The sequence below is a fragment of the Gardnerella sp. DNF01198P genome (assembly GCF_049244165.1).
GTDB classification, from domain to species: Bacteria; Actinomycetota; Actinomycetes; order Actinomycetales; family Bifidobacteriaceae; genus Bifidobacterium; species Bifidobacterium swidsinskii.
In genome coordinates, this window is the sequence record NZ_CP058382.1 from 1,384,112 (window position 1) to 1,441,782 (window position 57,671).

Consider the following 57,671-nt stretch of genomic DNA (forward strand, 5'->3'; position numbering starts at 1 on the left):
AGGGTACGAACCATTCCATGCATCAAATTGCTTATTATCCGCCGCACTCATAGGAGTTAGCGAAGGCTGCGGCTTACTTTCCTCTTGCGTATTTATGTTCGGCGTACCTTTTACAAGCTTTAGCACATCCTGAAGGTTTAACGCCTTACCATTGCCGCCCTTGCGGTATGAGTTTATGTTCCACTTGTACACAAAGTATTGCGTGCCAAACTTCTGATTTCCATGCAAGCCGTTTTGCGGCCCGTCAAATCCAGGATCGTTTCGCCCGTCAACACTTTTCTTGTTGTTGTCTACTAATCCCCACGTATAGTCCTTGCGCATATCAACGAAGCGCGTCACCTTATGCTCAATCGGGTTAAGCGTAGTCTCGTCATCAGCTTCCAACTTTTGGAAAGAAAGAGTCTTTATAGCGTACAGCATTTCGTTAAGTTTATGTTTCTCATCTAGCTCGCCAATACCAGTAACGCCATCTAAGCACAGCTTCCACTGCTGATCCTTCGCAGTATTGCATGAGTATTTAGGCTTATCTTCACCATAAGCATACTTTGCTTGAGTAGTTTTCGGCTTAAAGCCACTGTCGTACTGGTCGTAAGTATCGTACTTCTTTTGCCCTTTAACGCCAATTTCTTCCTTGCGGTAACCGAAAATTCGCTCGTTACGCTTATCGTGTCTCATCCAAGAAAGCATTGCCACGATTTCGTTATTATTAAGCTCAAACGGGTTCACTTGCACTAAGCCGTTTGGCCACGCAATATCGAGCGGAAGCGGGTCAGATTCTTCGTAATCCTGAAGATTGCCTGGCTCCATAAGCTTCCAAAGTTTATCTTGACGCCAATCTGGATTATTTTCCGGCACAGAGTAAGTGTCTACGTAAATTCTCGAACCAATTTCTGCAAAGTATTCCGGAATCGTAATATTTCCAGTTACAGGATCAAAAGTTATTTCGCACCTGTCGCCGCCGTTAGCAGTGCAACCCTTGATATGATCTCCAAGCTTTGCTGTAAGAATGCGCTTACTAAATTCTTTACGCCAATCATCGTTACTTTTCGCAGTTTTTTTAGCAGAACGATCTTCTCCTTCAGCATCTCGATCCTGACCCTTAGATTCTTCTGACTTAGCATCTTCAGAATCCTTGACGTTCTTAGAGTCCTTGCTATCGTTACTGACTTTATTATCTTTGCTTGCGCTACCGTTTTCTGCAGTATTAGCAGAATCACTCTGCTTGTTACCATCACTTACTTCAGGTTTTTGTACTTCAGATTTCTGAGTATTCGCATTCTTAGAAGAATCACCTTCGTTTAGCACAGCAAATCTTACTTTACTGCGCTTTCCAGGAGCATTGCGCTTTTTAGAATTCTTCTTAGAACTATTCTTAGCTGTCTTATTCTTAGAATTCTTCTTAGTATCCTTCTTGGTTGCTTTTGAAATCTTCAAGGAAGCAGGCTTGTTGCTAGTTTGAGGCTTATTAGCTTGCTCATCCTGCTGATTTTGGGTAGAGTTCTCCCTTGGTTTGGCATTATCAGTTTTTTCGCTATCAGCTTTAGCTTTATTGTCAACTTTCGCCTTACCGTCAGCCGACTTGCCGTCAGCCGACTTGCCGTCAGCCGACTTGCCGTCAGCTGCCTTGTCATCAACTGCATCTCTGTCCTCTAAAGCAGCTCTATCCTCAGCAGCTCTAGACCCATCCGGGCTTGCAGCATCATTATTGTGATTAAAAGTATTAACCTGATGCCAAAGATCAGTCTTCTTATTACCGTCTCGCTGAATAACAATGCCGTAGCAACTGCCATCATTTGGACACAGCTTATCGTAGTTATGATCCTTCCTAGGCTTTTCCTTACCGCGCGCCCAAATCCTAACCATAATCGAGCGCACGCGCTTATCTTCATCCCAAGGATTCACTCGCCCAACATAATGTCCATTCGGCTTCTTATCCCACCAAACGTTTGGCAAACCATAACCAGGAGATACAATAATCAGCTTAATTTTCTTTATTACGGAATTACCTGCAGCATCCCAACCATGGAATATCAAATCATGCACACCGTGATTTCTATTCTGATCGCCCACTAATACTGTAGGAGAACCATCATCTTTAGAATTTTTGCTGTTAGTAACCCAGCCAACTTGATCCGTCTTACTATCAAATTCACCATTTTTATGAATGAATTGATCGTAGCTTATTGTAGTAAAATCGCCGCAACCGCGAGTATCGCAATCATTCTTTTTGTCACGCGGAGTGGTAATCATATCGAAATCATTGCGCACAACAACTTTTTTACTATCAAAGAATCTCTTATTTTTATCGTTAGTAAAGTAGTCGGTAGCTTCCTGCGGCTTTACGCCAAGCAAAATCCTCTTATCGTCATGACCTTTAACCCAGAACTTAATTTTGCTATTAACAGGAATCTTCAAACCATCAGCTGGAGCATCAACAGGATTTCCATTATTCACGCTCACTTTTACATCCAACGTTGGCTTCTCGTAATCAACATACGGGAATACAACAGGTATAACAGTAGTCGAGTTATCCCAGAACGTAATCTTTACGTACTTTACAAACACGTAATTTGGCAAAACTTTAGGATTCTTGCCATCTTGCAGCTGAGCACTATACTTGTTGCGCATCCAAGTTCTGTAAATACGCTTGATTTTAGCCAAGACTTTGTCTTGCAAGTCTTTCTTTACAGGATCTCCAGGCTTCAACTCCTTACCGTCATCGCCCGTCTTAGGAGCATCTTTTACAAACCAAACATTACGCTTAGTAGCATTTTGCGCTTTAGGCCAGCATTCAGGCATGCTGTCTTCACGATCCTCACCCATAGCTGCACGATCGTTGTTTGCAGCGGAATTATCGTCACTATCTATGGATCTAAATGAAATAGAAGACCTAGACTGACCGTTAATTTTATCCTTGTATTCGTCAAGAATCTTAGAATGACCGCAAGGATTTACAACGCTAACAATAGGCACTTTAGCAGCAACGCTTAAATCAGCATCCTGAAGAGTGTTCGAGCGAGGCTCATCACCCCACTTATTCGTCCACTCAGCTTTATAAACAGCAAGATTCTTAAGCGGAGTATTAGAATCTCCATCCGGATTATTAGTCAAATAGTTAGCATCAAGCGGATAATCGTTTGTCTTAGAGCCCTTCTTCTGCTTTATGGAACCATACCTATGCCTTGAACCATACTCATCTTTATTAACAGGCGGGAACAAGTTAGGATCGAAAGCCATTACCTGCCTATACAAATCAGAACGCTTGCCAACAAAATTCACAAACCCAGCATTATTATCACGATTATCAATAATAAGAGGATTAGGAAGCGGCTGATCGTAAGAATAATACTTAGGAGTCTTGTTATTTTCGTCATATTCCTCAGTTTGCAAAGGCTTAAACACGTCTGCTTGCGTAATAACCCTATACCACAAATCCTGAGTTTCACTCATATGATACGTTCTATCGTTATATCTAAGCTCAAGCTTATGCCTACCAGGCTCTGAATCCTTCGTATTATGGTCGTTCATACCTGGATTACGGAACCACTGATTGCCTCGAGCATAGCCGTTATTCGGGGAATAATAATCAGGCAATAAGCGTATATCTTGGTTCTCGTTCATAAGATATGAAGTTCCCAAAGGCTGATTTACTATTCCAAGCAACACACTAGAGAATGAAATATGCCTGTGCTCAAGATAATTACCACTGTCACTGTTGTACGGACCCAAACCAGTACCCTTAAGGAAGTGGTATCTAGGAGCCTGAATATCCATAATTCGCGGCGCACCATACCACTGCTGATGCATTACAGTGTACATGTAGAAGTTAGCGTCACGACCAAAATTAGTCATGGAATATTTACTGGCTTTAGTAACACCAAACGGGTCAGTAGCACCATAAAAACCTTGGCTCTTTCTCTTACCATAGTAAGATCCTGCAGCGTAGAAGAATGAAAAGTTTTCGCAACCCGTGCCATCACCCACGTTATTAGAAGAGCAATATGAGTTGTTTTTAGTCGTAGAAGTTGTAGTAGTGAAGTGAATCTTATACGTATAAGCAATCTCGCCAGACTTAATATTGTTCACAAAACTAAATACGCGCTGCGTGTCATCTTTTATAGATCTATAAAGATTTTGCACGAGAGCAACATAAGCAGGACTATAGCCTCTGTTATAGCTTCCTTCAACTTTAGGAACAACTTTAAGATCGCCTTCATCCAAAGCACCATAGCTACTGGATCTAATGCAGTCCAAACCTTGACCATCACGGCACCAACCAATAGCGTCAGAACTACCCAAATCCTCAGTTGTTACAGCATCCGGAAGGATCCTAGAATAATTGCCATTCTTACTGTCGTCAGTGCCGCGCATCTTATTCCAAGCTGCGACTAAGTCATCTCCAGAATCAAAATCGTTACCGTCAGTTTTAATGCTGCATAAACCGTTAGGATTATCCCACGAGAATGAGCAGGTTTCGCGAGGAGGATTATTATTGCCTTGATTCTTCTTATACAAAGCAGTAGCTTCCCTGCCACTGTAAAGAACACGCTGAATATACTGCCTTCCGCCTTCGCTACCCTTGTCTAGAATCTGACCTTTTGGAATCGTAAAGTAATCAAGAGCAGCACCAGCGCCTTGAGTACGGCCGCCAGCGTTAAAAATAATATCCCACACGAAGCCACCACCGGAAAGCTTAGGGGTGCGCTTTACAAACACGAAATCTGCAGTATCATCTATAGGCAAGTTAATTCTGTCGACGCCGGAACCCTTATGGTTAAAGGCCATGTTGCGTAAACGGCCCATAATAAAAGTGCCCTTAGGATACGGAGTAAAGTAAGTTGCGCCGTAATGATCCGTGCCAGAAGGATCTTCAGGTACAGAACCGTTTTCGTAGTGGCCGCGAGGTCTCGTTGCTGCACTAGCAAATTGGTCGCTAGATTCCAAGTTGTATCCAAGGCTATTAACATCCAAATCGTGACCGTTCGTAGCGCGCAAACCAGCACCATCGCCGTCAGTAGTAATGCATGCGCCTAAAGCGTAATCCTTGTTACATCCAGGGCGATACACTTCGTAAGATTCACGAGCTGAGTAATTCTTAGCGTCGCGGTTTTGCGCTTTTGCTCTTTCTTCTTCTGCAGCGCGCTCAAAAAGTGACTTTGGTTGAGATCCGAACGGAGAACCAAATGGAGAATCAAATTGAGAACCAAATGGAGAAGCAAACGGAGAAGCAAACGGCACGCCTGCGCCAGAGCCTGCAGAAGGATTAAAAGATTGAGAGAGTAGATTCCCTGAATCTACAGATCCTTGTGAATTGTCGAAACTCTGTAACGCAGAAGACTGAGATGATGCAGATAAGTCTGGATTAGAGTCTGGATTATTAGAATTAGAGTTAGAATCAGACTTTGGATCAGACTTTGTGGAATTATTTGCGGAATTATTAGCACTATCCAAAGCAACTGCGGTTTCAGCAGTAATGCAAATAGGTAGCAACATTGCTACCGAAAGAGAGCAAACAAGAACAGTTTTAAGAGCAGTGGCAAAAGAGCTACTGAACGCACGATATGCAAAAACAGACTCGCGTTTAGATGAGCGTTTATTCACGCAATTAGCTATACGATCATCCAAACGATTAGACACACGACTAGCTAAACGCTCAACCGCGCTCTTAGCCACACGGTACATATTCTGAGTCGTACGTTTAGCTACACGAGTTGCGCATTGAGTCAATTGACCTATACGAACAAGAACGTTTAGCATAATCGTCCAAATACTCTTCATTGTTTCCACCTGTTTTGCATTGTTTTAAACTGCTTTGCGTCGCCCCCACGGCACCACAAGTTTGTTATTAAGTTTTTCTATTAAGTTTTGTTATTGCCTATAAGCAATCGCTCATAAACCAAGGATGCTTATAAGCCAGTCGAAAGTCTTTTCGCCGTGACCACTCCGCTTGCGTTTCTTGCGCAAACTAGACTTTTTGACTTTCGGCCGTTTTTTCGGACGATTTTTAATCGCCTTAGCTTCCTCACGCGCAAGATCTTCTCTGCGTACAGCGCTATCTTTCGCGCTACTTAACTCTCTATCTTCTTCGCTACTTGCAGCACTACTTGCAGCACTACTTGACTCGCTATCTTTCGCACTATCTTTCGCACTATCTTTCGCACTATCTTTCGCACTATCTTCTTCGTCTTCCTTCTTTTTCTTCTTAACCGGCAGACCAGCCCACCAAACGTAGCCGCCCACAACGCACAAACTACCAAAGCAGCCCAAAACCCACCACGGGAATCGCGGAACATCCGGCTTCTTGCCACGAAGTGCCTTATCCGCCGCAGGCGTTGGCACAACTCGCTCACCAGTCACCAAAATGCGCTGCGTGTTAATGCCGAGCGGCGTGCAAGTAATAAGTGTCACCAAATCCTTGCCAGGAACAGCTGCAATCTTCTTCGTCTCATCAGGGTTCACAACGATTTTGTCAACTACCTTGTAGGTGAGAATCTCGTCGAAAACCTCAATTGTAAAAGTGTCACCTTTTCCAACTTCGTCCAGCCTTGTGAACATTTCCGCACTTGCCAAACCGCGATGCCCCGTAATCACAGAGCGCGTGCCCTTGCCGCCAACCGGAAGCGAAGTTCCACGCAAATGACCAAGACCTTTCAGAAGAGTGGCATCTTCTGTGCCGTGATACACAGGCAAATCAAGATCAATTTTTTTGATTCGCAAACGAGCCATCAACCCGTCGTCGTTCACTTTCAACTGATCCCAATAATCCTGACTCGCATCGGAAGTAACTCCGTGAGAAGTCGGTATGTTAGTATTTGCTTCGTAAATAGCACCCGACGAAAGCTGACTGTTATACTCACGAGCGCGGCGGAGCTGCTCATGCGGAGCAGGAACAGCATGAGTTATAAGCTTCGCGTACTCAGCAGCAACTTCCGACATGTGGTATTGGCTTAGCCACATGGCGGCGTGCGGATAAATAAGCGACGCAAACGACGCAAGCAACAGCAAAGCAGGGACTATGCAGGACTTAGAGAAGTGCCAGTTTTTGGCGTTGTTGCGCGAGTTTATTTTCGATATTCTTTGGTATCGTCTATGAGTTTTGGCTGATGTTCTTGTTCTTTGGGCTTGACGAGACTGGAAAATTTGTGTTTGCGCAAGCTCCCGTCCTTCGTCGCTTTGGCTGTTAAAGGCTTTACTGTCTGCTTTGTTCTTAAAAGAACGTAGCTTCCTCAGTCCTCTTTTATTGCTGAACACAATTTTTCCAGCCTCTCAACATACTAAACAACAACACAAAACTCATAGACTCGTGCAAAAGTTACGCAACTGCGTGGTTTACTAAGTGCAACTAGAGTCGCACAATTAAGCTGCGGATGGGTTGGTGGTGAGTGTGTTTGATGTGATGTGCGCAGTAGCAATGACGCTAGTGTTCTTTAAGCAATAAATACTCAACGTCCGCAGAGCATTAATGTTAAAGTTCGCTAATCGATAAATAATCGCCGTTAGCAAAGCATTGGCGCAAAGCTACAGAAGCAACTTCAGCAGAGCAAAACTACAAAGCTACAAAACCACTTTTCGCAGAAGCACTGGCGCAAAGCTTCAGAATCTTCGTTTGCAAAGCAATGATGCAAAGCTTCGGACGCAACGTTTGCAAAGCACTGATGCAAAGCTTCGGAAACATTTGCTGAGGAATTTCCGGCGTTTGTTATCGTTTTTGCGTTGTTTGGGAACATTTGCCGGAGAATTTCTTGCGTTTGCGCTCCGACCTGACTGCGCAACTAATCAGCTCAAACCGGTTGCACAGCTTGTTTCGAAACCAAACTGCGCAACCGGCAGAGCAAATCAGCTGGAACAACCGCCCAAGCAACTCAGCCAGCCGAGCGAGTTTTACTCCTGTTCTTGCTCCTTGCGACGCTTCATCACAACGTAGAAGAGCGTGCCAGCGATGCCAACAATGCCGCAAACTGTCAAAATCACCAAGCCGCGAGCACCGGTCATTGGCAAGTTGCTAAGGATTTTGTCGAGTTCGGTTGCCTGGGAGTTGACAATCTCGTGAGCGTTGTCATTATTAAGACCTGCTGCTGCCTGTTCTTTGGTTTCTACTTTAACCTCGTAGCAAGTTGGGGTTTCATTCAGTTTGAAGCCAGCAGGAGCCTTGGTCTCAACAACGCAGTAAATCTTGGAAGCAACATCATTAGTACCAATGAACAAGTTTGCAGTGGTTACACCATTATCATCAGTTGCTTTAAGCTTGATAGCGTTGGCATCGTTTGTACCTTTATCAAGCTTTCCATCAATAGTTTCCTTAGTTACATTTTCACCTGAAACATCGGTAAACTTTGTACCTTCTTTAACTGGGTAAACAGTGAACTCTGCACCCTTTAATGGCTTCTTGCCCTTAGCTTTATCAGCAGCATCATTAACCTTGGTGATCTTCAAGGTAGCAAAATGCGAAGTACCGTGAGGGTTCTTATCGCACTTCTTCGGATCTTCCTTAGTTGGAACACATGGATGCTCCGGATCACCGTTATCACCAATCTTGCTGTCATCAATCCAGCCGTTAATCGAGTTGGTAACGTTCTTGGTATCCTTAGCGACCTTCGTCTTTAAAGTAACTTTCAGAACATAAGTACTTCTACTGAAATCTTCAGAGAGCGTATTCAGCCTAGAGTCAGAAAGACTAAACGTTACTTTTTTCTTATCGGTACCAGTCTCAACCTTGTAGTCAGTATTTTCGGTAAGAGATACATCACTTGCTGTAGAACCAGTCGCTTTCCCTTTCTTAACAAGCTTAACTTCAGCTAAGCTATCATACGTCAAACCTTCAGGAAGAGAATCGACGAATCCAATCTTCTTATAAGCTTTATTGTCAGAAGGAGGAGTCAAAGGCATAGAAATATCCCATGGAATAATAGCGTCTCCATCATCAGTATAAAGCTTGGTTGGAGTCTTTGGCGTCTTACGAGCAACGTCGTCACTGGTGTCGTTCTTTGGATACACATTGACGTCGTACAACCATTCCCATGTATTTGCAGTCTTGTGAGGCAAAGGCGTTGTGATGAAGAATGGATCAACCTTACCGGTAACAGTTACAGGCTTCCACACTCCCTGAGCATCCTTAATTTGAGCACCCTTTGTGTCAGATTCTTCAACGTAGTAAAGCGATTCGGCAAGCTTATCAAACTTTGTGGAACCATCTTCACCAGTTGTTTGTTTTTTGCAATCAGTATCGACCGTTACGAATTTAGCATTATCACCTTTGAGGAATGAAGCTGCATTCTTCGTAGCAGAAGAAGGGTCAAGCTCCTGGATGTCTTTGATTTTCTTCCAGCCTTCAGCTGTAGACAAATCAATCTTCTTGGCATCAGCATCTTTGCCTTCCTTAAGAGTGACCTTGCAAACTTTGAACTCAACACCCTTAACTGGCTTCTTATCCTTAACAAGATTACTCTGATCAGATCCATCAGATCTAGTATCAGTTGCAGGACTTTGGTACTTGTGAATGGTTATAGAAGTACCATTGTCTTTTTTAGTATCATCGATGTTTCCAACATTTGCACCATCTTTACCCTGTTCACTATTCGCCCATGCGATGGATCCAGCGATGCAGCAGGTACCGAGCGTGCAGGAGGCAGCTACGAGTGCCACGGCGCGTTTTAACTTTGAAGTCTGTAGACGCATATTTCCTCTCTTCAATAAGTAAACTAATCGTCTTACATCTTTATTTAGGCTCAACAGCAGGTTACAAGCTAAACAAAAGGTTATGACATATTAACAATTGTGTCGTTATGACATACTGACAATTGCATTGACGACAGCATCAGTGCAAACACACAGATGCGAACGCAGAAATACAACTGCAAACTTTCATCATTTAGCTATTTTTCGCAAATTGCGCGATAACGCTCAACCGTGAGTACATATAATATTAATCGATATTTAAACGAAAAATGAGATGTAGTATAACACAGTCAAATGTTTATGTTTCTGAGCATCTACCCCCCCCCCCGGTACAAAAATCGTTGAAAAACAACGGGTTTGAGGGGTGTCAAATAACCAGCTCTTTTTGTTTTTTGCGTTTTTTATTTTTTCTCAAAACTCAAACCATCGGCGTGTCGCATTGCCCTTGCTTGAAGCTGCATTGCGCGCTTCAAGCAAGCTCAATGCGGTAGCGCTTGCATAATGCGGAAAGCCCACTGGGCTTTCCACGCGCGACGACCTGCTTGAGCGCAGCGATTTAGCGCGCGAAAGCAACTCGGAACGCCGAGCTTGCTCAGAGTTGAAAGCACAGTGTGCTTTCAACGCAAGCGAGGTCTGCCTTCGTCAACAAAGACGAAGGCAGGGCAGGCTAGTGTGGCTGTGCTTTAGAAATTATGCTGGGCTTTCCACGCAAGCGCGCACACGATTGTGCTTTCTTTATATTCCTAACGAAAAGTCAACCTGTCGGAATTTCCAACAAGTTCGTTTGGAAAGTACAAGGCAAGTTGAGCGCTAAATCGCAGCGCTAAAACACGTCAACGCGCATTCGGCACAAACTCAATCCTACAAGTCGCGTTCAAAGCATTTGCAATACGATTCAAAAGCGCAATAGTCGGATTCCTCGAACCATTTTCCAACCTGCTAATATCCGACTGACTTATACCCGTCTTCTCCGACAGCTCAGCCTGAGTCAAACCAGCCCTTTTTCTCGCCATCACAAGCGACATAGTCAAGTCTCTTTCCGGCTGAAGCGCATCATACTCTTTCTTGAACTCGGGATCCTTCATAAGCTCGTCCGTGAGTTCATGCAAATCATTCATTCGCGTTTCCTGCACTGCACGCGCTCCCTGCACTGCGCGCATTCGCCGCAACTCTTGCTTTTCCTACAACTCTTGCTTTTTCACTGTAAAAAATCACATCAAACAATTCCCCAACCCCCTGTTTATGTTATATATAGCATAATAGTATATGCGCGTCTTGTCAAAACAAGCAACCAGAGACCCGCGCGCAGAAACAGTACAGTCAAGTCCACAAACACGAGGAAGAATGCGCACAATTGTGGACTTACACACGCTCCAAGTCCACAAACACGGGATAAAGTGCGCGCTTTTGGGGACATACACCCCACCTAAGTCCACAAACTCGCGCAACTTCACACGCACCTAAACGCATCATGCTTCTTTATCAACAAGATATAATTTTGTCAAATCAAATAGAAAAATGTGCGTATAAAAAATAACTTTTATCCACATTTCTAAAGATATATTGCAACTTGAATCATATAAAAATAGCATCATCAGCATGAAAGATTGTAAAACGTTATCAGGCATTTTGGAATCAGAAAATCAAGGCTCATGCTTTATGGCATCGTGTACTCAATCGCGCAAAATTCTGCGCAAACAATTAAAATCCGGCTATCTCGTTGAACCGTACTACGGATTGTACGCAAGGCGCGCACATTGGGAAAACTTATGGTACATAGATAAAGTGCGACACATAGCTATTACTCTCGCTAAAAAAAATAAAAATAAAATCTTGGAAATATACCGGAGAATCTGGCGCAGCACTACTAGGACTAGACATAGTTGAAGAATACAAAAATCAATCAAAACAAATAAACATATACGTGTCATGTCCATATCCAAACAAAACTGCTGAATCAACAAATGAGAAAGCTGTAAGAAAGATAGAAAAACGGCAGCTTAAACGCGTCCACCTTCCAGACATTATTGAAGACGAGAATGGAATTAGGCTCGAAGAAAATCATAAGAAGCACGATGACACTCAATCGTCAGCTTCTAACGAAGCTAATAAAGATACGAATGACACTATAAAAATCCTAAAAACTTCAACATTCGGGCACATTAAAACGCCAGAAGAAAGCGCAATTGATCATGCCGCTAGTATCTACAACATTCTATTTGTTGAAGCATGGACCAAACCATTTAGAATTGCTCTGCCAACCTTTGACTCGGCATGCCGAAAAGGCTTTGATCTTGAGAAAATTCACAAAACTTGTTGCGAATTTTACGAATTTGCGCGCTATCAACAAGATGCTCAACCATTCTATAATCATCAGTATTTTGAAAAATCTCAAAACCCTTATTTTGCAAACATTGACGACACTGATATTTTTGCACGACTGCGGCTTCTTTGTAATTTTGCGTCACCAAAAAGCGAAAACGCTGGGGAATCTCTGGCAAGAGCCGCAATGCTTGAATTGGGCTTTATTAAACCTTATTTACAATATGAATTCCAAAATAACAATAATCCAGACTGGCCACTGCGCGCCGATTTTGCATGGAAGGTTAATGAGAGTCTTATAGTTGGAGAATTAGATGGAACAGATAAGTATTTAATTGGATGCGGAAAAAATTTAAATTGCGATATTAATCACAACTCTTCTGATAATTTTATTGATGGTGATTTTGGCAGCGCAAACAGAGCACTTAAATACGATCGTAATGCTGTGAAACGAGAACGCAACAGAGAACGAATTATTTACGAATGTGGAGCAAGTAAGATTGTGCGCTTCGATTTTGCAGATGTTGTAGATTCTAGAAAGCTTGAGAAAAAACTGTTATCTGCAGGTGTTCCAAAAGTGCATGTGTGAAAAAGGTGGACAATGCGAGCATTTGGGGACTTACACCCCACCCAAGTCCACAAACGCGAGGAAGTATGCTCGCTTTTGGGGACATACACCCCACCCAAGTCCACAAACCCGAGGAGGGATGCTCGCTTTTGGGGACTTACACCCCACCTAAGTCCACAAACCCGCGGAAAAACCGCCAACGCGCAACAAAAAAGGAGCTTCAAGCCCGAAAGCTTGAAGCCCCATTTTTATATCAGACTAGCGTCACTCAGCTTCGTCGCCGTAATCACCCTGACCACCCTGATCATCAAGGTAATCATCTGGATTAAAGTCGTCGCCGAGCTTCATGTCGCCAAAATCAATGTTGGAGAAGTCAACATCGCCCATATCGCTCTCACCGAAGTTCGAAGGCGTGCTATCTGCACCACCCAAACCAAAGTTCGGATAAATAGAGTCACGCACCTGAGGATCCGGCTCCACGTTAGCGTTGCGGTAACGCGCCAAACCGGTACCAGCTGGGATGAGCTTACCGATAATCACGTTCTCCTTCAAGCCCTTGAGGTCATCTTCCTTCTGGCTTAAGGCGGCCTCAGTAAGCACGCGCGTAGTCTCCTGGAACGATGCTGCAGAAAGCCAAGAATCCGTAGCCAAAGAAGCCTTGGTAATACCCATAAGCTCTGGTCGACCAGCAGCAGGCTTGCCACCGTTCTTAACGGCAGCCAAGTTTGCCTCACGGAACTTTGCCTGATCCACAAGCTCACCTGGAAGAAGATCCGTATCGCCAGAATCGATCACCGTAATACGGCGAAGCATCTGGTGCACAATAACTTCAATGTGCTTGTCGTGAATATCAACGCCCTGAGAACGGTAAACGTTGTGAACTTCTTCCACAATATTCACCTGAGCTGCGCGCGGACCAAGGATTCGCAAAATCTTCTTAGGATCCACAGAACCCTCAATCAGCTGCGTACCAACGTCAACATGCTCGCCATCCTTTACCAGCATTGGCGCACGACGCGTCACAGGGTAAACGATTGGCTCAACCGTAGTGTCGTCTGGAGTCAAAGTCACCTGACGACCATGGTCAGTATCCTCAACCTTCACAACGCCTGGGAACTCAGCGATTGGAGCCTCACCCTTAGGAGTACGAGCCTCGAAAAGCTCCGTAACACGAGGAAGACCCTGAGTAATATCAGAAGCCGAAGCGACGCCACCAGAGTGGAAGGAACGAAGCGTAAGCTGCGTACCAGGCTCACCAATGGACTGTGCTGCAACAATACCAACAGCCTCGCCAACATCCACGAGTCGGCTCGTAGCCAAGGACCATCCGTAGCACTTTGCGCAAACGCCGCGCTTAGATTCGCAAGTAAGCACAGAACGCGCCTTAACTTCCTCAACGCCGTGCGCAACCAAATCGCGCAAAACGTCCATAGAAAGCGCATCTCCGCACTTTGCCAAAACTGTAGTGCCGTCAGCAGGATCGAGCACGTCTGCAGCAAGCAAGCGCGAGTATGGACCGCCATCAGCAGCCTTAACAAGCGTCAAATTGCCGTTTTCGTCGCGATCAGCAATCTTCATCATAAGACCGCGCTTAGTGCCGCAATCTTCTTCGCGCACGATTACTTCCTGCGAAACGTCCACAAGACGACGAGTCAAGTAGCCAGATTCTGCCGTACGAAGTGCGGTATCTGCCAGGCCCTTACGAGCGCCGTGCTGGGAGATGAAGTACTCCAACACGGACAAGCCGTCGCGGTAGTTTGACTTAACAGGTCGAGGAATAATCTCGCCCTTAGGGTTTGCCACGAGACCTCGCATACCAGCAATCTGGCGAATCTGCATCCAGTTACCACGTGCACCTGACTGAACCATGATGTTCACGTTGTTGTCGTCGTGGAAGTTTTCGCGCATTGCGTCTGCAACCTTGTCGGTGCATTCAGTCCACAAGTTGATCAACTCTTGACGACGTTCTTCGTCGGTAAGAAGACCCATATCGTATTGAGAGTTGATTTTTGCAGCCTGATCCTCGTAATCTTGCGCGATTTGTTCGCGATTTGGAGGAAGCACAATGTCGGAGAATGCCATTGTTACGCCAGACCAAGGAGCACGAGTAAAGCCGAGATCCTTCAAAGCATCGAGTGTTGCTGCAACTTGAGCTGTAGAATAGCGGGTTGCGATTTCGTCGACGATCTTAGAAAGTACGCCCTTTGGCACCTGCTCGTTTACGAACGGATAGTCGACTGGCAAAGTTCCGTTGAACAAAATGCGTCCGCAAGAAGTTGCAAACAGTACAGTTCCGTCCTTAAAACGCTCTTCGCACACAACGTCCGGGCTGCCTGGCTCAGGGTCAACAACCTTAAGCTCAGCAGGCTCCCAATTCTTTGGCAATACGAAGTCTGCAGGAACTCGAATCAGCACCTTAGCTTGCATGTCAATCTCATGCTTGTCGAGAGCCATTTCAGCTTCAGCAAGCGAGGAGAAAATACGACCCTGACCCTTTGCTCCGTCAATTACGGTAGACAAGTAGTAAAGACCCAGAATCATATCCTGAGAAGGCATTGTAACGGTGTGACCGTCTGCTGGCTTCAAGATATTGTCGGAAGCCATCATCAAAGTGCGTGCTTCGGCTTGAGCTTCGGCAGAAAGCGGAAGATGCACTGCCATCTGGTCACCATCGAAGTCTGCGTTGAATGCTGCGCAGGCAAGTGGTGGCAGGTGGATTGCTTTACCTTCAACCAAAATTGGCTCAAATGCTTGAATACCCAAGCGGTGAAGTGTAGGTGCGCGGTTAAGAAGCACAGGATGCTCGGAAATAACTTCCTCCAAGACGCCCCAAACTTCGGAGTCGCCGCGATCTACCAAACGCTTTGCGCTCTTCATATTCTGAGCGAAGCCCTGATCTACCAAACGCTTAATAACGAACGGCTTGAAAAGCTCCAATGCCATTGGCTTTGGCAAACCGCACTGATGCATGCGAAGGCTTGGACCAACGACGATTACGGAACGGCCGGAGTAATCAACACGCTTACCGAGCAAGTTCTGTCGGAATCGACCTTGCTTACCCTTAAGCATGTCGGAAAGCGACTTTAATGGTCGGTTGGATGCGCCGGTTACTGGGCGTCCACGGCGACCGTTGTCGAAGAGCGAATCGACTGCTTCCTGAAGCATGCGCTTTTCGTTATTAAGCATAATCTCAGGAGCACCAAGCTCAATAAGTCGCTTCAAACGGTTGTTACGGTTGATTACGCGACGGTACAAATCGTTTAAATCGGAAGTTGCAAAACGACCACCATCGAGCTGAACCATTGGTCGCAAGTCTGGTGGGATTACTGGAATTACGTCCAAAACCATAGCTTCTGGCTTGTTTCCAGTAGTCAAGAACGCGTTTACAACCTTCAGTCGCTTCAAAGCGCGAGCCTTGCGCTGACCGGTTCCGTTGTCAATTTCTGCGCGAAGTTCTTCGGCAGCAGACTTCAAATCGAAATCTTGCAAACGCTTCTTAATAGCTTCAGCACCCATGCAGCCTTCGAAGTAATCGCCATAGCGATCTTCCATCTCGCGCCACAAGTCAACGTCGCCTTCCATATCGCCGGCACGCAAGCCCTTGAAACGATCGAATACGGCGTTCAAACGCTGAATTTGCTCGTCATAGCGAGTACGAATAGCAGACATTTCGCGTTCTGCACTAGCGCGCAACTTAGATCTTGCAGCACCTTTGCCTTCACCAGATTCTTCCAGCTCATGCAAGTCTTCTTCAACTTTCTTAGCGCGCGCTTCAATTTCGTTATCACGACGCTTGCGAAGGTTGCCGATTTCTGTATCGAATTCGTCTTGCAAATCTGGAAGATCTTGGTGACGCTGCTCTTCGTCGACTTTCGTAACCATGTAGGCTGCGAAGTAGATTACTTTTTCAAGATCCTTAGGTGCAATGTCGAGCAAGTAGCCCAAACGGCTTGGCACACCCTTGAAGAACCAAATGTGCGTTACCGGAGCTGCAAGCTCAATATGACCCATGCGTTCGCGGCGAACGCGACTGCGGGTAACTTCTACGCCGCATCGTTCGCACACGATTCCCTTAAAGCGCACGCGCTTATACTTGCCGCATGCGCACTCCCAATCGCGAGTTGGACCGAAGATCTGCTCACCGAACAGACCGTCCTTCTCTGGCTTTAGGGTACGGTAATTAATGGTTTCTGGCTTCTTTACTTCGCCGTGGCTCCAGCTACGGATATCTTCGGCGGTTGCCAGTCCAATCCTCAGTTTGTCAAATGCGTTGACGTCCAGCACTCTTATCGTCCTGTCTCATGAAATTGTTTTTAACGTTTCTTAATTTCTTAAAGTGTGTTCGTTACCGAATCACTGGTATTCAGGTTCAACAGCAATCTGATCTTCCTTGGCGGACGAATCTGGTCGAGCGCCAATATTGAAGCCAAGATCGTCGGAAGATGAAACTGGGTCGTCCTCTTCATCCTTCATGTCGATTGCGACGCCTTCAGCGTTCAACACCTCAACATTAAGCGAAAGCGACTGCATTTCCTTAAGCAACACCTTGAATGATTCAGGAATGCCAGCTGGTGGCAGGTTATCGCCCTTGACGATAGCACCGTACACGCGCACACGACCGTCGACGTCATCAGACTTCGTAGTCATCATTTCGTGCAATGTGTAAGCAGCACCGTAAGCCTCGAGCGCCCACACTTCCATTTCGCCGAAGCGCTGACCGCCGAACTGAGCCTTACCACCCAACGGCTGCTGGGTAATCATGGAGTAAGGACCAGTGGAACGTGCGTGAATCTTATCATCAACCAAGTGATGCAGCTTCAAAATGTACATGTAGCCCACAGAAATTGGCTTCGGGAATGGCTCACCAGTACGACCGTCGAATAAGGTTGCCTTACCGTCAGAGCCAACAAGCTTGTCACCATCGCGATTTGCGAGTGTTGTAGAAAGCAAGCCCTTCAAAGTTTCTGGTCGCACGCCGTCGAATACTGGCGTTGCAACTGGAGTGCATGGATCGCCATGCTCAGCACCTTGCGGCACGTACTTCTTCCAAGCTGCTTCCAAGTCTGGATCCAAGTTAATATCCCAGCCAGCGTGAGCAATCCAACCCAAGTGAAGCTCGAGCACCTGACCCAAGTTCATTCGAGAAGGCACACCCAACGGGTTAAGCATGATGTCAACTGGAGTACCATCAGCCAAGAATGGCATATCTTCTTCTGGCAAAATGCGGGAAATAACACCCTTGTTGCCGTGACGACCGGAAAGCTTATCGCCTTGCGTAATCTTACGATGCTGAGCAATGTAAACGCGAATCATTTGGTTCACGCCGTTTGGAAGCTCGTCACCGTCGTCTTCAGCGTCTTCACGAGTGATTTCCTTAACTGCAATCACAGTACCAGTCTCGCCGTGTGGCACGCGCAAAGAAGTATCGCGCACTTCGCGGCTCTTTTCGCCGAAGATTGCGCGGAGCAAACGCTCTTCTGGAGTAAGCTCGGTTTCGCCCTTAGGAGTTACCTTACCAACCAAAATATCGCCAGCTTCGACTTCAGCGCCAATACGAATAATGCCGCGCTCGTCGAGATTTGCAATCGCATCTTCGCCAACGTTTGGCAAGTCACGAGTAATCTCTTCGGAACCAAGCTTGGTTTCGCGAGCGTCGATTTCGTATTCTTCAATGTGAATAGAAGAAAGCGTATCGTCTTGCACAAGACGCTGGGAAATAATCACAGCATCCTCGTAGTTGTAACCGTTCCAAGGCATGAACGCAACGAGCAAATTCTTACCCAATGCAAGTTCGCCCTTTTCGGTTGCAGGACCGTCTGCCAAAACTGTACCAGTTTCAACGCGCTCGCCGTCTTTAATAAGCGGCACTTGGTTGTAGCAAGTAGTCTGGTTAGAACGCTGGAACTTTGAAAGCTTATAGCTGGACTGAGTTCCATCGTCGTTCATAACGCGAATAATATCTGCAGAAACGTAAGTTACTACGCCCGGCTTTTCAGCCAAGATTACGTCGCCAGAATCAACTGCTGCACGCCATTCAGAACCGGTACCAACAAGTGGTCGCTCCGACTTAATAAGCGGCACAGCCTGACGCTGCATGTTCGTACCCATCAATGCGCGGTGGCCTTCATCGTGCTCCAAGAATGGAATCAAGGAAGCGCCGAGAGAAACCATCTGACGTGGGGAAACGTCCATGTAATCTACAGTGCTTACAGGCACATCGACTGCTTCTTCTTCGTCCACGCGAGCAAGTGCTTGAGTGCCGACGAAGTTGCCGTTTTCGTCGAGTTCCTGGTTTGCTTGAGCAATAACGTGCTCAGCTTCACGATCTGCAGTCATGTATTCGACTTCGTTAGTTACGTGACCATTCACAACCTTGCGGTATGGGGTTTCGATGAAGCCGAATGGATTGATGCGTCCGAAGGTTGCCAAAGAACCGATAAGACCGATGTTTGGACCTTCTGGGGATTCGATTGGGCACATACGTCCGAAGTGGGATGGGTGCACGTCTCGAACTTCCATAGAAGCGCGATCGCGAGAAAGACCACCAGGACCAAGTGCGGAAAGACGACGCTTGTTCGTAACGCCTGCCAAAGGATTGTTTTGATCCATAAACTGGCTGAGCTGGGAAGTTCCGAAGAATTCCTTAATAGTTGCGTTTACTGGACGAATGTTAATCAAGGACTGAGGAGTAATTGCCTCTGCATCCTGAGTTGTCATACGTTCGCGCACAACACGCTCCATGCGGCTTAAGCCGGTACGAAGCTGATTCTGCACAAGCTCGCCAACCTGACGAATACGACGGTTGCCGAAATGATCGATATCGTCAACGTCAACGCGCAACTGTACGTCTTGACCGTCGCGCTTACCTGGGAAGGTTTTTTCGCCAGAATGCAACGTTACCAAGTACTTAATAGTTGCGATAATATCTTCGCGATTCAAGCTGCGATCGCTGTAATCTGCTTCAATACCGAGCTTGCGGTTGATCTTATAGCGACCAACTCGAGCCAAATCGTAACGCTTTGTGTTGAAGTAGAAGGAATCGAGAAGATTGCGACCAGCTTCTGGAGTTGCAGTATCTGCAGGGCGAATCTTACGATACAAATCGGTAAGTGCATCGTCTTGCGTTTCAATAGGCTCTTTTGCGAGCGCATCCAAAACAAGTGGGTATCCTTGGAAAGCATCTGCAATTTCGTCTTTCGTCATGCCAATAGCCATAAGGAATACGATTGCAGACTGCTTACGCTTGCGGTCAACGCGAACGCCTAAAACGTCACGCTTGTCGATCTCAAACTCCAACCATGCACCACGGCTTGGGATAATCTTCGCACCGAAAACATCCTTGTCGGAAGTGCGATCTTGTGTACGATCGAAGTACACGCCTGGGGAGCGCACAAGCTGCGAAACGATTACTCGCTCGGTGCCACCAATAATGAATGTGCCGTGAGGAGTTTGCAATGGGAAATCACCCATGAAAACAGTCTGGCTCTTAATTTCACCAGTTTCGCCGTTTTCAAACTCAGCATTCACATAAAGTGGAGCAGAATAGGTGTAATCCTTTTCCTTGCACTCGAGCACAGTGTGGCGTGGCTCTTCAAAGTATGGATCAGAGAATGTGAGGCTCATTGTCTCAGCAAAGTTCTCAATTGGGGAAATCTCCTGGAAGACTTCGTCGAGACCAGAAACATGAGGCACGGTGTGAGTTCCGTTTGCTTCATCTTCTGCAACGCGCTTCTTCCAGCGTTCAGAGCCGATCAACCAATCAAAGCTGTCGGTTTGCACGCCGAGGAGGTATGGCACATCAATAGGCTCACAAATGGAGCCAAAATTCACACGATCTGACGCTTTATGCAACTTAATATCATGTTCGTCAGCACGTGCGATGACTTTCGTGGTGCTCGTCATAGCTTGTTCAGCAGCCAATGGACGTTCCTTTATCACTCGCTAGTTAACTATTTAATCTTTGAAAAACTAAAGAAAATCGCGGCAAACGAAACTGCCAAATAAGCAAGTTGCGATGCGCGGGCGCCTTCTTCGGTTCCATGAGCATGCCCGCTATATGACACACCTTACACAGAACCTCTACTTTACCAAAAACTAAAGACTTTTCGCCGCTATCACCACGCCAATAAAAACCGACAATAAACGCCGGAAAAGTTGCGCGCGTTTGGAGCGATACGCAACCCCAAACCCTCCAAACGCGAGAAAACTACACGGAAAATGTTTCCCAAAACAATAAAACATAATGTGCAAGTTGCGAGTAAACTAAATACGTTACGATTACGAAGTTACGTAAAGATACTTAAAAAGCTAAGGAATAGCATGAATAACAGCGAGAATACGCAAGAAGCAGCAGCCAAAACCGAAAAGCAAACAGAAGCACACAAAGCAGCAGCAAGCCGCGTAGAGCAAATGTACGAGTACGGCTACCGCAAATCAAATTATGGACCAGACGAGCTTGTAACCGACGCTCACGGAAATCCGATTAGCGTTATGGACGCAATGCTCAGCGCCGACGACGCAGCGCGCGCAGAAACGCACACTCCTCACCTTTGCTTCTACTCCCCTCGTATTCCAGGAAATACAGGTTCCGCGATTCGACTTTGCGCTGTAACTGGCACTATTTTGCATTTGGTTGAGCCGCTTGGTTTTAATTTGCACGATACTAAATTACGTCGCGCAGGCTTGGATTATCACGATATGGCTCACGTTGTTTTGCACCCGAATTTTGAGAATTTAGTTGAGTCAATGCCAAATTCGCGAATTATTGCGTTTACTGCGAATGCTACGAAACTTTACACTGAAATTGAATATAAGCCGAACGATATTCTGCTTTTTGGACCAGAACCAGGAGATATTCCTGATCCAATGGATGTTATGGCAGGCCCGCACGTGGCAGAGCAGGTGCGTCTTCCTATGCGCCCGTCACTTCGTAGTTTGAATCTTACAAATTGCGCTTCTATTGCAGTGTATGAAGCATGGAGGCAACTCGGTTTTACAGGCGGAAAGTAATCACAAAAGTATACGACGTTTACATAATTAAGCATGCAACAAGATTCACAATCTCTCCCCGAAGAACATCTCACCGAAGAAACTTCTCAGTCATTGCGCGAATTGGCAACACTTACGCGCGATAATGTTGCACTTTTTTGGCATAGTTGTGCACGCGATTTGCCTTGGAGGTTTGGGCACACTACCCCTTGGGGTGTGCTTGTGTGTGAAGTAATGAGCCAGCAAACGCAAATGAGCCGTGTTGTACCCTATTGGCTCACTTGGATGCAAACTTGGCCAGATGCACAATCACTAGCTCACGCTACGAGTGCTGAAATTATTACAGCTTGGGGTCGCCTCGGCTACCCTCGACGCGCGTTACGTTTACAATCTTGTGCTCAAGTTGTAGCAACAAGATATCGCAATAAGCTGCCATGCACCTATGAAGAACTTATTGCCTTGCCAGGTGTAGGCGATTACACAGCAAGTGCAATACTCAGCTTTGCTTATGGCAAGCACATTGCGGTGATTGATACAAATATTCGCCGCGTACTTATGCGCGCTTTTACTGGAACTGAATCGCATGGTGGCAGCACAACGCAATCTGACCGCGAGCTTGCTGCCGCAGTATTGCCAGAAGATAACCATGTTACTGCTGCCACTGCTAACGCTACTAACACCACCAACACTACCTGCACTTCATCCGTTTGGAATCAGGCAATTATGGAAATTGGTGCTACCATTTGCACAGCACGATCTCCGCAATGCACTGCATGTCCTTTGCAAACATGGTGCCGTTTCAAAGCTGCTGGATTTCCAGGTCTTGGCCGCCATACCCGCCCCCAGCAGCATTTTGCCGGCACTAATCGGCAAGTGCGCGGCATTATTTTGCAGGCATTGCGTGAAGCACATAAAAAACAGCAGGTATTGCAACGTTGCGAGATCAATAATTTATGGTCGAATCAAACACAACTTGGCGAATGCATTGCTTCGCTCGATCATGACAGTCTTATCACTATATTGCCAGATGGCACTTTAGCATTACCTTAAGTAACTAACTCATTACGCTGCTTTTGTAACTCTTTAATTAACAGCTTAATTACTTTGTATGAGAGTCTACCTTGTGTAGTGAGTACAGTTCATCTCATCGACTTATGTATTACAATGGTAAATATGTCAATGCCAACTACGTCACCACGTGAGCCGCATCGCAATGCGAGTGCAACATCGGTTCGCAACCCGATGCGCAAACCCGTGCGTAAGACCGTACGTAACATGAGCGCAGCAAAACGAAGAATGTATCGTCGTCGCAGAATTGTTGTCGGTATTGCTTTGTTGCTTTTGATTATGTTGGCAATATTTTGTGTTATTAGCTTGAGCAAGGGTATTGCCGCTATTAGTAAAGCGATTGCTGGTCATGAAGTTACCATTGTTCGTCATTCAGTGCCAGACCCCCGTCCTGTTGGATTAACACCTCATTGCACCGATAAAGATATTCGTCTTGAGCTTTCTACTAAGTCACAAACTGTTCCTATGGGCGGTAGTGTTGAGTTGACAGAACGATTTGTGCACGAAGGAAACTCTTCTTGCCTTATTGACGCATCGGATATGAATGCTGTTCTAACTATTAATAGTAGTGAAGAAGTTACGCAAGGTAAGCAAGAAACTAAAGATAATAAAAAGAAAGATAATAAAGACAACAAAGACTTTAAAGACGCAAGTAAGAGCGTTGACTACTTATCACATGCAGTATGGCGTTCTGATAGTTGTGACACTGCATTAAAGCCGCTGCTTATGGCGAAGGGTGATCATTTCGAAAAGAAAATCACTTGGAATACCAATACTACCGTCGGAAAAGGCTGTGTTGCAGATGACGATTTACCGAAGGTGGATCGCGGCACATACGTTGCGCGGCTTGAGCATAAGCGCGTGCCAGGGCTTCACAGCGAGCCAGTGATCATTAATGTGCAGTAGGATTTATGCGTGCGACGACCTGCCGAAGCGCTGCGCTCGTTTTTGTGGACTTATGTGGGGTGTAAGTCCCCAATTGCGCGCATGTTCTCCGGCATTTGCGCTGACGACTGCACCAGTAACGAAAAAACGGTGACGCTCGCGCGGGTAACGCGCTCGCTACGAAACTCGCGTTGGAAGTCCCCCGGACTTCCAACTTAAGCGAGTTTCCGCTTTGAAGGAGCTTGAAATCCTGTGATTTCAAGCTCGGTCAAAGCGCACGCTAATTCTTGAAGCTGTGTACCGGGGCAGGAATACGTCCACCGCGAGTTACGAAAGCTTCGCAGCTTGTTTGGTTTACTGGCATAATCGGCGCATATCCCATTAATCCGCCGAAGTTCGCCATTTCGCCTACACCTTTTCCAATTACTGGAATAATTCGCACAGCGGTAGTTTTTTGATTAATCATGCCGATTGCAGATTCATCCGCAATCATGCCAGAAATCGTTGCAGCGGAAGTGTTTCCAGGAATTGCAATCATGTCAAGACCGACTGAGCAAACGCAAGTCATTGCTTCAAGCTTTTCAATAGTCAAGCAGCCAGACTTCGCAGCAGCAATCATATTTGCATCTTCCGAAACGGGTATAAACGCTCCAGAAAGACCGCCAACATAGCTACTTGCCATAATGCCGCCCTTCTTAACTTGATCGTTCAGCATAGCGAGCGCTGCAGTTGTGCCGGGAGCACCAACCTGATCCAAACCGATTTTCTCAAGCACTTCGCCAACAGAATCGCCAACTGCAGGAGTTGGAGCAAGCGACAAGTCTATAATTCCAAACGGCACACCAAGCCTGCGAGAAGCCTCTTGCGCAACCAACTGACCTACGCGAGTAATTTTAAACGCAGTGCGTTTAATAGTTTCGCACAGAAAAGCAAAGTCTTTTCCTCTAGCAGCATCGAGTGCACTCGAAACAACGCCAGGACCAGACACGCCAACATTGATCACAGCATCGCCTTCAGTTACACCATGGAAGCCGCCTGCCATGAACGGATTGTCGTCCGGAGCATTGCAAAAAGCCACGAATTTAACGCAACCGTAAGAATCGTTTCCAGCTGTAGCTTCAGCAATCTTTTTAATCGTACGTCCGAGCAGCTCTACGCAATCCATGTCTATACCGGTTCGTGTTGAGCCAACATTCACAGACGAGCACACAATTTCCGTCTCGCTTAAGGCTTGCGGAAGCGACTCAATAAGCATGCGGTCTGCTGCAGTCATCGACTTTGCAGGAAGCGCAGAATACCCACCAATTAAATCAACTCCAACAGTGTGTGCTGCTCTGTCTAATGCGTGCGCAATTTGCACAAAATCTTCAGACTTTTTACAAGATGACGCTCCAACAAGCGAAATCGGAGTTACAGTAATTCGCTTGTTTACAATTGGAATTCCGTAGTCGCGCGAAATATCGTTACCGGTTTTTACTAAATCTTTCGCAAGACGTGTGATTTTTGCTTCAACTTTACAACAAACGTCCTGCACGTTTTCGCAAGCGCAATCTAGTAGGTTGATTCCCATGGTGATTGTGCGAACGTCGAGCTGTTCTTGCTCAATCATCGAATTAGTTTCGCTTACTTCCATCAGGTTGAGCATTATGCACTTCCTTACGTTTACTTAGATTGCTGCGGATTTTAGATTCTGTGCATTGCAGTGAAAATATTGCTACGCTGGCAGCGAATACGCACGCCAATTTCGTCTCCTAGCGTTTCTAATCCTGCAGCAAAATTGCCAAATTCGCAATCAACAGTAGACACGTCAACAATCATCATCATGTTGAAGAATCCGTCGACAATTGTTTGAGAAATATTCAAAATATTTACATTATGCTCGGCAGCATGTGAAGTAACTTTTGCAATAATACCAACGGTATCGCAGCCGACAACGGTAATAATCGCCCTGAAAGCATCAGATTGCAACGCTTCTTGCGATTCATTATTCTCTGCAACTGCTGTTGTGTTATTGGCGACCATATTTGCCTCCTGCCGTTTTGAACCCGCATGTTAATGCATAAAGTTTATGCATTAACGCAAATTATGCGGTTATTTGTTTCAATTTTACACATCATACGTTTTTATGCGCTTTATGCGCTTTTATACATTTTTTATGCGTAAATATTATGCTGCTTCATATCTTCCGGAAGTGCATTGCGAAGCGACACAAGCGATCCAGAGCGGAACACGGAACGAATGCCAGCAGCAAGAAGCGGCGCAATCGAAAGAACCGTCATATTATCAAGACGCTTCTCTTCAGGCACAGGAACTGTATCCGTCACAATAATCTCGCGAACTCCAGCAGCTTTCAAACGCTCAACAGCAGGTCCAGAAAGCAAAGCATGCGTTGCAACCAAAGTAACAGATTTTGCTCCAGCCTCACGCAAAGTACGTACAGCTTCGCAAATAGTGCCAGCAGTATCGATCATATCGTCTACAACAATGCAATCGCGTCCTTTAATCTCACCAATGATGCCGTGAGCTTCAGCATGGTTAGGGCGCGTAATATCGCGCGTTTTATGAATAAAAGCAAGAGGTAAATCTCCGAGTTTTGCAGCCCATTGCTCAGAGACTTTGATGCGACCAGCATCAGGAGACACAATAGTTGCATTATCGAGCTTCATAGAGTTTCGCACATAATCAATAAGCACAGGCATCGCAGTCAAATGGTCAACAGGCCCGTCAAAGAAACCCTGCTCCTGAGTTGCGTGCATGTCAACAGTCAAAATGCGCGTGGCACCAGCAGCGCGGAATAAGTCAAACATGAGTCGAGCAGTAATAGGCTCACGTCCCTGATGCTTCTTATCTTGGCGAGAATATCCAAAGAACGGTGCAACCACGTTAATACTGCGAGCAGATGCGCGTCGCAAAGAATCGACCATAAGCAGCTGTTCCATAATCCAATTGTTAATAGGATTCGTGTGTGCCTGAAGCACAAACACATCCGAACCACGAACAGGCTGAGTAAAGCGCACATACATTTCGCCATTCGCAAAATCGTAGGCAGTAGTCTCAAGCACATCAATACCAAGATACTGTGCAGTCTCATTAGCAAGTTCTGGGTATGCGCGACCCGTAACTAACATCATCTGCTTTTTTGGATTGCCTTCAAGAATTGTTGACATAATTGCCTTCCCGTTTGCAAACTGGTGTTGCGCGACATAGTCGCTTTCTATTTTAGCAGCTTGTGCGCCTCGTACGACACAACAAGCGTTTTATTTTAGCGCGTTACTTTAAAATCATTAAGAACTACGCTTGCAAAGCAAAATCATCATTACGAAAATAAGCCCGAATCCCACAAAATCTGCCCATGAAAAAACAGCTCCAGTAAACATAACAGCAGTAATTGCAGCAGTAACAGGCTCGCTAGCTCCAAGCAAAGTGCCACGAACAGAGCCTACTCGCATAATGCCCTCTAAGAACAGCCAATATGCTCCAAAAGTTCCAGCAATAACAGTAAAAGTAAAAAGCAGCATAGCGCGCAAATCTAATGCAGGCATCGTTTCCCACGGTCGCACAAACGGGAGCATAATACAACCAGAAATAATAAACGTAATGCCATTAACAGTCAGATTTCCCCATTTTGCAATCAATTTCACAGGCATAATAGCAAGCGCCGCTGTAGACGCAGCATCTGCAAGACCCCAAAGCAAACCCATAACAGGCAAAGACAGTGAAGAAAGATTACCACCTGTAGCCATTAAAGCAGTTCCTGCAAAAGCTAGCACAACTCCAATAGTTTCGCGCATAGTTGGCACGCGGCGCGTGTGCAAGCATGCGTAAACCAGCACGAACAGAAGATTAAGGCTCTGAAGCACAGTTGCAGTGCCGGAATTAGTCCAGTCGATTGTGCACAAGTACGAAACTTGCGTAAGAAGCACGCAAACTACGCCTGTAACCGCCATCGAAATCCACGTGCGACCAGTTTTCACAGCACCACTTAACTGCTTAGGAGTGCAAGCTGCAGCAGTAATGACAAATAACATGCCAGCAGCAATTTGACGAACGCAAGCGATTTGCAAAGGAGATACGCGATACGTCGACATGAGGATTTTCGAAACTGTTGCGTTTGCACCCCAAAATGCGCCACCTAAAAGAGTTAAAAATATTCCTACAAGAATAGCGTTTGTAGAATGATTTAACGCTGGATTAGGTTTATTTGGAGTACCTTCGATTGCTTTTGTTGCAGATTTTGATGTGTCAAAAGTCTTTGAACCTGTTGATTGCAATTTTGAAGATTGTTGCTTTTTTGTTGAAGAGGAATCAATATTTGATGAATCCAAATCATGCGCACTGCTACGCCAAGAAAACTTAACCATTATTAGATTCACCTCGCATCCCCAAAACAAGCAAACATGCAGTAATTATTGCACATCTACTCAACTAATTTGCTGGTAAACAACACTTTAGAAAAACATACTCTACTTGCACACACGAAAGAAATGTATAGTATTAAAAAATTACAATTCAAAACGCGCGCATTAAACAATAAAATCAACGAAATAAACCAAAATAACAACGTGACTTAAGCCATAAACCAACGCACTAGTCATATGAAGGCGGAAACATGCACAACTACGCATCAAACAGTAATATTTTTCAACCACACCACATTTTAGTTACTGGCGGCGCAGGCTTTATTGGATCTAATTTTGTGCATTACATAGCTAAATATCATGTAACGGTTGCTGTTACGGTACTTGATTTGCTTACTTACGCTGGGAATATGGCAAATCTTTACGACTTACCTCAAGATTTTGCAAACAACCGATACGCTTTTATTCGCGGAGATATTCGAGACGAAAATATAGTTGATCAGCTATTAGATCCGCATAATCCAATTAAAACTGCAGAAGGAACAACACTTCCTGCTATAGACGCAATCGTAAATTTTGCTGCAGAATCACACAACGATAATGCAATCGAGTTTTCTGACCCGTTTATAAGCACAAATATTTTAGGAACGCATACACTCATTAAATTCGCACACAAATATAATATTCGCTTCCATCAAGTAAGCACCGATGAAATTTACGGAGATTTTCCTATTGACAGCGTGCTTAAATTCGACGAGTCAAGCCCATATTGTCCATCTAGTCCATATTCTGCAAGCAAAGCTACAGGCGATCTCTTGGTAAAAGCATGGTGTAGAACTTACGGTTTGCGCGCAACTATTTCGAATAGCAGCAATAATTACGGGCCACGACAGCATATTGAAAAGTTTATTCCTCGCCAAATTACAAATATTATGTGCAATATGCCAGCAAAATTGTACGGCGTAGGAGATTCGATACGCGATTGGATTCACGTTGAAGATAATTGCGACGCAATATGGCATGTTCTAACGCGTGGAACAATCGGTGAAACATATAATATTGGCGCTAACTGTGAAGTTAACAACATAAATATTTTGCGGATTTTGATGCAACTCATGGGCGTGCCAGAATCAAATATAACGTATGTAAATCCCAGAATAGGCGAGGATAGGCGTTACGCACTAGATACTACGAAAATTCGAACACAATTAAAATGGGAGCCTAAGCACGATAATTTGAAGCAAGAATTGCAAGAAACAATATCGTGGTACGACTCTCACACTGATTTATGGAAGCCTATTAAAGCGCAAGTCGAGCAGCATTACGCTGAATTAGGGCACTGAATTTGCGTGACGAAATTGCGCTCGACGACCTGCATGAGTGATTAGAGCGTAACATGCGCGACGTCGAGTAAGCGGCAATCGGGTTTTCGGCATGAAAAAAGGGCTTCTAGCGATTGGCTAGAAACCCTAGGCGCGGAGAATACGAGATTCGAACTCGTGAGGCTGTTACACCAACACGCTTTCCAAGCGTGCGCCATAGACCACTAGGCGAATTCTCCAAACTGCTAACTTAGCAATCAAACTGCTTGCCAAGCAAACAACTTAAATAGAATACCACGAATCGCGGATATTGCAAACTCGCGCGCGCCGACAACCTTTTTGGGGACACTCGCGCAGATTGCGTTCTACATTAGGGTCGAATTTTGCTTGTTTTAGGACACTCGCGCAGTCAGCAAACTGCATCCGTGTCCCTGATTGCCGTTTTAGCGCGCGCTCAGGTTACGTGCTTTCAGGTTACGCGCGCGGCGGCTAATCGCAAGAACGCCCACCAAACCACCTAAGCCAGCAACGGCGCTACTTGAGATTCGTAAGCGCGCAAAGCCATGTCGATTACGTTGTGCATGTCGTAATAGCTGTAAGTTCCCAAGCGACCGCCGAAAACTGTGCGAGGCTCAGCCGCAGCAAGCTCCGCATAGCGCGCGTACAAGGCTTTGTCTGCCTCAGTATTCACAGGATAGTACGGCTCATCTTCTCGACTAGCAGCTCGCGAATACTCCTGCCAAACCACAGTTTCCCCAGCTTTCACGCTTTTGCTCGGCACGAAAGTTGCGCAATCGTCAGCATCGCCACTAGCCTCTCCGCCAACTTCCTCGCGCTCTGGATTAAAGTTCTTAAACTCAATCGCGCGCGTAAACGGCACGTCAGCATCCGAATAGTTCATAACTGGGCAGCCAAAGTGGTCACTCTCCTCGTAACGCACTTCCTTAAAGTCCACAGTCCTCCACTTCAACTCGCCAAGAGCGTAGTCAAAATACCTATCAACCGGACCGGTATAAACAACCGGCACTCCAGCTTCCGCCAGCGCGCGCTTATTAAACGGCTGAGATTCGTCGAAGAAGTCTACACCAAGCGAAACGTGAATACGCGGATCGTCAATCATGCGCTGCATCCAAGCCGTGTAGCCGTCCGTAGGCAAGCCTTCCCAAGTGTCCTTAAAGTAGCGATTATTATAGTTAAATCTCACAGGCAAGCGCTTAATAATTCCAGCAGGAAGCTCGGAAGGATCCGTCTGCCACTGCTTTGCCGTGTAGTTTTTAATAAACGCTTCATAAAGCGGACGACCAATTAAGCTAATGCCCTTATCGTTCAAATTTTGCGGATCTTTGCCAGCCAACTCCCCCGCTTGGCTTGCAATCAAAGCCTTTGCTTCCTCTGGCGTGTAGTGCGCGTGGAAGAACTGGTTAATTGTACCCAAGTTGATTGGCAGCGGATACACTTCGCCGTCGTGCGTTGCGTACACGCGATGTACGTAGTTAGTAAACGACGTAAAACGATTCACATAATCCCACACGCGCTTGTTGCTTGTGTGGAAAAGATGCGCTCCGTACTTGTGAATTTCGATTCCTGTGCGCTCGTCAAAATACGAGTAAGCGTTTCCACCGATGTGATTTCGAACGTCAATAATTTCAACGCGAGCGCCCGTATGCTCCACTGCTTGCTGAGCTACAGTTAAGCCGAACAATCCTGCTCCAACAACTACTAAATCTGGGTAAGTTGCTGATTTTGCTTTTTCGTACATTTTATTCCTTTATAAGATACGTCTATTTTGAAATTATGCTTTATATATTCCCGTTATTAAGCTATTCCAGTTATTAACCTAGCATTTCGCTTGTTGCGCTACTTATTTTTAGGAAAATCAACTTTTGGATTAAATCTAATCGCTTTTAGCATTTGACCAATCATTTTGCGGCGCAACTTTCTCTCAACATGCCCTCTTCGCATTTGACGAACTACATTTGCGCAGAAAAGCAAGTATTTTGCTTTACCTTCGTGATGCAAACGGTAAGATGCTTGATTACGCACGCCGTATGCGAATTTCCAAGCATTCTTTTTGTCAATCATTGTAAAGTTCACACCCTTGTTTGCTCCCATGTCATGCATAATTACACTATCGAGAACCTGCACGCCCGGGCATACACGCGTAATACGAAGTGTATATTCGGCATCATCGAACCAAATAAAGTATTCTTTAAATGGCAATCCGTACTTTTCTATAACCCAACGAGGAATAAGCACCGACACAAACGAACAGCTTGTAACCATAACGAGATTGTTAAATCCTTTAGCAATAAGCCTTCCCCAATCCCACGTTGGTACTGGATTGTTCATTTCGCAAATCGATCCGTCCACGAACTTCACCATTGAGCAAGCATACGGAACATCCGCACCAAGCTCACCTACGGCAGCATTAAATCCATCTAGAAGCTTTTCCAAAGCTTGTGGCTGAGGATAGCCATCGTCGTCAAAAATCCACACGAAATCTGCGCCAAGCTCGTACCCTTTACGCATACCAGCACTAAAACCGCCTGCACCGCCAACGTTTTCTGGCAAATTTACAACAGTAAGATTTACTCGATTCTCCAAATGACCATTCGCAAAATCGCGAGTGTACTCTTCCAAATATTTATCCGTGCCATCAGTTGAAGCATTGTTGACAATGATTAGTTGATTTGGAAGTCGCGTTTGAGATTCTAACGAAGCCAATACGGTTTTTAGTTTCTCTAACCTGTTAAAAGTTACTACAACAGCCGCAACATTAACGCTATCTTTTGATTTATTAGCATCCACTACTTGAGCATTTGACATTACTTGCTCCATTCTTCAAATAACTTAGTAAATAACGTTTCTGCAGATTCGAGTTTTGCAAAATTGCGCAATTTTTCAACTTCTTCTTTTAACAATAATGAACGATATGAATCATTCTCCATAATCTTAAACAATTCCTTTACAGACGCTTTAACAAAACTAGAAGTCATTCTTGGCAATAACGCACTTTTTGCTATAACAGTTTTTTGCGATCCAACATCCGATGAAATTACTGGAACTCCATTAGAAAGCGCTTCAATAGTTGTAAGCGTAATACCCTCGTTTACAGAGCTAATAAGTAGCACGTCCGCATCATCATACGTTTTTTGAGCTGGAATTTTCATAGATCTGCGCTCAATAACGTTTTCAAGACCATACCTAGATATAAGTTCTGAAACATATGTGTCTAATTCGCCATCTCCATGCAAAATGAAGTGGAATTTTCCTGGATATTTTTTGTTTAAAGCTTTTGCAACAAGAACAAACGCTTCTGGACGTTTTTGTCTTGCAATCCTTCCAACAAAAGCAACATTCAGAACATTTTTATTTTTTCTCGGCGATACGCAATCGTTTCCAATTCCAGCAGTAAGACCAATAAGTGGAGCGTCAACAATCTTGGAAGATTCAATACCATGCACATCATGCAACCAATTTTCAAGTTGTGGAGAAATAACATGGTGCAAATCAATCCACTTATCGTGTGTTACAGCTTCATGCGGATATCCTCCACAATTTATGTATTCAACAATATGCAGCGAATCAATAATATGTGTTTCTGGGGAGAATTGTTTAGCCCACCAAATATGGTCGTAAAGCCATTGGCAATGGTGTATTGCTATTGCTTTAATGTCAAATTGCTCAAACAAAGATCTTAAAAGTGGAACATCCGCCCAATATTCTCTAATTGGTGGAGTAAGTGGTAATACAAGAGCATCATCACAGAAATCTTTCGTAATCCACGGCTGGTGACCGTCTCTATCTGTGATAACAATTGGCACAAAACCAGCTTTTTTGGCAAGTTTTATTGTTTCTACAGCCCATCTTTCTGCACCACCAGCTTGCAGCCAATGCAAACCTATAATAATAGCTTTTTTAGCTCCTTCAACTCTTTTAGCAGGAGAAACACAGTCCAATCTAGCATCTTTTATATTTGATAAATCCCAATTTTCTTGTTTTGCAATTTCTCTTTGGTGAGCATTTGCAACATAATCAAACTTCTTTTTATTCCAAGGACAATACGCTTCAACAAGTTTCTTCGAATCACACTCGCGTTTTTTGCGCATTACTTCCCTAACAACATCAAACATAGAAGGTGCGTGTAATTCACACTCTTTGTAAATGTGCTGCTTTAACGTATCAGAAGCCCAGTGAGACATCACATCATCGTCGGTTGCATCATCTGGTGTCAGCAACAAATACCTAACGCCATTATCTTTAAACAGTTTGCCTTCATTCCAAAATTCTTTTGTGTATTCGCTATTAGTTTTAACAGTTGATTGTGCACTAAAAGTTGCGATTGGTTTCAATCCTTCGTTTTTTGTACAAGCACCGTCAAAAACTGAGAAATCAGCTAAACGAGGATACTGCCATTTTTGACCCATGTAAACTTGATATTGCAAAGTTCTAGACGGTGCAGTTAATGAATGATAGTTTATAGCGCCCACAATAAGCCTGCGTTGACGCTCGCTTAAAGAGTCTATATAAGTTTTTGCATTAACATCTAGATTAAAGAAATTCATTACTAAAACACCCTTATTTTTAGCCTTTAGCACATATAAAACCAGCAATAAATAAAGCTAGCATTTATAATGCTTTAAGCAAGTAAAAGTCATTGCATTGTCATTTAAGAGCGCATACTCACGGTTTTGACTATCTCTTACAGCAAACATGCACGAATTACTGTCGTTAGTAAACGCAACCATATCTGTTAATTCAGGATCAGTTTTGCTTCTAGTACGAAGAGAGGCAACAAGCTTAAATTCGCCATTATTTAAGATTTTAAGAGGCACTTCAAATTCAACTTTTTGTCTTCCTGTTCCTTCGAGCTCAATTTTATCTGCTCCAGAATCATACGTGATTCCTCCACGTTTTATGTCGTGCATTGCTACAGCTATAAAATATTTCCCAGGCTCATTGAATTCATATTCAATAGCAAAACGGAATTTTTCTTTACAATTAAGCAACTGCTTACTCAAAGGAACAATGCGCATAAATGGCACTCGCTCATTCAAGCCAACAGCATAACTATCTTCACTTTCTCCGCCATTTTGGCTAGAAAGATTTTCTAGAGTATAACGATTTGCAACATCGTCTTTATCTCCGTTAACAATCACTTCGCCATTCTTAATAAGAATAGCTTTATTGCAATAACGCTTTACTGCGTTCATATCGTGCGTAACGAGAATAACTGTTTTACTTACGTCTTTTTTAACCTTTGCAAAATATTCATCGCATTTTCTTTGAAAAGCTTCATCTCCAACTGCAAGAACTTCATCAAGTACTAGAATATCTCCCTGAGCTTGAATTGCAACTGAAAATGCAAGACGCACTTGCATACCAGAAGAGTAGTTTTTAAGTTTTTGATCCATAAACTCTTCAAGTTCTGCAAAATGCACTATATCGTCATACATGTTTTCAATTTGCGAGCGCGTAAAACCTAATAGTGCTCCATTTAAAAACACGTTTTCGCGACCGGTTAGTTCTGGGTTGAAGCCTACGCCAAGCTCAATGAATGGCACGAGTTTTCCGTTGACGTGTATGCGTCCGGAGTCTGGTACGTAGATTCCAGAGATGAGTTTGAGTAGGGTTGATTTGCCGCTTCCGTTGCGTCCTACGATGCCGAAGAAGTCGCCTTTGCGTACTTCAAAGTTGATATCACGCAGAACGTGCTGTTCTTTGTAGCCTTTGATACCACGCGTCCAATTAATAAACGCCTGTTTCAAACCGCTTGCTTGCTCAGTTGGTAGCTTAAAGTATTTGCCTACGTGTTCTACTGAAAGTACGACTGGTTGCAACTCTTCTTTTTCAGTATTTGTCAACTCAATCTCGCTCATTACATCACCTCAGCAAACTTACGATTGCACTTGCGGAACACTGCGACGCCGAGCACACACAAGATTACGGTTAATACTACCGGAACCATCATCAGCAAAGGAGACCCTACTAAATTCCACACAGTAGGCTGAGTAAGAGGTGCTACAAGATTGTGGCGCAAATCTTGAATACATTGTGCAATAGGGTTAAGTAACTGCACTTTTGCAATAACCGTTCCCCATCTTCCTAAAGAATTATTACCAATCACCATGCTTAGAGGGTAAATGATTGGCATTGCGTAAAACAGTACTTGTTGCGCCACGTCCCACAAGTGCGCAATGTCGCGAAAATACACGTACATAGTTGCTAGCAGCAGCGTTACGCCTAATGCTAATGCGTACAACTGTATACAATTCAAAGGAACTAATAGCACCCACCACGTAAATTGCACGCCTGAGCAGATGGCAAAAATGATTACTACCACAAGATTTATTGCAAAACTGATTAACGCGCCAACAGTTGCCGAAACCACCACAATATAGTTAGGAAAATGGATTTTACGCAGCAAATCTCCACGGTCTACCACCGCACGTAAACCAATCGAAGTAGCCTCGCCAAAGAACTGCCATGCGCTAATGCCAAGCAAAAGCACAACTGGATAGGTGGGCGTGCCATCCGACATTCGCAAAAACTTTGCAAACACTGCATACATTACGCAAAACAGCATAAGCGGTCGCAAAACCGACCACGCAACTCCCAAGAAAGACCCTTGGTAGCGCAATTTGAAATCAGTTTTCACCAGCTCTTTAAGAACCACCCACGAATAGTGGTATCTTGCGCGCAACTTATCTACAATGTTTTTCACAAGATATATAGTTTACCAGTTACTTACTCCATTTTGGATTGCGAATCCGTTTTGTGCACAGAACATACGCAATTGGCGACATGCTCCAAAGTTAGCGCAATTCGGTTGGAAATTGGTTTGATAACGAGATCTATTACAACTGCAACAACTGAAAGTGCTGCGTACGTACAAATTAAAGTAATTGCGTAAAGTAGCACTATGAGTGCGCTTGAGGAAGTTGTAGGAAGCATCCACGCCACGAACGTCCACAACGCTATGAAAATAAACATGTGCTCGTGAAGAAGGTACACTCCGAAAGTTGCTTTGGAAACGCGCAAAATTACAGTTCTTGCTAGTCCTTTAATTCGCAGCATATTTATTCGGTGTACGAGAATGAAAATACACATTGCAATAATCATTGGCAGTATTCCAATGCCGCCATGGATCTGCTGATCCCACGTAAGAACTCGCACAAACTTATTCCCGGATGAAGCAACATAGTCGAAAGCGAGCATAAGAACAGTAGATATTGCTACGCACGCACAAAGTCGCTTCGTAGTAAGTTTTTTTATTCCGCTACCGTACTGCGCAATAAAAGCTCCGGCTAAATATCCAAAAATTGCGTAAATAATATCGTTCCAAGTATAATTTTTGCCAAAATATAGCGGAATAAGTGAGATTGACGCAAGAAGTACCAGCAGCATAGCATGATTGCGCTGAGTCATGTGACTTATAAGAATGTTGATAAAAGGCATGAACATGAGCATGATTAAGTACGCGCTCATGAACCAATAGCTTCGGTAAGTAAATGGCGTCACATTCCATAACAGCGTGTAGACAAGTTCTTTTCCGTGAAGTAAGTTGCTCAAATTTTCCGGAAGTAAGCCAAAGCAGTCTGCTACGAAGGTTACTGCCAGCACGATAATGCAGTAGAAGAACATTTGCGCCCACGCTGCAAAAACGCGTCGGTAGCGGAAGGTTTTGCGACATAAAAAGTAGCCGGAAATAATAAAGAAGGTTGAGACACCAACTTGACCGTATTGTACGACTAAGAATTTAAGTGCTGAACGCAAGCCTGGAGCCGGCAAAAGTTCCATATTGAAACTGTGCTCGCGAATGTTCAAATGTATGATCATGTGGCAGGCCACAATCATAAGCATTGCAATAATTCGCAAGACTTCAACTTGCAGGTCTTTTTGCGTGCCATTTTGCAGGTCTTTGCTCGATTGTAATACCGCTTGAGCTTGTGCAGAAGACGCTACTTTTTGCGCTGATTGTTTCTGTTCTACTACCATATTTTCTTCTTCAAAATTTTCTTCTTCAAATTATCTGAATTGTAATTTACTAATAGTAACCAAATTGCAACTGATTCGTCTGTTACGTAAGTGGCGAGAACCAGGATTCGATACTTCTGTATATACTCGGCCTAGTGCCTTGAAGGTCTGAGTATCGTCCGTTGGCAAGGAGGTTTAAGGAACACAAGCCCACGCTGGAAATCACCAGAATAATCAAAACTTTGTGCATTAACTTAAAGTTGGCTTTAGAAGGCGACTCCTCGCCTGTTTCGTTGACGCAACCAGAAGGAACGTCAACCATGTGCGCGCAAGACGAGACTTTGTCTACAAGACTTGCAATCACCATAATTGCACACAACGCTAGCAGCCAGCCAAAATCACTAAAGTACCTGCTGGAAATTCCTACTACTTCCGCATCTAATACCATAAGCAGTATCGACAATGTTAAGCCGAGCGTAAAGAATCCAGCAAGCTGCTTTTTGCGTAATTGTTGCTTTACTACCGGGTACAGTACTACGGCTGCGCATACAGGAGAGTAAGCGAGTAGGCCGCCAAAGAATGGCTCCATAATGATTTGCCCGTGGAACATTGACGGCAGCACGGATTGTTCCATAAACGGAAAAACTGGCGTAATAGTAATAGGCTGGAACAGGTACATCCATACTCCCCATGGGATTCGCGCCCAAGAGTAGGAGCGGTGAACCATGTCAAAACCGGTGAGATTGTAGGTTGCACCAAAATCGAGTGGAGAACCGAAACGCGCGTAGTTGTACCAGCAGGCGGCTAAGCCTATAAGAATCATTGGTGCGATTACGCATATAGTATTGATTATGCTGCTTCGTTTGAAGGCAAAAAATAGACGGTACTTTACGATTTCTTCCTTAAAAATTACGAAAGCAAACAGTGACGCCAGAATAAATTGCGGTCTACACCATAGGTTTAGTGCAATACATACTGCTCCCAGAATGAGTAGCGACTTCCGTAAGTACGGGGTTTCAGAAAGAGCATCTTGAGTAGTTCGCGCTTGTAGCCACAATCCCAGTCCTAAGCAGGTGAAACACAATGATGACAGCATAGGAAGCGAGTAGATTTGCGGCAGATACGCCTGAATTAGCACTCCGCTGGACATGAGCATAACGAGATGCGACAGCACAAGGAAGCCGAAGGATCGCTTTGGGAAGAAGCGTCGAAGTAATTGCACCATAAGATAGATAGAAGCAATTGCGAAAGCGACAGCAAAGAAGGCGACGGCGTAATCTGTACGCAAATCGTGGCCGGTAAGTACTTTGAACGGCACAAAAAGTAACAGTGCAGGAAGTGCGCCGAAGTAAGTAAAGTAGTGGCTTCCGTGGAACGCATAATCCCAGTAAGTTGGTTGACCAGTTTTTATCGACATGGCGTAGCGCGCGCCTGCATCGTAAGGGTTGCTCATATTCGGCAGCCAGTCAGGAACCGGCAGATCCAAGTACAGGTGACCTTTGAGCAGACTGTTGGCGAGGTGATTGTACTGGTTGGCGTCACATATAAAGCCGCCGTTATTACACACACCAGCTGTAAACATGTGTTGAGTACCAGTAACTTTCGTTACTCCAATAAGTATTGCGCACTGCACTAGCATTAACGCAACAAGCCACAACTGCTGCTTGCGCACACGCAAATCAAGTGCTTCTTTATAAATGCGCGAACGCGGAGCCAACGCGTATATCGCGTAAGCAATCAGCAACAACATCACGACACGAATAAGTGAAATATGTAACGGTCTACGCTGGTTCAACGCAAGATTAGCAATTGTAAAAGAATCGCCTTTCTGAAGCTTCGTGCTCAAACGCAAGCCCGCAACTTTATCAACCGCATGCACGCGCACATACTTCGTATCGTTCACATTCGACGTAACTGGCTGAGACGCAACTTGAATATAGGAAGTACTATTGCCGCCATCCAACACATACACAGCAATATCGAGTGTGCGAGTGTGAGGCGAGCGCGTATCGACGTAAATGTTATTTATTTGAGAAGGCTGAGCGTAATGCAATTGTATGTATTGATCGTTTTTGCCGGTAACTGTGTACACGTCGCCGTGACGCGTCAAACCTGCACCGGTTGAAACTCTCTGAACAGGAGTTGGATTGAATCCTGACGATTCGATTGCCGGAAAGTTGAACCATACAAGTTCCAGCAGAAGCACAATAATAAGCGGCATAATTAGCGATATGCGTCGTAAAACAGAACGCATAGCGCGAGCACAATCGCGACTGCACTGTATCGCACTGCTTATTGCACCACTTATTGTGCTACTTACTGCACTACCCGCCATCGTTACGTTTCTTTCTGCCGCCACATCATTTACAGCAGTCGCATTACCGTTACTATTGCTCGTATCGCCCATATGCACACCTGTTAATTCCTTCGTACTATTGCCATTCTTAACGTTACTGTTTTGTAGAGTTACCGTTTTGTAGCGTTACATAACTCACTCAAGTCTGCCACAATCGATCGCATACGGATTTGAACGAATATCCTGCTCGATTACATCGTCAGTATGACTGCTATGCAAGGATTCGCAGTCAACATGACGGAAGTGCGTAATAATATCCGACGGCAGCTGATAAATATCACCATACACGCGTTCCAAAATATCTTCCGATAACTGCGGTATAGCAACAGAAAAATCTTCAAAAGTTGCCATTTTTACTGGAAACATTTCGGCACATCGTGCAATATACAAATTCTCAGCATCAACATTATCCAAACCGTACACCACGTTGCGCGCGCAAGACTTACTCACCACAAGCCCCTGGTTTACAGCCTTCTTTTGGAAACTCTGAAAAATCTGTTCAATATCAGCAGTGTATTCGCCGCCCTGCTCAACATAACCGCGGTCAAGCCATGTGTTGAAAAAAGTCTGCGAACGCAACTCTTGCTGCAAATCCTTACGCAAAGACACAAAACTCTGCTGCTGTTCAGGCGTCAAATCAGGCGCGTAATCGTAGAAGAAAATATCCAAAAAACAAGGATTACTATTATTCGCGTAACGGAACCGCAACTGACGGCAGCACACGTACGGATCGTACACGAGCACCGCACGGTAGCGCGCGCACAACGCGGCATCCTCGCGCAACATCGTTAGCAGCTTATCAATATCCTCTCGCATCATACCCAAGTCAACATCGTCATCCCAAGGTATAAACCCACGATGACGCACGCAACCGAGCAGCGTACCAAAATCAGCCCAATACTGAAGATTATGCTGCTGCGCAATCTGCGCAAACTCGCTCAGCAGCGACGCGCAACCACGTTGTATAACGCGCATAGAACCTGTAGCTTTCGGCAAACTAAGGAAGAAACGCTTATGTGCATCCACGCTACTTTCGCCATCTTTCCTATAGTTTGACCAAGCCATAATCGAAGACTGCTCACGATTCGTCAAAATCTCCGCACGCAACGACTTCTCAACGTTATACTGCCCAACCTCAAGATGAGCGCAGCGAGCGTCGACACATTCTTGCAATCGAGAAATTTGCGTTTGAATAGCACTCAGCTGCTCGCGCACTTCCACAATAGAGCGTTTTGACGAAGGGAGTCTGCCTATTATCCAACTCACTATGCGACGTAACTGCGAAACCATAAGTTCATTACTCCCTCATTATTTAAAAACATACTTGCTATAGCGTACTGCTATAAACTGTTGCCACAATGCAATACAGGTTTATCATACTCCGTTGCGATTATTTTTCGGAAGCCACCACTACCGTCCCCGCAATTATCACCACGCAACAAACCCACGCAATAAGCGGCGGAATCGTTTGAGAAAGTAACGCTGCTGCAATCATGCTCCACACCGCGTACGTAATATTTCCAGCCATAGCGCGCGTCGCACCAACCTGAGCAATACCGCGGTAGTAGCACAAGTAGGAAGCAGCACCAAGTAACGCTATAAATATAGCTAACGCAATAAAGCCGGCTGATTGCATAATCTTTACGCTAAAAACCGGCAGTATCGTACACAACGGCACAATGAGTAAGGCGTACGACAGTGCGGAAACAGTTTCGCGCACGTGCAGCATTACTTCGTCGTCCACGCTTTGCTTTCTGGTAGCCCACGCGCAAGCAACGGCTTCACTTCCCCAACCAATAACACTGAAAATAGCCGCAATCAAACCTAAGACTATGCTGCCCGGAGAGAAGACAGTTGCAGTTGAAGATTCCGCGCAAGAACAGTAGCCAAGCACTCCTACCGCAATAAGCGTTACAGCAAAAGCACAATATTTCAACGCACTTAAGCGTTCGCGCAACACAATAGAAGAAAGTACTATGCCAAAGGCCGGGTACAGTGCGGAAATCGCAGCAGCGTAACCGGCACCAATATTGCTTGCCGCAATAGCGTAACCGGTCATACCAATTGGGCCTCCAAGAAGCGAACTCAACACAATAGGCACAATCAATTTCGTACGTTTGCAAAGAGCAACAGTTTCGCGCAACTTTGAACGACAAGCCATATAAATCCACAATATTACAGCGCACACAACGTCGTGAACGCAAGCACCCACAACGCCCACATACCATACTGCAGAAGGTGTTAAACCATGAACAGATAACGCAACCAATACCGCAAGCAAAGCAGTGTCGACTCCCCAAAAAAGGCCGCTTATTAAGGAATATTTCATAAAATCACACCTTTGCTACAGAGCCTGCAGACCCGTCACAACCAGCAGATTCAGAGGATTCAGCGGATACGGTACCATATTCGCTCGAAGCGCGGTCGACATAACGTTTCGCATAACGGTAATACAAATAACGACAGTCACCTACAGGCTCCCCCTCAGCCTCTTTTACCAACGACCACAAATACCAACACCACCCCGCAAAACCAACGTACGCCATGCAATGACGATGCTCAGCACAAGTAGGATTGCGCTCAAAATACTCCGCTAGAACCGCGTCAAATTCCTGCTCATTAAGCGCGTCAGACACGCACAACGTACCCAAATCCTGCGCATAATCCGACATCCCCGCATACTCCCAATCAATCAGATGGTAGCGTCCAGCAACATCCACAAGCACATTCGCACCCAATATATCGTTGTGCGCCAAGCAAATTTTTTGACAAGCATCTTTACTCACGCACTCATGCAAACAATCAACCTTATGAAGCAAAGCGTCAGCGCCCTCAGGCAACGCAACACGGCGGGCGCGCAAATCGCGCAAATAACGCTGAGATTCCTCATAAAAATCGAAGCACCTACTCACCGTAGCACCACTGTTGTGAAGCTTACGAATCAGACGCATACCTTCGCGCAAATCGCAAGAATCGTGAAAATCAGCGGTACGACAACCTTTCAAAAAATGCGAAATTTTCCAGCCATACTTCGGATCATCCGCAACCAACGTACCGTCCAAACCAAGGTGCTGCGCCGCACGCAAAGCCTCATCCTCAGCCTGGCGATTCACCAACACATCCGTGCCAACCCCCGGATGACGGTACACATACTCGTTAGAACCAACCATAAAATGGCAAGAAAGATTCGTCAAACCATTTTTCAACGGGTAAACGTCGCGAATATCCGACTTTTTGCAACCAAGCACCTTAACGATGCGGTCAAAAACTTCACTGTCAACATTTTCCAAAAATAGCGGATCAAACTCGCGAAGCTCATCTAACGAATCGAACTCGTGAATAATCGGCGTATCGTAGCGGCGCATGCGCATATCAAGCTCGTCTAAATGCTCAATCAAAATGTCTTCCCACAACTTGCCAGCAGTCTGCGGCAAATCATATTCCGCACGCAAAATTCGCACAAACTTAGCCGAAAATTCGCTGTCAAAATACACGTGACCAATCATGTACCACGCATCACTGCCACCAATAGTTACCGAAGTAATGCGATCGTGCGCACCTACACTCATACACCACTCTTTAGTGCGGCCCCGTTGATATTGCGCAGAATAGTAAGCCTTCCACACGTATGGTTCAAAAGGATTTTCGTCGAAATAATTGTCAGAAGAACAAATATACGTGTTACTTAAAAGGTGAGCAACAGCCATGATTGAACTGTTGTTGTTGCGCTCACGATATTCCTTATTTGGCACGATTTTTACGCAAAAATCGCCTTTAGTAAACTTGTCTTCCAAATAGAAGAAACGTTCCTGCTTGTATCCAACTACTACGCTAATATCGTTAATTCCTGCCGCTTGTAATTGACGAATTTGTCGTTCCATAAGCACTTCGCCGCGCACAGTGAGTAAACCTTTTGGCAATTCGTAAGAAATCGGGGAAAAGCGGGAGGAAAGGCCAGCTGCCATAATCACCGCATTGTGGACGCGATGCGGTTCGAGTGCGGTAAGACCTTTTGATGTAACTTCACCATTAACAACAAACCCATGCTGAATAGCATCGCGTAACGCACTATTTACTGTGCCTAATGAAAGCTTCGTATGCTCAGCTATAGTACGTTGATTACTTCCTGACAAACGTTGCAATGCTGATATTACAGCAAATTCGTTATGAGTTAATGCTGAATATGCTTCCATAACAGTGTCTCCATGCACTAGCCGAGGTGCATAATGATGGCTCTATACATTTTGTTGCATTAGTATAGTATGCACAAAGGTGTTCAAAAATAATTATTATTAGTTTATTTTGAACATTTGACACTGTTTGCAGCATACACTTTTATACGTATTGCATGGCACCATAACTATTCTTAATACTCACATTCATTACATAACTTGAAAAAATTACATAACACTTGCCACGCAGTATAGCAGACTATATGCGCAAGTACTACGCACAGTACTGCACACTGCCACATAAACGCAAATAGATTGTTGCACTACAATCCACAACAATAGGTAAGATAACAGTGATATGCACATAGTATAAGAACATTACTGCTCATTCCATGCGCACCATTCGCCATTATGAAGGGACATATTATGACTTCTGTCGCAGTGCTGCTGCCGTGCTATAACGAGGCAATCACCATTGAAAAAGTTGTTAAAGACTTTAAGGCTGCACTTCCAGAAGCAACAATATACGTGTACGACAACAACTCAACGGACAATACTGCAAAAATAGCCAAAGAAGCAGGTGCTGTAGTTCGCAAAGAACCTAGACAAGGCAAAGGCAATGTGATTCGTGCAATGTTCCAAGACATAGACGCAGATGTTTACGTAATGGCAGACGGCGACGACACATATCCCGCTGAAGCGGCACCAAACATGGTCGCCAAAGTTATTGAAGGCTACGACATGGTTATTGGCGACCGTCTAAGTTCTACGTATTTCCAAGAGAATAAGCGACCATTCCACAATTTTGGAAATCGTTTAGTTAGAGGCGCAATTAACACGCTTTTCCACGCAAAAGTAACTGATATTATGACAGGCTACCGTGCTTTTTCTTTTTCATTCGTAAAGACTTATCCTGTACTTTCGCGCGGATTTGAAGTTGAAACAGAAATGACAATTCATTCGCTTAACAACAATATAAAACTGTACGAAATGCCAATTCAGTATCGTGACCGCCCAGAAGGATCAGTTAGCAAGCTAGACACAGTTGGAGACGGTATTCGAGTGCTTTCAACCATTTTTCACATGATTCGCGAATACAAACCAATGCCTTTCTTTGGAACACTTGGCGTAATAATAACACTGTGCGGAGTAGGAGCATGCATGCTTCCATTCATAGAATTTTGGCGCACACACCTAGTAACACGCTTCCCTACTCTAATTGGTGCTGTAATGCTAATTATTACAGGATTACTATTCTTTATTTCCGGAATTATTCTTGAGATTTTAGCCAAAAATGAGCGCAAACGTTTTATAGAACAAGTAAACCTTTTTGATTACATAAAAAGAAATAGAAAGTAGCAACCTGTGCGAGCCGTCATAAAAAACAATCTTAAACTAAAAACTTATTTGCCATATATAGTGTGCTTTGTTATAAGCGGACTAATAACACTAATGTTTTTTAGTAACTTATTTCAAGCATCCGAATTAGGATTTAAAACACAAAGCATAAATTTAAGCACAGTAAAAGAAGTAAAAGCTGAACAAGCAGAAGACTCTACAAACGCAAGCCGTGATGAAATATATGCAAAATACAAAAATGACGGCGTACATATATCTAAAAATGGCGCAGATGTAGAATTCACAAACTTAAACACGTACAGCAAAACATTAGAGATTTCGCTACAACAAACAAAACCAGTTTATTACGTAACTGGAAGCGTAGAATTAGAAGACTTTGGTGTAGCTCCTGGATACGCTTTAGCTAGCCAATTTAAAATAACAACAGGAAAATTTAATACGACTAAAGTACGTTTAGAAAGTCACGGAAAACTAAACAAAATAAAATTACACTTTAATGAAACGCCAAACGGAATCGTTGTTAAAAATATAACAATTAATCCAAAATACAAGTTGCACATAAACTATGGAAAATGGGCTATATTATTCGTTTTTGGATCCGCGATTATAACTATACGTAAGAAAAAATGGCACAAAATAGCCTATATTCAAGGAGATCGAGCTCAAACCATAATTTTTTGGGCTTTGTGCGCAATAGTAACCGGATTCTCACTGTATATTTGGCTCCGATTAAACACTTATAATCGAATACGCGTTCCACTCTCCTACGATAAATACGATTTTATAGACGGAAACCCATATACAGAGCAGTTAAAAGCCTGGAAACAAGGATCGCTATCTTTGCTACAAGACCCACCAAATGGCTTATTGCATTCAACAAACCCATTTAGCATTGGCAAAAGAATGCAATTAGTGCGCGAGGGAACTCCTGCAATATGGGATGTTGTGCTGCATAATGGCAAATATTATTGCTACTTTGGAATAGTACCGTTTATTTTAACTTATTTGCCGTTTAACGCTTTGTTCCCAGCTTGGATGCCGAGCGCAATAATGGTCACAACATTATTTGCAGCAATTACAATACCAGCATTATTTGCATTGTGGAAAGAAATAATAACATTCTTTGAAATACGAATAAACTACTGCTCAATGCTGCTTATAGGAGCAGCCTTACCATTTGGATGCCTTGTTTTTTATCTGCAAGCATCTGCATCGATTTACTACATTCCTATGGTAAGCGCTATATTTTTCGGAACATTATTTGTTTACGCATCACTGAAAGCCGTAAGGCTTAAGACTAAATTTACTCAGTATGCATTATTTGCTTTAGCTGGATTAAGCTTAGCTTTGCAATGCGGTTGTAGACCAAATTCTTGCATTTCCACAGTTGCGTTTATAGCTCCACTGTTTATTGCTTTACTGCTTAACAACTCCAGAAGCGTAGTAAATAAAGTATCTGCAGCTTTAAGCTTCCTAACTCCTGCAATAGCTGGGTTTGCCGGAATCTTAGTATATAACTACTTGCGTTTTGGTTCATTCTTTAACTTTGGTAACGAAGAACAATTAACAAATTTTGACTTGCGATTTAATCGTATAGCATTTGACCCTCTAAAAATCAAAGACTTGTTAATAAACTTCTTTATAAAGCCACCAAGCATAGATACGGAATTCCCGTATATTACAATAACCAGCTCAAACATTTCGGATTATGGAAATAGTTTCTTTAATCACATGACATTTGGTCTGCTATCAATGCCACTTATTTGGGGCATTTTCTTAATAAGACGCAAGTACATGCAAAAAATCGAATACATAATGTGCTTAAGCGGAATAACATTCTCGATTATGTTAATCTACGTAAACTACTGCTTAGGCGGCAGCCTTTACCGTTATTATTGCGATTCAATAATAATTCTTATGATTATTGCATCTATTGGTTTTGCTAGAAGAAATTGCTCAGCTAATCAAGATGCGCAGTTGCAATTAGATAAAGAAAATGCATGCAACAATATCGAATTGAATAGGAACCAAATGTCTACTCAAACTCTAATCGTTGCATGCACTACATTAACGATAGTATTAGGATTCTTGCTTGTATTTGCAAATCACACAGAAGCTGCGAATGAAATACAATACACAAATCCAGATGCTTTTATTGCATGGAGCCAAATGCTATCAGTGGGCTTCTAACACAACATTCTGGCACTTTTGATGCCATAAGCCATTGCCATCATTGTGTTCATCTTCAATAGGCGCGCCGAGCTTCTTAAAGTCACCGCGCGCATAATAATCCTTGCGAAGATTGAACATGATAACGAACTTCTTATCCTTACCATGCGTCCAAACATCACCATTCTGGCAACGCTGACGCCACCAGCCAGCACCCATATTCTCCTCATCAGCAACAGGAGCACCAAGCCAACCAGCACCACGATGCCTATAGTAAGAATCACGAAGAGCAAACATGATAACAAACTTCTTATCCTTACCATGCGTCCAAACATCACCATTCTGGCAACACTGACGCCACCAGCCGCCGCCCATGTTTTCCTCTTCGGCAACAGGAGCGCCAAGCCAAGCAGCACCGCGATGTCCTTGGTAAGAGTCGCGTAACTCAAACTGAATCACGTACTTAATGTCTCTGCCATGCGTCCAGACGTCGCCGTGCTTGCAGTGCTGACGCCACCAGCCGCCACCCATGTTTTCCTCGTCGGAAATAGGCGAGCCAAGTCGCGAATAGCTTCCGTGCTTGTAGTAGGAGTCGCGCAATTCGTACTGGATTACGTACTTCTTATCTCGGCCTTGCGTAAACACATCGCCGTGCTGGCAGTGCTGACGCCACCAGCCAGCACCCAAATTCTCCTCATCAGCAACAGGAGCACCAAGACGACCATAACCACCATGCTTGTAGTAGGAGTCACGCAATTCGTACTGGATTACGTACTTCTTATCTCGACCCTGCGTAAACACATCGCCGTGCTGGCAACGCTGACGCCACCAGCCAGCACCCATATTCTCCTCATCAGCAACAGGAGCACCAAGACGACCAGGGCCGCCATGAGCATAATATGAATCGCGAAGCTCGTACTGGAGCACAAACTTCTTGTCTCCATTAGTCCATACTTCACGACGACCAGAACTCTTTACAGTCCAGCTACCATAGTTGCGCGTTTCTCCAGAAGGCTTAGAAGAATTAGGCTTAGTAATAGTGCTACCAAACTCAGAAACACCATTGATTTCGCCGCCATCAGCCATGCCGAATGCGTTCAAATCGACGCGACCATCAATTCCGTCAACGCTGCCGTCGGAAGTGTACTGCCATCCGCGCAATGCTGTAGAAATAGGGAAGCCTACGCGAGAACCGTAGCTAGCAACCCAGCTTGTACGCTCGTGAATATACTGAGAATTTAATGGTCCTCTCAAATAATTTGCATAAGAGTAAACGCCGAGCTTATGGTAGCCTGCAGAAACTAACTGATTCCACCAGGAAGCAACAATATCCTGATACACATAAGGCGATGTTGGAGGCTGATGACCTCGCCAAGTCCATCTTTCCAAATCGTAATAAACAGGATACGTTAAATCGTCAGGGCTTACTCCAGCACCCTTCAAAAGCTTCACAATATCGGCACCCTCAGCGGCACCATCTTCAGCTTTTTCAGCATAAGAGTACATGTAAATACCAAACGGAATACCAAGACGCTTACATTCGCTAATATTGCGCAAAGCTTGCTTATCGTAACCGTTATCCCAGCCATAGCTAATACGAATAATCGCACCATCTACTCCAGAAGCTTTTACAGCATCCCAATCAATTTCTTTTTGATGCTCAGAAACATCAATAACCGCCTTAGCGTTATTAACGAACACATCATCATTTCCATCAATAAAAGCCGTAGTGCCATCAGCATCACTCCAATGCGCACCATACTCATTATCAATAAACGAGCTTTGATACACAGTGCCAGAATGTGATTGAATAATAGGCTTAACAACACTTTTGGTATGCACATTAGCACGCACATTTGCATGCACATGTTCAATCGATGAAGATTTTTGCGGCGCAACGACATTCATAGTGAAAGCAGTAGCAGCCGACACTAATCCAGCTAATACACGTACGATAATCTGTCCCACGAATCCTCCAGACATGTTTTTTACGTGTCTCTCCGCTATTACCATAGCAATAGCACCCTAATAGCAAGCATAAATTCAATGAAAATGTGAAAATAATATGCAAAACATGTGATTTTCACAAAAAACTGAAATAAATAAACCATTAAAAAGAAAATTGTAAAACGTAAAGCAAAAATAAAAAATGGAGCGGACGACGGGAATCGGACCCGCGTAATCAGTTTGGAAGACTGAGACTCTACCATTGAGCTACGTCCGCAATTACGCACCATATTTGCACGAAATATTCACGCACAAACATCGACTCGTTCAAGTATACAGATGCTTGTGACATCGACACAAGTGCACAAAACATATTTTTCTTATAATGTAGCTTTTCTTATAAGACTTCAAGCATTACAACAGCTGATGCAAAAGCTGAATTATCGTCTAATAATCCGTCATGACTAAGCGAAATATGCCAACGAATATTATCTATGTGCTCACTACTATCTACACACTCGCTGGACGCACTGAAAAGCGATTTTACAAGTTGCGAATGCACATCTGAGCTGAGAATAATGCGTGGGCAACCATGGGAATCGTCAAGAATCTCAATACTCGCCCACGGCATGTTATCCAGAGTATATGGATAAGGGTTATTTATTGTGCATAACGCCTCGGACCACGCTTTAATCACAGCTTCTTTGCCAGCCCAGCGTGCTGCAATATGTAAAGCTCTCTCATCATTCTTCACTTGCGCACGAAGATCACATTGTCGAAGCTCTCGCACAGAAAACAGCGCACGCCAACCATTGCCATCCTGCGTCTGCTCAGCAAACTGCGCAACGTTTACCAAGTCGTGCCCTATTCCTGCAATCATACACACCTACTTTTAGTACATATACATACTTTTTTATGTTCTACGCAAAAATACTATATAAAATCTTATATAAAATATATTTAAATCAACAATCACTTACGCGCTTTTACTGCAGTAGCAAACGCCGAGAAAATCACGGCAAATGTTTTCCAAAACTACAAAAACGACAGCAAACGCCAGAAAATTATGCACGCTACGACCTGCTTAAGCATGTGCACAAGAAACGCTACAAGCGTGATTAATTCATATACGAATAAATTACTATAAAACGATAAACTTTTAGATAATTTTAAATAATTCGTCGTTATGACAATATTTTATACATAGAGCACCCCCCCCCCCCCCGGCAGGAAATTTTACAGTTATGGAATACTTAACAATAAAAAAATTACGACAAAATAGCAAAAATACGATATAATATTATGCAGCATGTGTATAAGCGTACTTATTGTCTACCGTTGCTTTATGTAAACACAGAATTAGTATTTGAAGAAGAACTAGACACACGTTTATATACGACGCACATTAGGGAACGCTAAATTAAAAAGCACAAGAATAAAGGATTACAGATTATTATGGCAAATAACACTCGCAAAAAGCACGCACACGAGCAAGTTGAGAGCTCGTTTAAAAACGTTGATTCATCTTCTGCGTATGCAACCATGCGAAAGGTGTCATTGAGCACACTTGCCACAGTTCTTACTGCAGCCACTTGCTTGGGCGGTCAGCCACTACTTGCATCCTCTAATATTCTTCTTCCTCCAACTACAGCGGCTTTTGCGCAAGAAGTGCGTAACGCAGACCCTACTCCTTGGCTACATACGCCAAACATTCTTGAGTATCAGCGTTACCGTTACTTAAACAGTAAAGGCGAATTTGGCTACGTTGGAGACGATAAAGTCGGCGACTGGGATAGAATCATCAACAAAACCGACATGTATGCACACGTTCAAGGCGAAGGCAATAACAAATACATGGTTTTCGACGTGTTCTTTAACAACGACGGTAAATCCATGGTTTCTGCATCAACAAAGCATCAATACGTGTGGCAAATTCCTTATGCAATTGCCGATTTAAGCAACGGCGGCTACAAGGGTGACACTATGCGCAATCTTAGATTTGACTTCTACAAGCGAAATGACAAATCACCTCAGACGTATGCAAATCTTTCTCACGATATTACCTTGTTTGAACACGATGCAAGCAAATCTTTCGATCAAGACTTCTTGAAAGATAGCCAGGATCACAATAACTCAACATATCATTACTCTATAGGCGTACGCCCTGGTAGACCAGGCGATCAAGACATAAAAGATAACTTCCATGTTAACCCAAATAATTTGGATTCTGCTATTAAAAAGGCTATCCCACCAAACCAAAGTCCTTATAACAAATACAACTACGGCATTGGCATAACAACAACTCACGTTAATTACGCTGTACGAATGCATTGCGAGTTAAAGCTTCGCCCAGGCGTAACCGATGAAGAAATCAAGAATGCCTTTACTTGGGCAAATAGCAGCTCTTATGGTAGAACTACTCATTCTGCTTACACCTTTATTTCTGGTCGCACAAAAGATGAAAATGTGCCACCTACAAAAAGCGACAATTTGCCTCCAAAGTTATATTTGAACGGCAAAGAGATTGGCGATTCTAACAACAGCATTACCGTGTATCAGGGAGATATTCCTACAATCACTTTCGGCACATCAGATGACAGCGGAAAGGTTAATAGCTTCTCAGTTAAGGGTCTTCCTAACGGTAATGGAGATGTCACTGAAAACAGTAATGGCATGGAAGCAACTGAAGCTAAGCATCACAACCATGTTGTTAATAGAGTTAAGTTTGAATATAAGAACGGCAACACGCCAGCAAATACTGACTACACGGTTACTGTCTCTGCAACCGACGCTTCTGGAAACAAAGTAGAAAAGAAAGTTACAGTACATCTTAAAAATCTGAACCAGAAGTACAAGGCTCCAACCACTACACCGATTACTGTTGATTGGGGACATAAGGCAACTAATGAAGAATTAAAGAAACATGTTTCTAATATTGAAGGCGGTGGACAACTAGATTTCAATACTTTCCCAGAGACTAAACTACCAGATATAGCTTTTAATGGGAAAGATACTGCTACAACATCCACATCAGCAAAAGTAATATATTCAGACAATTCGTACCATATTGTTACGATTCCTGTAATTGTCAGAAAGCCGCTCGCATTGCAACACAAAAGCGAGCTGAAAGATCACGAAGTTAAAGTAAATGTTGGCGACACTCTTACTAAAACAGAAAACAAGGTTGACGCTAAGGAATATCTTGGTATAACCGATAAGAAGGTTAAAGATAACATCAAGAGTGCAGAGTGGGTTAATGGCGAGCCTTCCACAGACGTTGCAGGAAAGAGAACTTACACTGCTAAAGTCACGTTTAATGACGGCAGCACAGCGGAAGAAAAGGTTACTTTCACGGTTCGCCCTCAAAAGCCTAAGATTGAAACTGATTTGACTGGTGTTGCAGGCGTAAAGGGCAAGGAAGTTGTAGTTAATGCAGGCCCTGGCACAGCTGGAAGCACTGTAACGCTTAAAGATAGCAAGGGCAATCAAATTGGAACTGGAAAAGTTGGCAACGATGGCAAAGTTACGATTACAGTTGCTAACGGCATTCCTGAAGGAAGCATTACTGCAGTAACTACTACTGCAGATTCCGTAAGCTCTGACGCAAGCGACGCTAAGAAGGTTACTAAGGATGACAAAGCTCCAACGCTTACTGCTGATAAAGATAGCATTACCGTAAAAGTTGGCGAAGATCTGAAGATTCAGCTTACTGCAAAAGATGATGTAAAGATTGAGTCTATTGACACAGCAACAGCAACGATGGCTTTTGCTCGAAATGATTTCAGTAAGATGATGACTGTCGCAGCGCGTGCAAAAACTGATTACACGAAGAATAGTGATAAGGAAAAGGTTTTCACTTATAGCTTCTCCGGCTTTAAGCCTGAAGAAGTTGGCACTTATACTCTTACGTTCTCCGCAACTGATGCTGCTGGTCACAAAACAGAAAAAACTGTGACCGTAAAAGTGGAGAAAAAAGAAGATCTTCAGCCTAAGAATATTACTGTTGACTTAGGTCACAAACTCACCGAGAAAGACGCCGAAAAAGCTATTGCCAACGGAAGAAAGCTTAAAAAAGCAGGTGCAACCTTCAAGTGGAGCACTGAAACTGGCGGAACTCCAGACACTTCCACTATTGGCAAGGAAAAGACTGGAAAAGTTATTGTAACTATTCCTACTAACGACAAAGATCACCCACAAGTTGAAACTGTTGCCGTTAAGGTAACTGTTAAGGATAGCGAAAGTCCTAAAGTTACGATTCAGCAAAAAGGCGATGGTGGCACATATAACACCATTAATGGTGAATATCCTGATGGGCCAAAACACGCACAAGTATTCACTATCACTACATACCGCGGCGATAAGAACGATATTAAGATTACTGCAACCGATAACAGCGGAAACGTTACAACTCTTGCTTTAACGCCTAAAACTCCAGGCGAGACAGAAAAAGATCCTACTGGAACTGGCACAACTACAGATCCTAAGACTTTGACGCTTGATGGCACTACTCCGCTCAACACTAAGCCTGGCGAGTATACGCGTACCTTAGAAGCGGTGGATCCTTCGGGCAATCTTAATAAAGTAACTGTTAAGTTTATTGTTAAGCCGCAATCCGACAAATATGGTGATGTTAAAGGCAAGCCTGTTACGTACAACATGGGCAGCGGCACAAAGTATCCAGATCCTAAGAGCGGTATTAATGCAGATGATCTAAAGAAACTACCTAGCGACGCTACCTACTCTTGGGCTAATGAACCAGATTGGAATAAGCCTGGCGAGCAGAACGCTACAGTTCGCATAACATTTAAGGACGGTTCAACTAAAGACGTTACTACAACCGTTACCGTTAAGGACGATATCGCGCCTGTTATTAACACACCTAGTACCAATAAGGCAAAGAGAGCAGATACCGATAAAACACCTGAATACTACCAGTTCAAGGTGCATAAGGGCAAGCAGTTCAGCATTGATATCAACGCTTATGACAACAGCGGAAAGATTAAGAGTGCGGAATTTGGTTCGGCTTTGCCTAAGGAAATAACTGGCAGCAAGATTAGTATCACTGATAAAGATAAGAATTCTGCGGAAAAGCCTGCAAAAATTACTATTACAGGTACTGCTAATCGCGCTAATAATACGAATCCTGATGCAAACAAGTGGTCTCGTGATCTTGTTGTTAAAGACGAAGCTGGCAATACGTCCAAGATAAAGGTTCAGATTTCCGTATACACGGATACTGAAGAACACAATGCCACTGCCAAGCAAGTCGATAATCCTAAGGATAACAACGCAATTACCAACGCGATTACCATAACAAAATATGACAATCCAAATACGCCAATCAAAAAAGACGGCATAACATTTGATGTTGGCAATATTCCTACTAAGAATGGAAATTACACTATTCCTGTAACAATTCATTACCCAGATAAGTCAACAGAAAAAGTGGAAGTTCCTGTAAAAATTCAGAAAGATTCAAACGATTTTGAGCCTGAAGGCAAAACAATTGAAGTGTCTTGGCACTCTAGTGCGGAAGAATTGAAGAAAAAGGTTACGTCCTTTGGTGACAACAACGGTCTTAAGTGGAAAAGTACAACAAAACCCGACGATAAAAATAAGCCAACGGTAACTATCGTAAACAACAGTTCCGTTCCAAGCACCGATAAACCTGGCGAGAGCCAAGTACAAGTTAAGGTTACGTATTCGGATGGATCTAGTGACGTTGCAACAGTAACTGTTAAGGTGCTGAATCCACAAAGCGAAACTTATACGCCAGAAGGTCAAACGATTAAGGTTGACTACAGTAAGACGAAGAATAATGATATATCCAGCAAGATTACTGATATTGGCACTGGTAATGGCATTAAGCTAAAGAAGAATGGCGAAACTGCAGAGCTTACAAAGCTTCCAGATGGTGCAAGTATTGCTATTGATGACGAGGCTAAGACTGTTCCAGATGGCACTCAGCCTGGCGATTTCAATATTCCTGTAACCATTACATATAAGGATGGCTCTAAGAGCCATGCAACGGTAACCGTTAAGGTTGGCGAGCCTCAGAATAAGAAGTATGAGCCAAATAAGCCTGATGGAATCAACGTTGGATATGGTAAAACCAAACCTTCTGATGATGACATCATTGCTAAAGTCAAGTTTGACGATAACAACAAACCACCAACTGGTACAACAATTACTGTTGATAAAGATCAAACATCTATCGACACTAAGACTCCTGGAACCGTAAACGTTAAGGTTACTGTTAAGTATCCTGACGGTTCTGAGGATCACGTGGAAGTTCCTGTAACAGTTGGCAATCCAGATAACGAGACCTACAAGCCAAGTGCAGAAGCTATCAACAAGAAGCGCGGAGCGGAAGCACCTACTGCTGATGACATTAAGAATGCTGTAAAGATTCCTACGGTTGATGGTAAAACTCCAGATAAGAACAAAACAACAGTAGAACTTGTAGATTCAAAGGCTCCTCTTCCAACTACAGATAAGACTGGCACAACTAACGTACCCGTTAAGGTCACCTACCCAGATGGTTCCAGCACTGTTGTGCAAGTGCCTGTAGTAGTTACAGATACCGATGCCACTGCGAACACTCCTGCAGTTGACCCTGTGGAAGAGCCGTATGGCACCAGCAGAGACAAGACCAAGGAAGCTGTTAAGAAGGCTGTAACTGTTCCTGATTGGCCAAAAGATTCAAAGAAACAGCCAACAGTCACTATCACAAGCACCGATAAGGATATTCCAGACGGCAATACACCTGGCACCTATCATGTAAATGTAGATGTTCAATATCCTGACAAAACTGTTGATAAAGTTACTGTTGATGTGACTATTAAGAACAAGCAGTCGGATACTTTCGAGCCAACAGCAAAGCCTGTTGTTAAGCCGTATGGCACTCCTGTAAACCCTGTTGACGTAACAGGCAGTGTAACTGTTCCTCATTGGCCAGAAGCAGACAAGAGTCAGCTAAAGATTGAGTTGAACGATCCTAACCAGACTTTGCCAGATGGTAAGACTCCTAAAACCGTAAACGTTAAGGTTAAAGTCACCTACCCAGATGGCACGACTGACATTGTTGATGTTCCAGTAACTATTAGCAACAAGCAGTCTGAACTTTACCCACCTAAGGCAGATAGCATTACCAAGAATAATGGCGAAAAGACTTCAGAAGAAGAAATTATCGGCAAAGTAAGCGTTCCTACTTTGCCAGCAAACGAAAAAAATAAGCTAACTTACTCTATTGCTGATGGCGATAAGTCTAAGATTCCTACTGGAGATAAGGCTGGCAAGTTTGAAGTGCCTGTAACGGTTACGTATCCGGATGGATCAACAACCGTAATCAACGTACCTGTAACTATTAAGGCTCCAACTGCTACGCCTAAAGTTGTGACTGTGCCAAAGGGCGTTGAACCTAAGCCAGAAGACAGCATTGCTAATAAGGATAAGTTCCCTGAGGGAACCACCTTCGAGTGGAAGAAAGACAGCAAACCAGATACTTCTTCGGAAGGAACAGGCAAGCAAGGCAAGGTCGTAATAACAGTTCCAGGTCAAGATTCTGTGGAAGTGCCTGTAACAGTGAACGTTGTTGACCCAAGTGCTCCACAAATCAACGTGCCGCAAGGTAAGGATTTGCCAAAGCCTGAAGATGTAATTAATGATTCCACCGATAAGAACAAATACCCACAAGGCACTAAGTTCGAGTGGAGTAAGGAAGATACACCAGATACCAAGAATCCTGGCATGAAGAATGGCAAGATTATTGTCACTATTCCAGGTCAAAAGCCTGTGGAAGTGCCTGTAACAGTGAACGTTACACCAACTCCAGAAGCGAATGTTGTTAATGTGAAGGTTGGCGACAACCTTCCAGACGCATCGAAGGGTATCGCTAATAAAGATAAGTTCCCTGAGGGAACCACCTTCGAGTGGAAGAAAGATGCTGCTCCAAAGACCGACAAGCCAGGCACCGCTACCGGCACTGTGCTCGTTCATATCCCAGGTGTGAAAGATCCAGTGGAAGTAACAGTTACTGTGAACGTAAATCCTGCGCCTATAGCGAAGGAAACCACCGTCCCACAGAACAGCGATCCAGATCCTAAGAACAGCATTGATAATAGCAAAGATCTCCCGAAGGGAACCACCTTCGAGTGGAAGAAAGATGCTGCTCCAAAGACCGACAAGCCAGGCAATACTACTGGCACTGTGATTGTCAAGATTCCAGGGCAAGATCCTCAAGAAGTGACTGTAAAAATTACTGTTACAGCATCTCCTGAAGGAAAAGACGTAACCGTGCTGCAAAAGACTGACGGCAAGGATACCACTCCTCAGCCAAAGGATGTTATTAATAATCTACCTAAGGATGCTAGTATTTCTTGGAAGAAGAAGCCTGATACGTCAAAGACTGGCAACCAGCCAGGAATTGTGACTGTTAAGGTGGATGGCGAGCCAGATGTTGACATTCCAGTCAACGTGCTCGTTGTGCCAAATCCAAAAGGCAAG

Annotated in this window: 30 protein-coding genes and 2 tRNA genes (2 of these 32 running past the window's edge); 8 read left to right on the forward strand and 24 right to left on the reverse strand. The window is 44.2% G+C overall.

What is annotated here, in order from left to right; genetic code table 11:
• The 4 genes from HXT44_RS05920 to HXT44_RS05935 form a co-directional block, all read right to left on the reverse strand.
• A protein-coding gene (locus HXT44_RS05920; RefSeq protein WP_421782793.1) for a hypothetical protein crosses the window boundary here: on the reverse strand, positions 1 to 5,778 show its 5' portion. It extends 3,897 nt beyond the left edge of the window; the window shows 5,778 of its 9,675 coding nt (coding positions 1–5,778); its start codon is at positions 5,776 to 5,778; its stop codon lies beyond the left edge, outside the window.
• Between the two features lie 111 nt (positions 5,779 to 5,889).
• Positions 5,890 to 7,074, reverse strand: coding sequence for a class C sortase (locus HXT44_RS05925; RefSeq protein ID WP_421783221.1), 1,185 nt, complete (start codon positions 7,072 to 7,074; stop codon positions 5,890 to 5,892).
• A gap of 807 nt (positions 7,075 to 7,881) precedes the next feature.
• Complete coding sequence (locus HXT44_RS05930) at positions 7,882 to 9,642, reverse strand: SpaH/EbpB family LPXTG-anchored major pilin (protein ID WP_421782795.1); 1,761 nt, start codon at positions 9,640 to 9,642, stop codon at positions 7,882 to 7,884.
• A gap of 866 nt (positions 9,643 to 10,508) precedes the next feature.
• On the reverse strand, positions 10,509 to 10,808 hold the full coding sequence (locus tag HXT44_RS05935) for a helix-turn-helix domain-containing protein (protein WP_240318917.1): 300 nt from the start codon (positions 10,806 to 10,808) through the stop codon (positions 10,509 to 10,511).
• Positions 10,809 to 11,599: 791 nt separating this feature from the next.
• Here HXT44_RS05935 and HXT44_RS05940 point away from each other — a divergent pair.
• Positions 11,600 to 12,586 carry a hypothetical protein gene (locus HXT44_RS05940; protein ID WP_421782797.1) on the forward strand — a complete coding sequence of 329 codons (987 nt, stop codon included), beginning with the start codon at positions 11,600 to 11,602 and terminating at the stop codon, positions 12,584 to 12,586.
• Positions 12,587 to 12,829: 243 nt separating this feature from the next.
• On the opposite strand, the gene HXT44_RS05945 is transcribed toward HXT44_RS05940, so the two are convergent.
• Both HXT44_RS05945 and rpoB read right to left on the reverse strand, forming a co-directional pair.
• Positions 12,830 to 16,849 carry a DNA-directed RNA polymerase subunit beta' gene (locus tag HXT44_RS05945; RefSeq protein WP_421782798.1) on the reverse strand — a complete coding sequence of 1,340 codons (4,020 nt, stop codon included), beginning with the start codon at positions 16,847 to 16,849 and terminating at the stop codon, positions 12,830 to 12,832.
• Between the two features lie 69 nt (positions 16,850 to 16,918).
• Positions 16,919 to 20,467 carry a DNA-directed RNA polymerase subunit beta gene (gene rpoB / locus HXT44_RS05950; RefSeq protein ID WP_032835542.1) on the reverse strand — a complete coding sequence of 1,183 codons (3,549 nt, stop codon included), beginning with the start codon at positions 20,465 to 20,467 and terminating at the stop codon, positions 16,919 to 16,921.
• 417 nt (positions 20,468 to 20,884) lie between these two features.
• Between rpoB and HXT44_RS05955 the strand changes: the two genes are divergently transcribed.
• The 3 genes from HXT44_RS05955 (at position 20,885) to HXT44_RS05965 (ending at position 23,527) form a co-directional block, all read left to right on the forward strand.
• Positions 20,885 to 21,574 (forward strand): tRNA (cytidine(34)-2'-O)-methyltransferase, encoded by a 690-nt coding sequence (locus HXT44_RS05955; protein WP_012914445.1) that lies wholly within the window; start codon positions 20,885 to 20,887, stop codon positions 21,572 to 21,574.
• Positions 21,575 to 21,607: 33 nt separating this feature from the next.
• A complete protein-coding gene (locus tag HXT44_RS05960) occupies positions 21,608 to 22,603 on the forward strand; it encodes an A/G-specific adenine glycosylase (RefSeq protein ID WP_421777283.1) in 996 nt (331 codons plus the stop codon).
• A gap of 114 nt (positions 22,604 to 22,717) precedes the next feature.
• Positions 22,718 to 23,527 carry a hypothetical protein gene (locus HXT44_RS05965; RefSeq protein ID WP_219705480.1) on the forward strand — a complete coding sequence of 270 codons (810 nt, stop codon included), beginning with the start codon at positions 22,718 to 22,720 and terminating at the stop codon, positions 23,525 to 23,527.
• Positions 23,528 to 23,786: 259 nt separating this feature from the next.
• On the opposite strand, the gene HXT44_RS05970 is transcribed toward HXT44_RS05965, so the two are convergent.
• From HXT44_RS05970 to HXT44_RS05985, 4 genes are all read right to left on the reverse strand, one after another.
• Positions 23,787 to 25,151: a PFL family protein gene (locus tag HXT44_RS05970; RefSeq protein ID WP_103013910.1), complete on the reverse strand. Its 1,365-nt coding sequence runs from the start codon at positions 25,149 to 25,151 to the stop codon at positions 23,787 to 23,789.
• A gap of 38 nt (positions 25,152 to 25,189) precedes the next feature.
• Positions 25,190 to 25,528, reverse strand: a complete 339-nt coding sequence (locus HXT44_RS05975) for an ACT domain-containing protein (protein ID WP_102155642.1) — start codon at positions 25,526 to 25,528, stop codon at positions 25,190 to 25,192.
• Positions 25,529 to 25,659: 131 nt separating this feature from the next.
• Positions 25,660 to 26,673 carry a ribose-phosphate diphosphokinase gene (locus HXT44_RS05980; protein WP_012914450.1) on the reverse strand — a complete coding sequence of 338 codons (1,014 nt, stop codon included), beginning with the start codon at positions 26,671 to 26,673 and terminating at the stop codon, positions 25,660 to 25,662.
• Between the two features lie 117 nt (positions 26,674 to 26,790).
• Positions 26,791 to 27,867, reverse strand: coding sequence for a DMT family transporter (locus HXT44_RS05985; RefSeq protein WP_012914451.1), 1,077 nt, complete (start codon positions 27,865 to 27,867; stop codon positions 26,791 to 26,793).
• 248 nt (positions 27,868 to 28,115) lie between these two features.
• On the opposite strand from HXT44_RS05985, the gene rfbB reads away from it, so the two are divergent.
• A complete protein-coding gene (rfbB, locus tag HXT44_RS05990; protein ID WP_421782801.1) occupies positions 28,116 to 29,207 on the forward strand; it encodes a dTDP-glucose 4,6-dehydratase in 1,092 nt (363 codons plus the stop codon).
• 133 nt (positions 29,208 to 29,340) lie between these two features.
• Here the strand turns inward: rfbB and HXT44_RS05995 are convergent.
• The 11 genes from HXT44_RS05995 to HXT44_RS06045 all read right to left on the reverse strand — a co-directional run bounded on the left by HXT44_RS05995 (position 29,341) and on the right by HXT44_RS06045 (position 43,712).
• Positions 29,341 to 29,425: transfer RNA gene (locus HXT44_RS05995), tRNA-Ser, on the reverse strand.
• 278 nt (positions 29,426 to 29,703) lie between these two features.
• A complete protein-coding gene (locus HXT44_RS06000) occupies positions 29,704 to 30,945 on the reverse strand; it encodes a UDP-galactopyranose/dTDP-fucopyranose mutase family protein (RefSeq protein ID WP_004109242.1) in 1,242 nt (413 codons plus the stop codon).
• A 98-nt stretch (positions 30,946 to 31,043) separates the two neighbouring features.
• Complete coding sequence (locus HXT44_RS06005; RefSeq protein WP_064621478.1) at positions 31,044 to 32,012, reverse strand: glycosyltransferase family 2 protein; 969 nt, start codon at positions 32,010 to 32,012, stop codon at positions 31,044 to 31,046.
• Positions 32,012 to 33,751, reverse strand: a complete 1,740-nt coding sequence (locus HXT44_RS06010) for a glycosyltransferase (protein ID WP_102155637.1) — start codon at positions 33,749 to 33,751, stop codon at positions 32,012 to 32,014. The genes HXT44_RS06005 and HXT44_RS06010 overlap by 1 nt, the downstream gene beginning before the upstream one ends.
• 57 nt (positions 33,752 to 33,808) lie before the next feature.
• On the reverse strand, positions 33,809 to 35,065 hold the full coding sequence (locus tag HXT44_RS06015) for an ABC transporter ATP-binding protein (RefSeq protein WP_102155635.1): 1,257 nt from the start codon (positions 35,063 to 35,065) through the stop codon (positions 33,809 to 33,811).
• The gene (locus HXT44_RS06020) at positions 35,065 to 35,910 is read right to left on the reverse strand and encodes an ABC transporter permease (RefSeq protein ID WP_004109231.1); all 846 of its coding nucleotides are present in this window, start codon (positions 35,908 to 35,910) and stop codon (positions 35,065 to 35,067) included. The genes HXT44_RS06015 and HXT44_RS06020 overlap by 1 nt, the downstream gene beginning before the upstream one ends.
• A gap of 23 nt (positions 35,911 to 35,933) precedes the next feature.
• Positions 35,934 to 37,184, reverse strand: coding sequence for an acyltransferase family protein (locus HXT44_RS06025; RefSeq protein ID WP_103013908.1), 1,251 nt, complete (start codon positions 37,182 to 37,184; stop codon positions 35,934 to 35,936).
• A gap of 82 nt (positions 37,185 to 37,266) precedes the next feature.
• Positions 37,267 to 39,570: a hypothetical protein gene (locus HXT44_RS06030; RefSeq protein ID WP_421782805.1), complete on the reverse strand. Its 2,304-nt coding sequence runs from the start codon at positions 39,568 to 39,570 to the stop codon at positions 37,267 to 37,269.
• 84 nt (positions 39,571 to 39,654) lie between these two features.
• A complete protein-coding gene (locus HXT44_RS06035) occupies positions 39,655 to 40,809 on the reverse strand; it encodes a LicD family protein (RefSeq protein WP_116773647.1) in 1,155 nt (384 codons plus the stop codon).
• 100 nt (positions 40,810 to 40,909) lie between these two features.
• Entirely contained in the window at positions 40,910 to 41,848 is a 939-nt protein-coding gene (locus HXT44_RS06040) for a DMT family transporter (RefSeq protein WP_421782807.1), read from the reverse strand.
• Between the two features lie 4 nt (positions 41,849 to 41,852).
• Positions 41,853 to 43,712: a phosphotransferase gene (locus tag HXT44_RS06045; protein ID WP_421782809.1), complete on the reverse strand. Its 1,860-nt coding sequence runs from the start codon at positions 43,710 to 43,712 to the stop codon at positions 41,853 to 41,855.
• 405 nt (positions 43,713 to 44,117) lie between these two features.
• Between HXT44_RS06045 and HXT44_RS06050 the strand changes: the two genes are divergently transcribed.
• Positions 44,118 to 45,050 carry a glycosyltransferase family 2 protein gene (locus HXT44_RS06050; RefSeq protein WP_012914461.1) on the forward strand — a complete coding sequence of 311 codons (933 nt, stop codon included), beginning with the start codon at positions 44,118 to 44,120 and terminating at the stop codon, positions 45,048 to 45,050.
• Positions 45,051 to 45,143: 93 nt separating this feature from the next.
• Positions 45,144 to 47,240 carry a hypothetical protein gene (locus HXT44_RS06055; RefSeq protein WP_233186356.1) on the forward strand — a complete coding sequence of 699 codons (2,097 nt, stop codon included), beginning with the start codon at positions 45,144 to 45,146 and terminating at the stop codon, positions 47,238 to 47,240.
• On the opposite strand, the gene HXT44_RS06060 is transcribed toward HXT44_RS06055, so the two are convergent.
• The 3 genes from HXT44_RS06060 to HXT44_RS06070 all read right to left on the reverse strand — a co-directional run bounded on the left by HXT44_RS06060 (position 47,226) and on the right by HXT44_RS06070 (position 50,046).
• Positions 47,226 to 49,232, reverse strand: coding sequence for a GH25 family lysozyme (locus tag HXT44_RS06060; RefSeq protein WP_421782812.1), 2,007 nt, complete (start codon positions 49,230 to 49,232; stop codon positions 47,226 to 47,228). The two genes, HXT44_RS06055 and HXT44_RS06060, sit on opposite strands and share 15 nt — an antisense overlap.
• Before the next feature lie 137 nt (positions 49,233 to 49,369).
• Positions 49,370 to 49,443, reverse strand: a tRNA-Gly gene (locus HXT44_RS06065).
• Positions 49,444 to 49,563: 120 nt separating this feature from the next.
• Entirely contained in the window at positions 49,564 to 50,046 is a 483-nt protein-coding gene (locus HXT44_RS06070) for a holo-ACP synthase (RefSeq protein WP_421782814.1), read from the reverse strand.
• A 575-nt stretch (positions 50,047 to 50,621) separates the two neighbouring features.
• Here HXT44_RS06070 and HXT44_RS06075 point away from each other — a divergent pair.
• Positions 50,622 to 57,671: the 5' portion of a Rib/alpha-like domain-containing protein gene (locus tag HXT44_RS06075; protein ID WP_421782816.1), read on the forward strand. It continues 2,325 nt past the right edge of the window; 7,050 of the gene's 9,375 nt are visible here — the first part of the coding sequence; the start codon lies at positions 50,622 to 50,624; the stop codon falls past the right edge of the window.

Coding starts and splice junctions, on each gene's coding strand:
- HXT44_RS06015 (WP_102155635.1), bottom strand. CDS start 35,065: ATGAGCGAGATTGAGTTGACAAATACTGAAAAAGAAGAGTTGCAACCA.
- HXT44_RS05965 (WP_219705480.1), top strand. CDS start 22,718: ATGGTAAATATGTCAATGCCAACTACGTCACCACGTGAGCCGCATCGC.
- HXT44_RS06040 (WP_421782807.1), bottom strand. CDS start 41,848: ATGAAATATTCCTTAATAAGCGGCCTTTTTTGGGGAGTCGACACTGCT.
- rpoB (WP_032835542.1), bottom strand. CDS start 20,467: ATGACGAGCACCACGAAAGTCATCGCACGTGCTGACGAACATGATATT.
- HXT44_RS05960 (WP_421777283.1), top strand. CDS start 21,608: ATGCAACAAGATTCACAATCTCTCCCCGAAGAACATCTCACCGAAGAA.
- HXT44_RS06035 (WP_116773647.1), bottom strand. CDS start 40,809: ATGGTTTCGCAGTTACGTCGCATAGTGAGTTGGATAATAGGCAGACTC.
- HXT44_RS05985 (WP_012914451.1), bottom strand. CDS start 27,867: ATGGTTAAGTTTTCTTGGCGTAGCAGTGCGCATGATTTGGATTCATCA.
- HXT44_RS05975 (WP_102155642.1), bottom strand. CDS start 25,528: ATGGTCGCCAATAACACAACAGCAGTTGCAGAGAATAATGAATCGCAA.
- HXT44_RS05955 (WP_012914445.1), top strand. CDS start 20,885: ATGAATAACAGCGAGAATACGCAAGAAGCAGCAGCCAAAACCGAAAAG.
- HXT44_RS05980 (WP_012914450.1), bottom strand. CDS start 26,673: ATGTCAACAATTCTTGAAGGCAATCCAAAAAAGCAGATGATGTTAGTT.
- HXT44_RS06050 (WP_012914461.1), top strand. CDS start 44,118: ATGACTTCTGTCGCAGTGCTGCTGCCGTGCTATAACGAGGCAATCACC.
- HXT44_RS06060 (WP_421782812.1), bottom strand. CDS start 49,232: ATGGTAATAGCGGAGAGACACGTAAAAAACATGTCTGGAGGATTCGTG.
- HXT44_RS06025 (WP_103013908.1), bottom strand. CDS start 37,184: ATGGTAGTAGAACAGAAACAATCAGCGCAAAAAGTAGCGTCTTCTGCA.
- HXT44_RS06010 (WP_102155637.1), bottom strand. CDS start 33,751: ATGAATTTCTTTAATCTAGATGTTAATGCAAAAACTTATATAGACTCT.
- HXT44_RS06030 (WP_421782805.1), bottom strand. CDS start 39,570: ATGGGCGATACGAGCAATAGTAACGGTAATGCGACTGCTGTAAATGAT.
- HXT44_RS06070 (WP_421782814.1), bottom strand. CDS start 50,046: ATGATTGCAGGAATAGGGCACGACTTGGTAAACGTTGCGCAGTTTGCT.
- HXT44_RS06045 (WP_421782809.1), bottom strand. CDS start 43,712: ATGGAAGCATATTCAGCATTAACTCATAACGAATTTGCTGTAATATCA.
- HXT44_RS06055 (WP_233186356.1), top strand. CDS start 45,144: ATGTTTTTTAGTAACTTATTTCAAGCATCCGAATTAGGATTTAAAACA.
- HXT44_RS06005 (WP_064621478.1), bottom strand. CDS start 32,012: ATGTCAAATGCTCAAGTAGTGGATGCTAATAAATCAAAAGATAGCGTT.
- rfbB (WP_421782801.1), top strand. CDS start 28,116: ATGCACAACTACGCATCAAACAGTAATATTTTTCAACCACACCACATT.
- HXT44_RS06000 (WP_004109242.1), bottom strand. CDS start 30,945: ATGTACGAAAAAGCAAAATCAGCAACTTACCCAGATTTAGTAGTTGTT.
- HXT44_RS05970 (WP_103013910.1), bottom strand. CDS start 25,151: ATGCTCAACCTGATGGAAGTAAGCGAAACTAATTCGATGATTGAGCAA.